Genomic DNA, 57,671 nt, shown 5'->3' on the forward strand with positions numbered 1-57,671 from the left:
TAAATAAACTTAAGAATAGGAGGCGATATCATTTCTGGCTAATGAACGTTAATCAAAGGGAATACATCATCAATATTTTTGGAGGCGAAACAAGTGAATAGAGGACGTTTAGTTTTAATCAATGTCATTGGTTTGGTTATTATAGTAGCGGTATTAGCCGGTGGGGCTTATTACTATTATGAAAGCACGAATTTCATTAAAACGGATGAAGCGAAAGTGTCGGGAGAACTATATACCATCGTTGCCCCCGCTGCCGGTAAATTAGCGGATTGGGACTTACACGAAGGTGACAGTGTAAGTAAGAATGACCAAGTTGCCAATGTAACCACTTTAGATGGAAAAGAAGCAGTAAAAACCGCAGCACAAGGTACAATCGTTAAAACACAAGTGCATGATGAGCAGCTTGTTCAAGCGGGTCAAACGCTTGCTCAGACCATCAATATGGATGACCTGTCCATAACGGCTAATATTGAGGAAAATAAATTGAAGGATATCGAAAAAGGTGACAGCGTCGATATTATCATCGATGGAGATCCCGATACTGTTTTCGAAGGTACATTGGAACAGATCGGTTATGCCACAACGTCTGTCTTTTCAGTGATGGGCAATCAAAACAGCAGCGGGAACTATACGAAAGTCACTCAAAAAGTACCAGTTAAAATCTCCATTAAAGCACCATCCGATAAAGTTCTGCCTGGAATGAACGCAGAAGTGAAAATTTCAACTAAATAAACCGGCTACACAGTTATACAGAAAGGAGGCTTTTCAATAAATGGCTTCTCAAACCATCTCAGTAAATGAAAACAAGGGAATGAAACAGTTTGCCCCCATGTTAATTATCTTAATGCTAGGTTTGTTCATGGTCATTTTGAATCAAACTCTGCTTAGTGTCGCCATGCCGAGGATGATGGCAGAATTCAATGTAGCTGCGACTACGATTCAATGGTTATCAACTGGATTCATGCTCGTGAACGGTGCCTTGATCCCACTGTCCGCTTTCTTAATAGAACGGTTTGGCACGCGGGTTTTATTCCTTGCTGCCATGTTTCTATTCACTGTCGGGACATTCATCTGCGGGATTGCACCTAATTTCCCCGTCATCCTTACAGGCCGGCTGATCCAGGCGGCTGGCGGCGGGATTCTCCAGCCACTGGTCATGACGATTATCCTTTTCATCTTCCCTCCGGAAATGCGCGGGAAAGGAATGGGGATATTCGGACTTGCCATTATGTTTGCCCCTGCCATCGGCCCGACTTTATCAGGTTGGGTCATTCAGGAATATAGCTGGCGGGTGATGTTCTACGCAATGGTGCCATTAGGCATTATCGTAATAATACTTGCCCTTCTAAGCATGCATAATGTAGCAGAACCAAAGAAAATCAAATTGGATTTATTGGGCGCCTCTTTATCCTTGCTAGGTGTTGCATCATTACTATACGGTGTCAGTGAAGCAGGATCCAAAGGCTGGACGGATTCACTCGTTCTGGGAACGATCATCATCGGGCTGACCCTATTGACCCTATTTGTGGTTCAACAGCTAAAATCGGAAACACCTATGCTCGACTTCCGTGTATTCAAGTATGACATGTTCGTATTATCGAATATCATTTCCGCCATCGTCACAGTGGCCATGTTCACCGGGATATTCTTATTGCCAATATATTTGCAGACCTTAAGAGGCTTCACACCAGTTCAATCCGGTCTATTGATGTTACCCGGAGCACTTGTGATGATGGTGATGTCGCCCATTTCAGGAGCATTATTTGACAAAATCGGTCCTCGTCCATTAGCACTTTTTGGTTTAGCGATCACTGCAGTCACAACCTTCGAATTTGCTAATTTGACTACGGAAACGTCCTATTCGACTTTGGTCATCATCTATGCCATCCGTGCACTAGGAATGTCTTTACTGATGATGCCGATCATGACAGCTGGGATGAACCAGCTTCCTAAGCATTTGAATACCCATGGTACGGCAATGAGCAATACGCTGAAACAAGTTACCGGAGCCATTGGTACGAGTTTCGTGACGACCATTTATACTACCCGTGCTTCATTCCATGGAACTGCTTTAGGAACGGAAATGAGTACGAGTGATCCCGGTTTTGTTCAGAATTACCAAACAATCGTCCAATCCATCATGAGTTCGATGAATCAAACTAGTGAACAGGCACAGGAAACTGCCATGTCGCTGATTTCTTCCCAAATCCAGGGCCAAGCAAATGTAATGGGAATCAATGATGCATTCTTTTGGGCAACAGGCTTCGCAATTGCCGGTATCGTTCTCTCACTGTTTTTGCGTGACGTTCGGAAGGACAAAGCAATGAAAAAAGCTAAACAGGAACATTTGGATGTACCTTTGCTTCCTTCACCAGTAAAAAAATCGGTTTAACTAAATGGGGGAATAAAAATGAAGATCTATGTTGTTTACGACAGTGAAGGCAACCATACGAAAGCACTTGCCGAATCAATAGCTCAAGGAGCCTCTTCGGTTCCTGGGGCTGAGGTTCTCATTGACCATGTTAACGAGGCGGATGTTTATAAGCTTCAGGAAATGGATGCAATCATTTGGGGCTGTCCCGGTCATTTCGGCACCATCAGTTCGAGTTTGAAAACATGGATTGATAAACTTGGTTATCTATGGGCGGAGGGTGCGCTGATCAATAAAGTGGGGGCAGTATTCTGTACGACGGCCACCGTACACGGCGGACTCGAGGCTACCATGCTGAACTTAATCACACCAATGCTTCATCAAGGCATGATCATTGTGGGCTTACCCGGCACTGTTCCGGAAAACGCCTTATACGGTTCCTACTATGGAGTAGGGATAAGCTGTCCGCCAGGTGTGGATGACAACATCACCAAAAATGACTTGCAGCTTGGAGAAGCATTAGGAAAACGGGTAGCCCATGTCACACGTTCATTCATAAACGAGCTCTAGGAGGCTTGATTCAATGGGCATAATTCTAATTATCATCGTTGCCATAATAGCGGTTACGGGCTTGATCACATTCAATATCAAAGCCTTATCACCTGAAGATAAGCCGCCGGGTGTCGAGGAAGAGAACTCATTGGAAGAGTCCTCTATCTCTTCGGCAGATGATTCCGTTACCGAAATCATCTCCCCAACAGACAATGATGAATTGAAAATGAAAGATCAGGATTATCGTTTGGCTCTTTCCAAGCTTCACAATCAAAAGCCAAATGATGAGCCAACTGCAGAAAAAAAGCCTAATCTTCGCAAAATGAAAGACGCGGAATATCGTGGTACTTTGGAAGACTTCCAGGAAAATCGTGACTGAAACACATCCCCCCATTAGGCTATTCGCCTCTTTTTGGGTTTTCAATTACTATGCATGAAAGGAACATTTCCGACCTCCGCCGCCGCCTTTAGCTTAAAGATCGACTGCTGGTTTAACTTATTTTTCTGGTTGACAACTATTCACAAAGACTTTAAGCTAAGGTAATGCAACACAAACATTTTTTTAAACTCAACTTTTGTTGAGAGACGGAATTTTAAAAGGATTTCCTTTTTTCGTTCGTCACTTGCCTTTTTGGCAGGTGGCGATTTTTATTTTTTCAGGGGGGAAAAACATGCAACTTTTGAAGTATTCCATAATGGTCTTAATCGGTTCGATCTCATATGGCACATTATCCACGATGATCAAATTTGGATTCATGGATGGCCATTCTTCCGGGGAACTGGTCGGCAGTCAATACCTCGTCGGTTGGCTGATTGTCTCCGTGTTATTTCTTTTTTCGTTTAAATATAAAGTTTCATGGAAGAGTGCCGGATTACTATTAATCACGGGCATGATGTCCACTTTCGTCGGAAAGGCCTATGCCGTTTCCGTATCCGAGCTTCCCGCTTCGATTGCCGTTGTCTTTTTATTTCAATTTACCTGGATTGGCGTCCTTATAGAAAGTTTCTTAAATAAAAGACGCCCCGATAAAAATAAACTCATTGCCATCTTCGTTCTCTTCATCGGTACATTATTGGCGGGGGCGATCTTTGGTCAGTCACTATCCGGTCTAAGCCTGAAAGGCGTATTGTTTGGATTATTGTCTGCGTTGCTCTTTGCACTGTATATGTACTGCAACTCTCAATTCGCAGTTGGGGAATCTTCAATGAAACGGTTGTTTTTCATTGCAACGGGTGCCATGCTGACTGCTGTATTCACGACTAACCCCGTCACACTTGTGACGAATCTTGTCCAAACGAACCTATGGTACTACGGTCTGCTGCTCGGCACATTGGGTGTTTTAGTTCCTTTCTTTTTCTTTGCTGTCAGTTTGCCGAAAGTGGGTGTCGGGCTTGGAACGATTCTTTGTGCAGCAGAGCTTCCTTCAGCGATGGTCGTTTCCGTCATCTTCTTGAATGAACAGGTTACGTCACTGCAATGGTTCGGAATGTGCTTGATCATCGTCGGCATCGCCTTGCCTGAAGGAATAAAGCATCTGCCGCGATTTCTTCCTGACAGAAAAAAAACGCTGCATGAAAAAAGGATTTCATAACATTTATCCACCGGTTCGGATAAGAATAAGAAAGACCATTCCCGTTAGTGGAATGGTCTTCTTTTATATATTGTTTTTCCTTTTCTCCTTAAGCATCCAATTGTTGCACTTGAAATAGGTTGTAATAATGCCCTTGCTTTTTCATGAGTTCTTCGTGTGTTCCCATTTCCGTAATTTCCCCATTATCGATATGAACGATCCGATCGGCATGGGTGATGGTCGATAGCCGGTGGGCCACGATGATGGTGGTCCGGTTTTTCGCCAAAATATCCAGCGCCTCCTGGATATAGTGTTCACTTTCCAAATCCAATGCCGATGTGGCTTCGTCGAGAACAAGGATTGGCGGGTTTTTCAAAAATACCCTCGCAATGGCCACCCGTTGTTTTTGGCCTCCGGATAATTTAACTCCCCGCTCCCCGACTTTCGTTTCATATCCTTCTTTTAGACCCATGATGAAGTCATGAGCATTCGCCGCCTTTGCCGCTTCAAATACTTCTTCATCACTTGCATCAGGCCGTCCCATAAGGATATTGGCCTTAACCGATTCACTAAATAAGATATTATCCTGGAGAACCATTCCTATTTTATCTCTTAGGCTGCGGACTTGATATTTACGGATATCCGTCCCATCCAATAATACCCTTCCCTCCGTCACATCATAGAAACGGGAAATCAAACTGACAATCGAGGATTTCCCGCCTCCGCTCATCCCGACAAGTGCAATGGTTTCCCCTGGTTTAACATCCAAATTGATATGTTTTAAAACGGGTGCCTCTTTCTCGTCATAAGAAAACGATACATCCTGAAAGGTTATACCGCCATCCACATGCTTCAACTCTTTCGCCCCTGGTTCGTCATCGATATCATACTTCTCATCCACAAACTCAAAAACCCTGTCCATGGACGCCAATGTCTGGGTCATTGTCGTCGAAGAGTTAACTAAACGTCTGAGGGGATTATATAGCCGGTCTATGAAACCGACGAAAGCAACCATGGTACCCAGTGACAATTGGTCATGAATGACCTGATAACCGGCAAATCCTATAACGAGCAGGGGGGCAATATCCGTGATCGTATTCACGACAGCAAATGACTTAGCATTCCAGCTCGTATGCTTTAGGGCCTTATCGAGGAAATTCTTGTTCTGCTTCGCAAACAATTCCTGTTCCCTGTCCTCTATCGCAAAGCTTTTGATGACCGACATCCCTGAAACCCGTTCATGTAGGTGACTCTGTACATCCGCCAACGCTTGGGACCGAATCCTTGTATAGGTTCTCAGCTTACCGAAGAAATGCTTGATCGAAAATGCGTAAAATGGAAGCATGATGATGGATACAATGGTTAGCTTCACGTCCATCGTAAACATGATGACTATCACTATGATGATCGTTGCGATATCGAGCCAAAGGTTCATCAGACCCGTGATGACAAAGTTCTTCGTTTGTTCCACATCCGTGATCATCCTTGAAATGACCTCGCCCACTCTTGTATTGGAATAATATTTAAAACTCAGTTTCTGTATATGAGTAAATAAATCATTACGAATATCATATAAGATTTTCGTTCCGGTCCATTGAGCGAAATATTGACGGTAATACTCAATCGGCGGTCTGACTGCAACGAAAATGAATATCATGATGGCCATTGCCCATAAAAGGCGTTCGGACTTCACGGCTTTGGACAGGTCACCATTTCCGATGATGTCATCCACAATATACTTACTGAGCAATGGAAGCAAAAGCGGAATCGCGAACTTTAGCAATCCAATCAGTACCGTCCCGATTATCTGCCATTTATATGGTTTGACGAATTGCAAATATCTCTTAATGCTCCCCACGGATTTCCTCCTTTTCTGAATCATTAAATCCAAATGATAAAAAAAGTCCATAACAGTCCATTTGGAATCTTATTTCTTAAATGCACCATTCAATTATATTTTCCTTTTCGATGATTAACTATCAAAAGGATTTCATTCACTACCTTTCATAAACATATATAGGAGGTTTAATGGTTCCTGCATTCTTGAAAGATTGAATCAGATGTGTAGGCACGATACATAATGAAAAAGCCTGCCAATTATGCAGCAGGCCTTTTCTATCATCGATAGGTTAAAAAGCGTTCATACCAACTATCAATAAACTCTGCGGAGAATGGTCCTTTTCGCTGGCGTATCATATAAATCAAATAGTCTACGTTCTGTTTCAATATTGAATCGATGGCATCCGGGTAATTCATTTCTTTCCGATGCCTTTCATATTCATCCTCATCCAGCAAATTAAACGTCATATCTGGGAATACTTTAATGTCCAGGTCATAGTCAATGTATTTCAATGCTCCCGATTCGTATGTGAACGGCGAACTGATATTGCAATAGTAATAAACCCCGTCCTCTCTCAACATACCAATAACATTAAACCAATACTTTGAATGAAAATAGCAAATCGCCGGCTCTCTCGTAATCCAGGTCCTTCCATCTGATTCCGTTACCATAGTACGGTCATTCGCTGCTATCACCAGATTTTGGGTCCCTTTTAAAACGGTCGTCTCTTCCCAGATACGATGGATATGTCCATTATGTTTATAGCTATGGATTTGGATTTTTCCTCCTTCGGCAGGAACAATCCCCATTTATCTCTCCCTACTTTCTATAGACACCCTGACAGCGTACTGTGCCCTATTCCGTTTGCAGTTGTTGTGTGTATTTAAAAATATATACTTTTTTCCATTTACCCTATATTCCTATATTATAGCGATTTATTCATAAATTTAAAACAAAAGTGGCTAATCTCCCAGTGAAAATGTGTAAATAAGTCGAAAAAGTCTGACCATCCACCCATTTTAACTAAGAAATTAGCCGTTTATTCATCGTATGGCAGCCTGTCCTTGCTGAAAATAACGGATGACTTCTTCCGTTTGCTTCTCGAACATATCATGGATACTTTTCAATTCCTGCTTTTTGAGTTGAATCTCTTCCTGAATGGTGACTGCTTCACTCTCCTCTTCCAGGGCAAGGAGTTGCTTCTCTATATCTTGGCATCTTTCGATTTCGGATTGTAAAAGTAAAAGCTTATCCATCGTTTTCAACTGGTTGTTTATAAGCCGGTTAAATTCCTCCATGAATGCACCTTCCTAATCTATATTTTTTCTATAGTATGTATATTCTATTTTTACCCGTTTTTTCCTTTGACATAATATGTAAACACAAAGAAACATTTGTCGAATCCAATGAAAGTCAAAAAAAGCACCCTTCAAAAGAAGGATGCTTTTCATCGGCGATTAGCCTTGGCTTTTATTGCTTTGAGATTTTTGATTTTGTTGTTTTACTTCTTGAACGTTAGTTTCAGAAGCAAACTCTGTACCGAATTGGCCTTGTGCTTGACCTTGACCTTTTTTTTGCTGAGACTGCGCGTTTTGTTGTCTCACTTCTTGAGCGTTAGTTTCAGAAGCAAATTCTGTACCGAATTGGCCTTGACCTTGTTGAGATTGAGCGTTTTGTTGTCTCACTTGTTGAACATCAGTACCTGCTTGTGATTTATTCATGTTTTTAGCCATTGATATCACCTCCACGATAATAAGATAACCATTATCCAGGAGTGTTATCCAACTAAAAACATTTAAATTTTTCCAGTTACATTAAACAAGCAATGAAATGCCTCCATCAACTATTAAGGTTTGTCCACGAATCATACTGGCTCCGTCGGAAATTAAAAATAGGATGGTATTCACCATGTCTTCCACCTCGACCATCCGTCCAGCCGGAGTCTGTTCTGCCGCCTCGGCAAGCATTTCATCCCGATTCGGGAAAGACTTCAGGGCATCTGTATCGATCACACCGCCTGAAACGGCATTGACACAAATATTTTTTTCAGCCAATTCGACCGCTAAATATCTTGTCAGGGCTTCAAGCGCAGCTTTGGAAACTCCAACAGCTGTATAATTTTTCAAATAGCGAATGGATCCTAGCGAACTGATGCTGACGATTTTCCCCCCGCCGTTCCTCTCCATTAATTTCGCCGCTTCCTGTGCACAGAAAAGAAGGGCTTTTGTATTGATGTCCATCGTCCAGTTCCAATGGGATTCCTCCAGCTCCATCAACGGACGCTGCACTCCTGAGGCCGCATTATTGATGAATATATCCAAACGTCCATAATAAGCATCGATTTCCTCAAACATGCTTTTCACTTTCGCAACGTCACCGACATTTGCCTTAACTACAAGGGCTTTACGCCCCAACGCTTCAATTTCGGCTGCCACTTCTAATGCTTTTGACTTGCTCCGGGCATAATTAATAACGAGGTCGTAACCTTCCTCCGCAAGCTTTATTGCCGTGCTTCTGCCTAAACCTTTACTGCTACCTGTAACGAGTGCCACTTTTTGTTCCATTCGTTTATTCATCCTTTCTGAGTAAACACCGAGTAATAAAAATCATTTTTTTAAGGAGTGTTACTGTTATGTATATTGGACGTGATATGACAGAGTTGTCGATGATGAAAAAATCGGATTGGGAAAATAGTGAACTTGCCTATTTTCATCACTCCCTTCAACAAATGGTACCTTATTTAAACCAAGAAGGACAGAGTATCCATAGCGAAATCATCAAAGAAATTGAAAATAGAGGCGGACTTAACAGGCAGGAAGCCGATTATACTCATGGAACGAAAACCCTTTACGATTGATTTTATACGGATATGACTTTGAAAACCAACAAAAGAAAGAGGATATCTTAGCCGATATCCTCTTTCATGCTCCCCGTTTCACTAGCGCCTTTTTTTAATCACAATTTTATTATAAGACGTTATAGCCATTGCGCAAATCAGGGCTGTCCCCAAAAATGTTAACGAATATAAAGAAGGTGAAAGGACATTACCGAATACCGTTTCATTCTGGAGTGCCCCTACTTGTTCCCATGCATTTTCAATATCCGGTTTATATCTGCTCGTTTTTATGGACCCGACCATTATCATACTCCCAAAATATAAAGCATGAATGATGATTGAACCTATGAATGCTTGAATGACTATCCTCATTCCCTCGCCCCCCAACACCCTTATATTACCATATATTCAAAAAAAGCCTTTATTCAATATGTTCTTTTTCTTTATACGCCTTCATCATTTTTTGGTGGGAAACCGGAAATGCCAACTCCTCCATCTCTGCCTCACTCACCCACTTAAGTTGCTGTTCTCTTAGTGTATCTTCACTGATGGCCTCTTTGACCGCTCCGATATATGTGTCCACTTTCCAAACGAGATGTGAGAAAACATGTTCAATTCTCACAAGGGATTCAGTGATTTCAGGTTTGACGCCATACATTTCCTGAAACCGACTCACGAAGAATTCCCGCTTATGCAAAAGGGATGAATGGTTTTCGAAGTTCGGATATTCCCAAAGATTTGCAAGCAACCCTTCTGATGCTCGCTTATGAATTAAATATTCACCTTTTTCATTCGTTAGAACGGCAGCTACAATTGGTACATCCCGTGTTTTTTTCTTTTGGATTTTCACCGGCAATTCCGACTGAACCCCGGATTCAAATGCTAGACAATGACTTTGAACAGGACATAATAGGCAGGCAGGCTTACCTGGTGTGCAGATTAATGCACCAAGCTCCATCAAGGCTTGATTGAAGGCAGAGGTATGTTCATGATCGATCAGCTCTCTGACGGCAGCTTCGAATGTTTTTCTTGTCTTTGGCTTTGCTATGTCTTCATATATCATCAATATCCTTGATAAAACACGCATGACGTTTCCATCAACGGCTGGCTCAGGCTTGCCGTATGCGATACTAAGAATCGCACCAGCTGTATAAGGGCCGACACCTTTCAATTTTGAAATTTCCGCGGGATCATCCGGTACGATTCCATTATAGGAAGCCTTCACTTCCTGAACGGCACTATGCAGATTCCTTACACGTGAGTAATATCCCAGCCCTTCCCATGCTTTTAGGATTTTCTCTTCATCGGCATTGGCAAAATCCTCGAGTGTTGGGAACCATTCCACAAATCGGTTGAAATAAGGAATCACCGTATCCACTCTCGTTTGCTGCAACATTATTTCAGAAACCCAAACACGGTATGGATCTTTATTTTTCCTCCATGGCAATTCTCGTTGTTCTTCGAGAAACCAGGAAACCAAATCTTTTTGAAATTCTTCGATTGTTATTTTTTCTATTGTCGGGATCGTTATTTCTTTCACATCAGTTCCTCCAAAGATGTTAAACTCTTATCAAAAATGGGAATACCTATAATAGGTCATTCTTTTTTTAATAGCATGTTCATATCCATTTATTTATAACGGGCACGGAAATAAGTAAAAATTTTATTCATTTGATGGTTATTATATAAATACGGTATGATGAGAGAAGATCATTTTTTTCAAATTGTGGCAGGGAGGTTAGTTTTTTGGATACAGGTACTCACTTTGTCATGGGAATTGCTCTTGGAGGTCTTGCCACATTAGATCCTGTCATTGCGCAGAGCCCAGTCACCGCAAGTGCAGTCATAGCAGGTACGATATTGGGATCACAAGCTCCAGACATTGACACCGTTTTAAAATTAAGGAATAACGCTGTATATATTCGAAATCACCGTGGAATCACGCATTCCATTCCCGCTGTTTTACTTTGGCCCTTGATAATCAGTGGAGCACTTTTCGCCATCATACCTGAAGCAAATTACCTTCATCTTTGGCTTTGGACCTTTTTAGCCGTATTCCTTCATGTATTCGTGGATATATTCAATGCTTATGGGACCCAGGCTCTTAGGCCAATTTCATCAAAATGGGTAGCTTTAGGGGTCATCAATACATTTGATCCGTTCATTTTTGGAATACATGTTGCCGGCCTGATATTATGGGGCTTTGGATTTCCTCCAGGCTATTTATTTCTTTCCATTTACGGAATACTCGTCATTTACTACATTTCCAGATTTAGGGAACAAGCTTTTATAAAGAAAGTGGTCAAACGGCAAATTCCTGGAGCAAGGAAAATTCTTTTATCACCGACCATGCGTTTTCACCGCTGGAAAATTGCGGTTATTACTGAAAAGAATTATTATGTGGCACGAGCTGATAATGGATATGTGACGATTCTTGATACGTTCGATCGAGTGCCCTTACCTGAAAGTGAAATTCTCGAAGCCGCCAAGAAGGATATCAACTTGGCAGCCTTTCTGTCCTTTTCTCCGGTTTACCGCTTTGAAATTGAACAGATAAAAGAATATTATGAAGTCCGTTTCATCGATTTAAGATACCGAAGCAATGGATATTACCCGTTTGTGGCAGTGGTCCATTTAGACAGCGAATTGAATATCTTGAATTCTTATACCGGCTGGATTTTCAGCGAAGCGAAACTGCAGAAGAAATTGAATATTATTTTGTAGTCGCTGTATATTGAAAAAGAGCTGATTCCAGGGAACCCCTCTGGAATCAGCTTTTTTAATGCAGTAGATTCTGCTGATTTAATAACTGTCGATATTTAGGGTTCTTTGCAATGAACTCGTGGAATTGCTCACCATAGTTATCAATCCAGGTCCTTACAACGCGTGATGTCATTTCTTCTCCGGCATATTCATGCCCAGCCTTTGCATAGGTCGCTTCGAAATCTTCCCATAATAATTCCACCCAAGTCAAAGCTTGCTCATACGTGATGTGTTCATTTTTCTCAAGCAGTATCTTGGTTAACCTTTCATGGTAATCATTCATTTGAACCACCTCATTGCCAATATTTTTACAGAATGAACTATACTGTCCCATACCCATACTAGTTGTAAGCGGAAACGCTTCTTTCTTTAATCTGATGCTTGGAGGAGAAAAATTTGCGAAATAAACAAAAAGGATTCCCCAACCAAAACAATAATAAATTCCAAGGCGAGCCTCGTGCAAAGGCAAGATATGCTTCAAAGCGTGCAGATGGCAGTATTAATACACACCCTCAAGAAAGAATGAAAGCATCAAACGAGCGATCGAATTAACTCGTACACCAGAAGGAATCGGGTTTCTTCCTCGATTCCTTTTTTATTTCAGCATTGAAATCGGAAGTGCTTCTTCCTTACCGCTACCACCTAAGCGGTAACCCCAGGCGAATACGCCGTTCATATAATCAATTTTGAAATAGACCCCGGGATCTCCGTCAATTTGATATATTTCACCTTTTTTGAAATCATCCGGATTTAACAAATAGGCCTTGGCCATCGTCACTTTTCGTTCCAATACAGAGTATTCATTAACCATTCCCAATTGCTCTGCTTTTCTCGCTTTTTCTGTCAACGCTGCAATTTCCTGTTGTAGTTCATAGGCGGACAACTTGCTGTATCTTACGTCACTCATATATATGACTCCTTAAATGAAATATTAATTTACTTCTATATTAAACAAAATTTAGTGATTTGGCTATCGATGCACTTAATCCGCATCTGAATTGGAAAGAAAACGGTCAATCAATTCTATTGGAAAACCTTTTCGGTATAATGCCTGCTTAATTTTTTGTTCATATTCGAAGCCTTCATGGTTTTTATATCGGCGTTGCATTTTTTCGGCATGGTGGCAAAGAGAATCCCATTGTTCATCTTCATCCTTTTCAACCGTCACATCTTCAAGTGCTTCATGGATGACATCTCTAGGGAAACCTTTCCGTAACAAGGTTTGTTCAACTTTCAACCTTAAAGCTCGTTCGGAAATGTTTTTTTCCTTTTTGACCGCTTTTCCAGCAAGTTTCCTTGCATGTTCAATCTGAATATCATAGGGGTATTCCTTCAATGCCTCGATAACCAACTTTTCTTGCACCCCTTTTTCCTTAAGCTCGAGCTTAAGGGTAGTGGGCCCTTTATTGCCTCCATTCACATGGGTCCGTACGTAAGCCTTGGAAAATTCAAGGTCATCTAAATAGTTAAAACTGTATAGTTTATGTATCGCTTCTTTAATGATCGGCTCTTCCGTCTCCTTCTTTTTTAAATAAAGGCGAATTTCCGATTCCGAGCGCATTCGGTATGATAAATAATTAAGTGCATCGGTAAATGCTTTTTGGATTTCATCATGGAATTGTATTTCTGCCAAAAGCAGGTCATCAAGTTCCATACCCTTTTTCAAATGAAATTTCATTAGCACTTCTTCATCTACACTGAAGGCATATTTTTCGTCAACGAAAATGTTATAACGATCTTTACGTTTCTTTTGGGTTGTTATTTTTGTTATGTTTGGCATAAATCCACCCCCACCACTACTTTACCCCTTTACGTTTACCATTTCTATATATAGCATGTCTAAAAATGAAAAAAGAACATGGACATGTTAAAGTGAAGGAAAGAAAGGGAAAGGAAGTGGTTTTCATGAAAATAGCCATTGCTGGTGGAAGCGGTTTTGTCGGCACAGCCCTTATTGATGAATTATCAAAAGAAAATCATGATATATATATTTTGACCCGTCATCCCAAAAAATTTAAAAAACAGACTAATTTGACATATATTGGATGGTTGACCAAGGAGGCACAGCCGGAAAAGCACTTGGCGGGGCTAGATGTTTTCATTAACCTTGCTGGTGAATCCCTTAACAGCGGGCGTTGGACACCTGAACGAAAACGCCGGATTGTCGAAAGCCGGGTCGAAGCTTCCAAAGAGATGAACCGGATCATCTCCATGCTGCCCGATAAATTGTCCGTCATCATTAATGCAAGTGCAGTCGGATATTATGGTATTTCGGACGATGAGACCTTTACCGAAACCTCTGGATCCGTTGGTGATGATTTCCTGGCCCGTACTGTTCAACTATGGGAAAAGGAAGCAGCTAAATCACGCTCTTACAGTAATAGATTGGTCCTAACAAGATTTGGGGTGATTCTTGGAGAAAAAGGTGGCGCACTGCCAATGATGGTCCTTCCCTATAAACTATTCGGCGGAGGAAAGATGGGCAAAGGGAATCAGTGGCTTTCCTGGATTCATATCCATGACGTGGTCCGGGCAATCATCTTTTGCATGAATGATCAGCGGATAGATGGTCCAGTCAATTTTACGGCGCCGAACCCCGTTCAGATGGATACATTCGGGAAAACGATAGGAGCTATCCTGCACCGGCCACATTGGTTACCCGTACCTCCCTTCTTCCTCAAAAAACTGCTGGGGGAAATGAGCATACTTGTGCTTGAAGGACAAAATGTCCTTCCCACTAAACTTAAAGACGAAGGATTCACTTTCTCCTTTCCAATCCTTAAAGAAGCTTTACAAAATATCTTGAATGAAGATTCTCACGTATGAAAGGGTCATTTTAGGAAAAAATAGGGATATTAAGTGAAATGGAGATGATCAAATTGCTCAAAAAACACGATAAAGAGAAAAGTAACTTAACTAGTACCCAAGCGATTCTTTATGCTCGTGAATTTAAAAAAGCGGATCGTGCTGGCGGTTATACCGAGAAGAAATCCCGTCGTTAAGTTTGGAGTTTTTTCCCGTACATTTTGAATAGCCACCCAACACAAAATAAGCTGGAGATGATTAGTGAATTCATCTCCAGCTTATTTTATATTCTAGGGGGCGCTAACATGGGACGAAATGGCATACACCATAATCGAGATAAGAACAAACAAAAACTTCCTCAAGTTCCTAAAAACCTGAAGAGTGACGGACTTGACGTTGAATATTCTTCCGAACTGGCTGACCAGGAAGACATCAAGGCACAAGCCCGGGCAAATGCAGCTGACCGCCGTGCTCATAATCGCCGTTAATAAGCATGATAAATCAAACCAAGGGGTTGTAAATCAGCCCCTTGTGTTTTCTTTATTTACATAGCTTATCCACATACCTGTGTATATTGTGGATATATTCTGAAAATACTGACAAACAATAAGTACAATAACACACTTTATCAACATGAAAATAATGTTATTTATGGATAACCCTGTGGATTATGTGGATAGATGGAATGTTATGCTACCCACGCTGTATCTTTGTTGTGGATAACTATTCTCTCTACTTGATTTGTTCCACAGGGTTATTATTTATATAATCTTTCATCCATAATTGTTACGCTCTTTATTAAATTTCTTCCTTCCAAGTATGATCGCATGCCAAGCAATTCTAAATGACTCCCCCCTAACTTGTCAGTGGTTGCATCCGCTACTGACCCCGGCATTAAAGAAAGGTCCCCAAACTTTCTCCATTAATGTTTTCTTCTAACTGTTTACGAAGCATGAACTTTTGTATCTTCCCGCTGGCGTTACGAGGCAGCTCATTACAGAAAATATATCTTCTTGGACGTTTATAGTTCGCTAGCGTAACACTGTTTTTACACCAGGCTTCTAAATCGTTTTCCGCTAGCGAAGGGTCTTTGGCTACGATGAAGGCCGTCACCGTTTCCCCCCATTGATCATCCGGCTGACCAAGTACTGCACAGTCGAGAACTCCATGATGCTCATATAGTGTATCTTCCACTTCACGTGGATAAATATTTTCCCCTCCAGAAATAATCATGTCGTCCACCCGGTCCTTGACCCACAGATATCCGTCTTCATCCAGGAAACCGATGTCACCGGAATGGTACCAGCCTTTGTAAAGCGCCTTTTCGGTCTCTCTATCTTTTTGAAAATACCCCTGCATGATACACGGACCCTTCACAAGAATTTCCCCTGTTTCCCCAGGTTCCAGCATATCCTCGGGATCCGATGGCCCTTCGTCATTCGGACGGGCAATGATTATTTCATGATCGGAACATGCCTTGCCGGCAGAACCTGCTTTCCTAATTTGGTCTTCCTCCAATAGGAGAGTGATCGCGGGACCCATTTCAGTCATTCCATAAGCTTGGATGAACTGGATGCCGAGTTTCTCCTGACAGGCACGTACAAGTGTTGGAGCCATCGGGGCTGCCCCATAAAGCCCAAGCCTCAAACTCTGGAATTTGTACTCATCCAATTTTTCCTGGAGGAGCATGTTCCACATCGTAGGTGCAGCAAAAAACTTGGTGATCCCTTCCGATTCAATCAGTTCCATGACCTTTTTGGGATTAAACTGATGTAATATGACATTTGCGGCACCGACCTGTATGCGAGGTAAAAAGGAACAGTGCAATTCGGCACAATGAAACATCGGTGCAGTGATCAAACCGATATCAGAGCGTTCATACTTCATGGCCTCAATTAGAATCTCGGCTTGTTTGACCATGTCTTTATGAAGGTGAATGACCCCTTTTGGACATCCGGTTGTCCCGCTCGTATACATGATGGCATAGATATCATCTTCGTGAACGTCCACTTCATCTGGCTTTGATGAGATACTTGCCATTTTCTGGCGGTAACCTTTTGCATATCCAGGCACATTATCATCAATATACCAAAAAGCCGTTTCCGGAAATCGCTTTTCAATCGCGGCAACGTTCGTTTCCAGTTCGTGTTCGAATAAAACGACCTTTGGAGCAGCGTCGTTCAAGATGAAGGCCAACTCTTCCGGCATTAATCGGAAGTTGATCGGATTAAAGATTGCGCCGATTTTTGCACAGGCAAAGAATGCTGTTGCAAGCTCTTCATTGTTGTAAAGGTACGTAGAGACCCTGTCCCCTTTTCGCACCCCTTCCGCTTGGAGGGCCGCCGCCAATCTATTCACCTGCTCATTCCATTGAATGTACGTATAGCGGATATTTCTTCTCACGTCGTAGATAGCTTCTTTAATGGGAAATTTCTGAACCGTATGATCAAAGATATTTTTAATCGTTACTGACATATCATGTTCCTCCTCAAGTAACCACCATCAACAGGCAGAGTTCAGGCAAATCCTGCCGATGGTCGGCTTCATCCCTTTTTCAGCTTTTACTTTCGTGCGAATTACGAATGTTCATAAATCGATAGTCCGGCTTCCGCTCAATCTTTCAATGATGGTTGCATTTGCCATGCCGTGGCCTTCACACATTGTTTGCAGCCCATAACGGCCGCCCGTCCTTTCTAACTCATGGATCATCGACACCATCAATCTGGCCCCGCTTCCGCCAAGAGGGTGACCCAGGGCAATCGCCCCGCCATTTGGATTCAGCTTTTGGGGGTCTGCCCCCGTTTCTTTTAGCCAGGCAATCGGTACAGGAGCGAAAGCCTCATTCACTTCAAAGATATCGATATCATCAATTGTAAGACCTGCTTTTTCCAAGGCTTTTTTGGTGGCGGGAATCGGTCCCGTAAGCATCAGGGTGGGATCTGACCCGACAACAACCCGTGTATGCACTTTAAAGCGCGGTTTCAATCCAAGTTCTTCGGCTTTACTGCGTTCCACCAATAATAAAACGGCAGCACCATCACTGATTTGACTGGAGTTCCCTGCATGGATTAAACCGCCTTCCTGAAAAACCGGTTTCAATCCAGCAAGCACTTCAAGCGTGGTTCCATCCCTTGGGCCTTGATCTTCCGTAACTTCGATTAGATTTCCTTCATTATCAGTACCCGTTATTGATATCATTTCACGGTTAAAATGCCCTTCTTTTTGAGCGCGTATTGCCTTGGCATGGCTCTCAACGGAAAACTGATCACAATCTTCCCGTGTTATTCCCCACTTATCGGCGATTCTCTCAGCTGACAAACCTTGGTTGATCACCTCATACGAGTCCATATACTTTTGACTTGTTCCAGCACCTTGATAATTAGACCCCATGGGAACTCGTGACATGTTCTCCACACCACCGGCCACTACCACATCCATATCACCTGACAAGATGGCCTGGGAAGCGAAATGGACTGCCTGCTGACTTGATCCGCATTGACGGTCAATCGTCGTTCCCGGCACTTCAATTGGAAATCCAGCAATCAGTGCAGCAACCCTTGCTATATCACCGGCCTGTTCGCCCGACTGTGAAACGCAACCTAAAATGACATCATCGACAATAGCTGGATCGATGCCCGCCTTTTCAATCAGCTTCTTCATTACTTCCCCTGCCAGATCATCAGGGCGAACGTCTTTCAAGACACCGTTCCTTCTGCCAACTGGCGTGCGTATCCCTTCAATGATAACCACTTCCCGCATATACTCTCTCCCCTTCTCATCGTTTTATTATAGACCCAGATTCTTGGCGATGATTTTCTTCATGATTTCATTTGTCCCGGCATAGATGCTTGCTACGGGAACATCCCGATACCTTCTGGCAATCTTGTATTCCTCCATATATCCATAGCCGCCATGGAGCTGCATGCATTCAATGGATATTTTTCGGGCAGTCTCCGTCAAACGCCATTTTGCCATCGAAACTTCATTTACAACCTGTTCACCAGCCATATGTTTGGCGATCAATTGATCTAGGAAGGCACGCCCCATTTTGATTTCCGTTGCCATTTCCGCCATTTTGAATTGGGTATTTTGAAACTGACTTACGGATTTTCCAAAAGCTTCCCTGCCCTTCACGTACTCAATCGTATCGGCCAGCATATCCTCAGATGCAGTTTGAGCACAAATCGCCACCACAAGGCGTTCCTGCTGCAATTTTTCCATTAAGTAAGTAAACCCCTTGCCTTCTTCACCAAGCAGGTTTTCCTTTGGAACACGGCAATCCTCGAAGATGAGTTCTGCTGTATCCTGACTGTGCAAGCCAAGTTTCTTCAGTTTTCTCCCCCTGGAAAACCCGGGTGTATCCCTTTCGACCACGACTAAGCTAACGCCTTTATGTTTCGGAACGGCACTTGGATCCGTTTTACAGGCAACGATGACCAAATCCGAATGAATGCCATTTGTGATGAATGTCTTTTGGCCATTTAATATGTAATGATCTCCATCCAAAATGGCAGTCGTTTTAATATTGGCCAAATCTGAACCCGTGCCAGGCTCTGTCATGGCAATGGCTGTAATGATTTCCCCTGTCGTGCATTTAGGAAGCCAGCGCCGTTTCTGCGACTCATTTCCGTATGCGGAAATATACGGAACGGTGATGTCACTGTGAAGTCCGAAACCAATGAAACCAGAACCGACTCTTTCCAATTCCTCATTAATTATGACAGCAAAGCCCCAATCTACCCCGGAACCCCCATAATCTTCTCCAAGGTCTGGACATAAAAAACCCTGTTCCCCCATTTTCACCCAAAATGACCGGGGAATGATTCTCTCTTCTTCCCATCGTTCATAGTTGGGAACTGCTTCTTTCTCTAAAAACTTTCGGAATGACTTACGGAAAATTTCATGATCTTCACTTAGGTATGGATGCTTCATCTGTTTTCTCTCCTCTCCATTTCCTTGCCGGAGGCTCTTTTTCCAGTTTACAATGGATTTCCCTGAAGGAATTAACAACTTACCTGGGTGCCATTCTAATGGCCCCATCAAGCCTGATGGTTTCCCCATTCAGCATTGGATTCGTTATGATGCTTTCCGTTAGTTTGGCGTACTCTTCGGGATACCCGAGCCTTGGTGGGAATGGCACGGTTTTACCTAATGACATCCTGGCTTCTTCAGGCAATGAATCGAACATCGGAGTATGGAATAGTCCGGGTGCAATCGATACGACACGTATCCCTTTGGTGGCAAGCTCCCTTGCAATCGGGAGAGTCATGGCAGCAATCCCCCCCTTAGAGGCACTATATGCGGCTTGTCCGATTTGTCCTTCAAAGGCAGCTACCGAAGCTGTATTGATAATGACCCCACGCTCCCCCTCTTGGTTCGGTTCATTTTCGACCATTTTTTCAACCGCAAGCCGGATTACGTTAAACGTACCGATCAAATTGATCTGCACGACATTTGAGAACGCTTTCAATTCGTGTATACCTTTTCTGCCTATGACCTTCTCTGCAATCGCAATGCCTGCACAGTTGATGACCGTATTGATGCTCCCGAATTTTTTCATTCCTTCATCCAATGCTACCGATACGCTTTCTTCACTGGTTACATCCGTTTTAATAAACAGCACTGAATCTCCCAATTCCTGCACCATTTTAGCGCCGTTTTCTTCCGAGAGGTCAAATATGACCGCTTTTCCACCTTTTTTAATGATGTTTCTTACTGTTGCAGCTCCCAGACCAGAAGCCCCGCCTGTCACAACTGCAATGGTTTCTTGAATTTCCAAATTCCCACCCCATTTGTTTTCTAGAATATATATTCATCTCTTCCTATCATCAAAACCTATTTTCAAGATTAATTACACCGCTTGCCTGTTTTATCGTTCACTTTCAAGTCATGAAGGGTTTCGGTAAATCCTTTGATTACCTGTTCAAAATCTTGCTTTAATCCATCCAGCTCTTTAATGCGTTCATTAATTTCGTTTAATTTCTGTCCTGCAGTTTCAATCGTTTTTTCCAATTGCTTAATGCCTGTCCTATCCTTATCGAATAAAAGGACTATATCCTTTATTTCCACTAACGAAAAACCATACTTCTTACCGCGCATTATGATTTTGAGCTGTGCATATTCTTTCTTTCCATAAACTCTTTTTCCCGTTTCGGTACGCTTTGGCCTAAGCATACCCAGTTCCTCATAATAACGGAGGGTCCTTGTCGTCAATCCGAATTCTTTTGCTAACTCAGAAATGGTGTACATGTTAAAACCACACTTTGCAAAGGGATTATTTACCTTTATTCTAACATTGACGTAAACGTAAACTTCAATAAATATTCACAAAATTTATAATATATGAAACTATATGAAAGATTTAAATTGATATACTATAGGTATATTAATTAAATGAAGGGAATGATCGATCAATGCTATGTTCAAGGATATTAGTTGCTTATGATGAATCTGAATTGGCACTTAAATCTTTAGAAAAAGCGATTGAATTAGCGAAGCTGGATCCCGCTGTGGAAATCCAAGTGCTTCACGCTGTAACATTGCCAATCAAATCAAATATATATGGCAATGCATTTCAGGAAATTGAAGAATCCATGCTCAAGTATGGCAAGGAAGTGGTTAAAAAAGCGGAAGCGCTTTTATCCGAAATCCCGAATGCATCCCAAACATTTGTCGTAGAGGGCTCAGCCATCACGACTTTATTGGAACATGCAAAATCCCAGAATTGTGACCTTATCATCATGGGCAGCCGCGGATTGAGCGGTTTCAAGGAATTCCTTGGCAGTGTAAGCCACTACATCGTTCAACGTTCCCCAGTGCCCGTCTTGTTGGTCAAATAAAATTTACGGCGGATATTATTGCCAGTCTTTTCATAAGCTGGGTTCCCCTTGGGAATCCAGCTTATTTATACGTGCATGAAAACCAAGTAAAGCTTACTATGTTTTACAAACACTTCCGTTTACGGGTAAAATGAAACTAATTTTAAACGAGGATAACAGGTGACGCAATGGATATTAAACATTTGCAATACTTTATAGAAGTAACTAATTTCAATAGCTTCACTCGTGCTGCCGACCATTTATTCATTACCCAGCCGACAATCAGCAAGATGATTAAAAACCTGGAAACCGAGCTAGGTGTTGAGCTTTTTGATCGTTCACGCAAGCAACTGATCTTGACCGATGCAGGCAGGGTTGTCTTAGAGCAGGCAAAATTGATTGATAAGGCCTTTCACAATTTAGAAACGGAAATGGACAATTTATTAGGTTTAAAAAAGGGACATATACGCATCGGGCTGCCGCCGATCATCGACGCTTCTTTCTTCCCCCGGATTCTTAGCCGTTTTCACGAGGACTATCCCAATATTACCTTTCAATTAGTAGAGGATGGTTCAAAGAAAATAGAAGAATCCGTCCAAAATGACTTAATTGATATAGGAGTAATAGTCCTGCCAACCAACACCGCACTTTTTCATCATTTTGCTTTTTTGGAAGAAGACATCAACTTGATTGTTCATCCCACCCATCCGCATGCATGTAAGGAAGAAATCGATTTGGCCGACCTGGAAAACGAATCTTTCATCTTATTCAATAAAGATTACGTCCTCCGAGATCTCATCATTTCATCCTGTAATGAAGCTGGTTTTTCTCCACATATTGTTACTGAAAGCTCACGCTGGGATTTTATTGAGGAAATGGTCTACTGTAAACTTGGCGTTGCTCTATTACCGGAAGGTTTATGCCGCCATGATGAGCGCGTAAAGACAATCAAGGTTAAAAACCCCTCCATCAGTTGGAATTTAGGATTTATATGGAGTAAGGACCATTACCTTTCATACGCTGCAAAAGAATGGCTGAAATATACGAGGGAAGCGCTATCTCAAAAGTAGTGAATTATCTAGCATGATTGATGTAAGCACTATCATAGATTTGAGTTATGCACATGATAACATCTAACCATTTTACAAGGCGTTACGGCGAGGGTAGACTAGTATAAGTAAAATGCACGGTAAATGCTGATGGATCCAATATATTCTAAAAAGGAGATATTCATGATCACTTTATCTAGTGTCGATGAGTTACAGGCAACAGAAGCAGCTCTGGAGAAAATTAAATATTCTTACCCCGAACTATTTAATAAACTGCTCCATGTCGTTGCCTTAACACGGGCTCTTCAATTTAAATATCAATTTATGGGCACATTAATCATGGAAGAAAACCCAAACGAATATACCCCTGAATTCGTTATGCCCTCCGTTATCGGATTATATATAGAGGAAGTTCAAAAGTTAAAGGATGATCCGAATATCCAGGTATTACTTCAGACCTTCTCCCAAATTAAAAATATTGGATATGCCAAAATCAGTATGCTCGTGCTCGGTAAAAGCCCTGAATCGCTTTTAGGAGCTTCATACATCAAATGAAGCCCCCTGATATCCTGATATGCTCCGAAAAAAAACCTCCCTTAATGGAAGGTTTTTTTCTTTACGTGTAATTAAAGCACTTTACTCAAAAAGGCTTTAGTTCTTTCCTGTTGGGGATTATTAAAAATCTCACTTGGAATATTTTCTTCAATAATATAACCTTCGTCCATGAAAATCACGCGATCTCCAACTTCTTTTGCAAACCCCATCTCATGGGTCACAACTACCATGGTCATGCCTTCCTTAGCCAGTTGCTTCATGACCTCAAGAACTTCACCGACCATTTCCGGATCTAGAGCGGAAGTCGGCTCGTCGAATAGCATGATTTTGGGCTCCATCGCCAACGCCCTGGCAATTGCGACACGTTGCTTTTGTCCCCCCGATAATGAATCCGGATATGCCTTCGCTTTCTCGGCAAGTCCCACTTTCTTAAGCAGTTCCATCCCTCTTTGGGAAGCCTGTTCTTTGGATATTTTGCGGACCTTTATAGGCGCAAGCATTATATTTTCAAGAACAGTCTTATGTGGAAATAAGTTAAAATGCTGAAATACCATGCCAACTTCCGTCCGGACTTTATTGATATTGACCTTCTTGTCTGTCGTATCAAGCCCTTCAATGAAAATATGGCCTCCCGTTATCGTTTCAAGTTGATTGATACACCTGAGGAATGTGGATTTACCCGACCCAGAAGGACCAATCACCACGACTACTTCCCGAGGGGAAACGATTGCATTGATATTTTTCAATACCTCATTTTCGCCAAATGACTTCTTTAGATTCTCCACCTTGATCATTCTGTTTTCAACCTTCTTTCGAGTCTATTTAATACGAAACTTAAAATGAGGGTCAGGAATAAATAGATGAAGGCACACGCCAAGTATGGCTCCCACACTTTAAAGTACTGACTCCCCATCGCTTTCCCCCAATACATCAATTCCGGGGCAGCAATGACACAAAGCAGGGATGAATCCTTCAATAATACGATGAATTCATTTCCTAACGGAGGAATCATTCGTTTGAAAGCTTGGGGCAATACAACATGTATCATTGTTTGGGTATGGGTCATTCCCAATGAACGCGCCCCTTCCATTTGCCCTTTATCGATGGATTGAATGCCCGCCCGGAAAATTTCGGCAATGTATGCGGCTGCATTTAAAGATAAAGCAATGACACCGGCAGTTACTGCATTCGTTTCCCCAGTAAAAAAGGGCACAATTCCAAAATGGATTAAAAAGATTTGAACTAAAAGCGGTGTTCCGCGAAAAACCGTGACATAACAGTAAAATGGAAAGGCAAGCACTTTGTTTCTCATGATTTTCCCTAAACCGATCAATAACCCCAAAAAAGTTCCGATGAGGATGGAGGAAACCGACAGCCCTATTGTAAGCAACGTTCCTTTTAATAAGAAAGGAGCATATTCAAAAATAATATCCCAGCGAAAACTCATATTGTTTCCCTCCTAAGGCCAAAAAAACTGCGTAACTTCACACGTAAAGTTACGCAATCTTTTACTATCCATTTGATTTTATTGTTGTGCTTTCAACGTTTCAATATCTGGATCAGTACCAAACCACTCTTTATAGATTTCTGCATATTTCCCATTTTCATAAATGGCATTCACGGCTTTATCGAACTCCGATTTCAATTCACTGCCTTTTGGGAACATAAGACCATAAAACTCCTCATTAAAGCTTTTGCTATCTTCAACGACTTTCAGTTTTTGATCGGGGTTATTTTTCACATATTCTTCAACGACTGTATTATCAGCTACGACAGCCGAAGCTCCGCCTTTAAGTAATTCCTGAATGGCCAGGTTATTATTTTCGAATTTTTTAATATCCTTGTGATTCTTTCCAAGGAGTTTCTCTGTCGCTTCCTGTCCAGTAGTACCAGTCTGAACGGCAATGACGTTTCCTTTCAATTCATCTCCAGATTTTATATCACTATTCTCAGGAACGAGAATCTTATTTGTGGATAAGAAATACGGAACAGAAAAGTCATAAGATTGTTTTCTTTCGTCATTCACTGTAATCGCAGATATGGCGACATCCGCTCTCTTACCTTCGATTTCAACAAAAATCGGATCCCAACCAACACTTTCCAATTTAACTTCATAACCCGCTTCTTTTGCAACGGCATTGATGAAATCAACATCGAACCCTACAATCTTATCTCCTTCAAGATATTCAAATGGAGCATAGTTGGCGTCCGTCACGATCCTCAGTGTTTTCCCATTGGACCCTTCTTCTTTACCAGTTGTCGAGACTTCCTTATCCTTCCCGCATCCTGTCAAGACAAGTAACAAAAAAGCAACCATGGCAAACACTAAAAAAGAAACCTTTTTCAAAATAATCCCCTCTTCTCTCTCGTAAACTCCCTTTTTTTAAAAAAACAGATAAATCTAACTTCACAGAACTTTCAGTATATTCTTTTAAGAATATTATACGTTTATTTGTTTTTTTATGCAATAAAAAGTCGATAAATAACTTTAGTAAAATAAAAATTTAATCAATTAACTTGGTAAACCAAAAACGCAACTATGCTCTAATAGGGAGAGACGCACTCTTTTCCCCTTTACTCAAATTAATGGATATTATATTGAAAACAGTTAGCGCCATCTTTCAAAAGGTTTAATGGAACAAAAATAAGCAGCAGCCATATTAGCGTGGCCGCTGCTCGAATGATTATTATGGGACTTCCGTATTCCCCTCTTCAATATCCAACATATCCAACAGGAAGATGAAGATCGGTATTCCGATGATCAATCCCCATATTCCAAGGAAATGCTCGGAAAACAAGAGGATGATGAAGGTGAAAAATGTTGGAAGATTTGTTTTTGCCGACATGAATTTCGGATTTAAAATATAGCTTTCAATTGAATGGATCACAACAATCATGATTAATACAGCAATCACTTTGGGCATGCCGCCGATACTATAGGCAATCATGCTCAGTGGAATGAGGGAGATGATGACCCCTGCAACCGGAATCAAACCCAGGAAGAAAATCATGATTCCTAGACCGAGCAACTGCGGGAAGCCAAGAATCCATAAGAAAGTTACAGATAGGACAGCATTCGTGATGGCTATCAAGAACTGGACCTCAATCACCTTTCCGAATGAATTGATGAATTTGACGCCAAAGTGGCTTAGGTTTATAAAGAAAGATTTAAATTTGGCCCGCTTGAATTTAGCAGTGAAACGAATGATTTTATCCTTTTCCAATAAGAAAAATAGACTAAGCAACATGGAAATGAAAATTTGAAATGCCAGTTTACCGAAATCGGATATATAAAGATAGAGTGTATTCATCTGTTTTTGAAGATCGAGCGGCGATTCCAGCTCGTTCATTATATTAATGGCATATTGAATGACCCTACTATCTGGTGGATGTTGAAAGAAGAAAACGATCTGTGTCACTAATTCCGTGAATTGCAGCGTAATGACCGGTAGATATTTATAAAGTACGATGGCTAAACAAGAAATGACGACTACATATAAAAAGCTTATAACAACCTTGGAGTTGATATGCATGACTTTATTCAGCCGAATCATGATAAATTGCTCCAGCCTTCCCATCAAGAAAGTGAAAACAAATGTGAATAACACGATATTAACCATACTACCGATGCTTATTAAAAAGAGGACTAACACAATTAATGTAATTAACCTTGAAAAACCTTCACTTTGCAAATACTCTTTTACCACTTACCTATCTCCTAACTACCGTTCTGCCATTATAATTCCTTTACCTTTTATTTTACACGGAATTGAGGAATTCTACTACAATTACCTTCCATTGACAACAAAATTATTTGAATGATCAGTAAAACCCATGATAGAGACGCCGTTATGACCTTTTTGGAAAATTCAAGCCTTTATCCCAAGCCATTCCTGCATGAAAAAACATCTGCCAAACCGGCAGATGCTAATCTTCATCCTTCACATCGATATCTTCGGGGATGGGTTCGTTATAATAATCCGCTAATTCCTTCTTATACTTCTCCATCTGTTCAAGATGCATATTAAACTGATCTTTAAAAATCAAATGCTGCTCACCATCATAAACGGTGCGAATTTTATTTTGAACGATCAAACTTTCTATATAAGATTCCGGCATCGATAGATATTCCGCAGTCTCTTTTACTGTCAAGTACATGCCTTCACCCCTTTTCCTCCTAACTATACTAGATATGAAGGATATTTTGAAGTGCTTGGTTTTTGATTTAAGCCCCCTTTGCCTGAGGACGAAACTGGCATGCAACCTCCACAGCTTAATCGAGTTCCGTTAATGGAACGATTTGTTCAAAAAACTTACAATCCCTTCCGAGAACATGTAAGATAATGTTAAAGTAATATACCCATATATTTAGAGGAGTGGACAAAGATGACTTTCTTTTATGTCATTCTTGCGGCAATTTTTACTGTTTTACTGGTCAATTTCGTTAAAGGACTAAGTGAACCAGCTAAATTAGAACGCTATCAAAATGAATTTCGTAAATACCATGCTGAAACTTTAGAACTGCATGCAACGGAAATCGTTTCAGAAGCATTGATGGAAAAGCTTAATCATGCACTGGATTTCAATTATATGGAGAAGGTCAATACTGAATTCCGCCTGAAGCATCCACGGTACTCACAGTTAAAGGTCAATCAGGCTTGGCGTGAATTGAAACGCTACTTGATCATGGCTGCAGTGTTTGGAAAAGTTGAAATGTTTAATTCAGTCATCGATGAGTTGTGGCACATCATGCTGAAATCTAGACGGGAATATGATGAGTTTTGCCAAGCTTTCATCGGTAGGACCATTCAGCACCATCCTCATTCAGAACCTGTTTTCAAACCCGATGAGCGCACTCTTTTCGACTTTTACTATGTTCAGCTATTTACCGTGGATTCCAATTCCATTCAAAAGTGGGGCAAATTTTTCAAACATGATAAAGGGCAAACGCTTCTACGTGATTTTGAAATGTTGGAACTGGAGCAGTTAAAAGAGAAATATATGAGGAAACCGACAAGTATGCAAGCGGAACGGACCTTTGAAACTTTCACTTCCCGATTTAAAGAAAATCGCCCCATGACAGAATTGAATTGGCGGAAAACGTACGACCAGATGGACTATGCGGCTCCTGCCTATTTCACTTATGCAAGCACCGATGATTTTGACAGCGAATTTAAAGATATTTTCGGGAATGAAGCGAACACAGTTTCCTCTGGATCCGGCCATGCCGATCATGGCGGTCATAACGGTTCCCATGACGCCAGTTCTGATTCCTCTTCAAGCTGCTCTTCATGCAGCTCTTGCTCGTCTTGAGCTTCACAAGAAACGCTTGGATGCCCAAGCGTTTTTTATTTTCTCAAATTTTCCCTCTTCATTAATTCCACCGATTGAACCAATTCTTTATCCTTTGTTTATTTTTCTCAAGTACTTCCTTCGATGTCCGGTTGTCTTTTTGTTTTTTCCATTCAAAGAAAGATGCAATTCCGATAAGCAGCCCGCCGCCGATGATTAAATACAGCCACCATGGCATCTCGCCCCACATCGAATTGGTATTCATATAGACATTGAATAAAATGGTCCCAGTTCCAGCGATGAAATAGGATTTGTATTTCATCATGAATCCAAAGAGCATAGCTGCCAATGACACCGTGCCGATAATGAGCGCATCATATAAGGTGTTTCCTGCCATTGCATCAATGATCAAGACTGAAAATAAGAGGAAAACAATACCACTTTCGATATATTGTGTGATTTTGCCTTTAACGAAGATTTTCCTCAGCAGAGTGGTGCTGACAATGAACAGCGGCAGAATATTCACCTCCTCCTCTAGTACAGGAGGTATCGTGAGCTGATCGACAATGACCCAATATGGATATAAACTGAACAATATCGCTGCAGCCAACTGGGATTTTCTTTCCAACATTCCTGTCGTCGTGCTTCTCATCAAAATGAAGTAGGCCGGAATCAGAAGCGCCACGAAGATTTCCAAAATGAAATGTGCTGGTCCCCCCGTCAAAACATCTATATTCATGGCAAGAAGAAACAGCAGACCATAGACTCTGTAAAAATCCAATTGAAGTCCTGACCCACCTTTATATAGCAAGCCTTTAAAGAATTTCCTGCTTAGCAGTACCATTATGGCCGTACACCCAAAAAGGACTGCCACGCCAACGAAAGGCCGTAATGTATCCGCGTACATGATGATGGTCCAATAGGGATACAAACTGAGAATTCCCGTCAGCCAAACGTAGATGCCCTTTTCTTTTACATCCTTTGTGAAACTTCCAATCAAGATGAAGTAAACCGTTATCAAGAGCGATACGACAACCTCGAGTAACTGGCTTGATGTTTCAGTTACTGGAATTCCCCTATTCATGGCGAGTAAGAAAAGCAGGCCATATATCCTGTATGCATCGATGGAAATGCCTGTTTCTTCCCTTTTTATTAAACCATCGAAATAACGCCGGCTTAAAAGCAACATCCCTGACATACAGCCGAAAAGGATCATCAATCCCATTTCAACCGATAGGCTGTCGGCATAGCCGACGATGACTAGGAAGGGATACAGACTGACTAGTGCAGCAATATTGGAATAGATTTTCCTTTCTGGCTTTTCCGCTGTCATGCTTCTCGGGAAAATGAAATAAGCGGTTAACAGAAGCGATACAAAGACTTGGAGTAACTGATGTTTAGTATCATTAAAAACTTCCGCATTCATATCGATCAAAAAGAATAAACCATAGATCCTGAAAGGATCAAAGATGACGATGCCTGATCCGTCTTTCTTGAGTAACCGGCTGGAATACAGCCTGCTTAACAATAGCATTCCTGCCATACAGCCAAAAAGAACGGCCAAACTCGTGATGATTGGGAGTGCATGGGCAAAGTCCAAAATATTGATGAACGGGAAAAGTCCGATGATGGCCGCTATTCCCAAATAATTGCTTCTTTCTTTCTTATGGATCGTGAATCTTTCCATAAGGATGAAGTAGCCAGGCATCAGCAGGGAAACAAAAATCCCCAAAATTGCAGAACCCGTACCGCTCATAAACACTTCAAGATTTAGGGTGCACAGATATAACAAGCCAAAAATCCGATAATAATCAATGACTCTCTTCGTTCCCTCTTGGTTGACCAATCCTTTGAAATGGTGTCTGCTGACCATCACCATCACAGTCATGCATACAAGCAATACGATGATCGCCATAACCAAAGGTAATGTATTTACATACATATTATAAAAGATGAAGGCCATGCTTAGAGGAACGACAACATAGTTCCGCCAATTCCTTTTCATGAGCAGATACCAGGCAAACAAGAACTGTACAGTCATCACTCCTACCCAGACCAATTCCCTGTTAAGCGGAAGACCCCGGATGGCCGTTTCCAATATGGATATGCTTATTCCTAAATGAATGAATGGAATAAGATAATACTCCATGATTCCTTTCCAATTCTTATTGGAAACCGACCACAGGATGGTTATGAGCCCTGCTGTAATCATCATGGATATTGGTGTTATGAATGCCCTTTGCCCCACGTTTGCAAAAAATAAATGGACCTGCAGGAAAAGGGCTGAAAACCCTAGGTACGTAAAAACGTATTTTTCCCATTTCACATGTGTCCTTAAAGCACTCAACATATAAATCAACAGTTGTGCAGCATATAGGAACGGAGAACTTTCCGTATAAACAATGAGCAAATATCCAACAGGAATCGCCAGTAAATTGGCAAGGTGACTAGTATATTGGAAGTACAATTTCCCTTTGTACGAATATTTACCAAGCCATTCTCCTAAAAGGAAAAAGATAATAGGACCTAGCAGCACAAACGCAAGCTTCAATACCATTAAACCAAAATCAAAAACATCGTAGAGTGAGGCATATAGGCCTGCACTTGTAATCACGACAGGCACCCAGAATATGTGCTTCCGATGTATATGGACGGCCCAGCCGTTTATTGCCGTAGCAATGGCAATGACCCCGCTTTCCTCCAAAGGCTTCAGTGAATCGAATGGAATCGATATCAAGGAAAGGAAGGAAAGAATCTGTGCGCTATATGCAAAAACAGGAAAGAATTTATGATAACCCCTTCTAAATGTGTAAGCTGCACCGATGGAAATCAGTGAAACCCCCATTAAATAGACGCTGAGCGTTATATTTGACCGGACCCACTCTAAACTCTCCAACAAATATGGATTGAAAGCAACCAGAGCCAGTACGAAAGTGATTGGAAATCCGTATATGGCGTTTTCCTTCATATGCTTTGAATCGACTTTTATATATGTGATGAAGAAAAGTCCCGAGATCACGGCGAGTGCAGCACTAACTGCAAGCCAATCCATTTCACTGACTTTAATGGTCAGTATCACTAACATGATCATTGGGGAGATAAGTAAGATACTCTTCTTAAACAGGCCGTACCTTGGGTGACGGTTATATAAATATACTCCAACATATTGAATGGCCTGAAGAACGAAAACAAGACTTAAAATGGTAGAAAAAGAGACTGGCAAAACAAAGAAAAGATACAGGAACGCTAAGTTGAAAACAACAACAGCCGGGTACGTGAAGCCTGAATTTTTCGATTGAAGGGAAACATGGACAAGCTGAGCGGATACTATCATGAGCGCGACGAATATTTGCGCATAGTTCTCCTGGTACACCGTCGCGTTACAATATAAGAAAACGATCCCGCTCTCAATCAAACTGGTGAACATGAAGTTCTTGGAAAGCTTAGTCATTTTGGATTTTGCCAGATATTTTGATAGCATAGTAAAAATGATTGGTACAAGTGCAAAAGCAATGATCATATACTCACTTAAAAATGAGTTAAAGATTAAATGGATATATCCATACGTGAAAACGGCGCTAAAAGCCATTTCATAATATTTTTTTTGGAATTTGACCGAAAAAATTAAAAACAAAACAGAAAAGACCATCAACGTTAGCGAGTACACCAAGTTACTTGAAAATAACGTCAGGATCACAAAGGCTTCCACGATGATCTTAAACTGGATGAATTGAAAAATGAATGGTTTGAATAACGTTAATGCTTGTTGATTCTTCAATTGCTCAATATTCCATAATAGTATTAAATTAAGAATGCCAATCGCCAAAAACATCCACTCAATAGTCGGTGTCACAAAGGCCAATCCGAAATAGCCGGTTAAGCCAAACGTGAATATCGAAATGAAAATGAATATTTTCGACTTAAAGTAGTCAGCGATCTTACAATAAATCGCTAAACAAAGTAATCCCCCAAGAAACCCCAGTAGCCCCCTCCCCCCACCATTAAGTGAAAAGTACTCTCCGAAAATCCGATAATATGAAGCTGATAAAATCGTAATCGGAATGAATAAACCCGCTAGTGTCAGGAATGCAAAAGCGGTCTGTTCAATCTTCAGCTTTGAAGCGATGAAGGCCATCCCTGCAAAAATGACGGATACCATTCCAATAAAGAAAACTTTCAGGACCGCATTCAGCTCCCCCCATGAGGAAGTTGCTAAAATCAACCCGCCGAACAGAAGCAATATGACCCCGGTGAGCAAGATGACTGAGATATTCCGTTCCCTGATTTGCTCAGGTGTTTTCCTCGACTTTGCCAGTTTTACCTGTTTCTCCCGTTTGATGACCTGCTTTTGAATACCAGGTTTCCTATCAGTGATCTCCTTGACAGGTTCAAGACTTTCCTCGAAAGCCGATCCATTAGTTTCATACGAGGACTTCTCATCTTTCGTTATCGTTTCGTTCACTCCACTGGATTCACGTAATTTCAATGAAGATTTCTCGATTAGGCTATCTTGTCCCCTCACCTCTGCACTTTCACCGATAATCGTTTCATGTCCTTGGATCTTTTTTTGCTGTCCTAAGCGCTTTTGTTTATGGAGGGCTAATTGGAAATGCCGATCATATGCCCTGCTAATCCGGATATATTCTGATTTAGGGATGAGCCGCCTTTCCCATAAAGCACCCAGCTCTTCTTGGAAAATACGCTTCCTTCTTTCTATTGTCATTTCCTCGTTTGAAGAATCATTCATCCCAAGCTTCCCCTTCCTTCAAATAGACCTTCTATCATCTTATGTATATTCTCTATTCGATAATAACAAAGTTTTTACATTTATTGAATATTAAGGGCGTAATGAAAAAACAGTGGTGTTCCCCCTACATCAAAAAAAATGACTTCTATTGAAGCCATTCAACGTCTTTCCACTGATTTTATTTTATCCTCGCCTCTGATGATGGACAAATAAACGATCATTGAAATGAAAATGGAGGCGGCTGCCGTGATATAGATGCTCCTATAGCCGAAGAGGAAGCCTATTTGCCCGAACACGATGGCACCTATGCCCACTCCAAGATCGAAAAATGAAAAGTATGTTGCATTCGCCATCGCCTTCCGATTTGGTGGCGTCTTTTCAATCGACCATGCCTGAAGCGCCGGCTGGACAGAACCGAATCCAAATCCATAAAGTACTGCTGCAATGTAAAGAACGGTTTCACTCGGCATCCACGCAAGCAACAGCATCCCAGTCATGATGAGTAATGTTGAAGGCACGAATATGGCTCGATGTCCCCTTCGGTCATATAATCGCCCCGCGAATAATCTCGTGACCATGAGGGCCATTGCATATACTAAAAAGTACCACTGAATGCCATCTACACCTTTTTCCGCTGTGTATAGCGGAAGGAAGGTTGCAATTCCACCGAATGTAACGGAGATGAAGAAAATGAGCAAAGATGGCTGAAGGGCACTTTTTTCATATATATCAAACCTTTTGGCTCTGACAGCCGCCAAAGGATCACTTTCCACCTTTTGATACCGAATAAGTGATGCCGCAATGATGGCAAACAAACCTAATAATGAGCAGATCAAAAATAACTCTTGAAACGGAATGACGGTAACTAGAAAAAGACCCAATGATGGCCCTAATGCAAGTGCTAAGTTTCCCGATAATCCATAATACCCCATCCCCTCGCCACGCCGTTTCGCAGGGATTATGTCGGAAGCGATCGTTCCTGATGCCGTTGAAGAAAATCCCCATCCGACGCCCTGTACAATCCGCATCATGAATAACAGGCCGATGCTCCCCATGAACCCAAAGGAACCCACGGACAATGCAAAAATGGCCAAGCCGGCAGAAAAAACGATGCGTCTTCCCTTTGTCTCCAATAATCTGCCGGCAATTGGCCGAACAAGCAATGCCGAAAAAGTGAAGATTCCAAGGACAGCCCCCACCAGGCGATCGTCACCGCCAAGCTGCTCAACATACAGCGGGAGGGTCGGCATCGTCATTTGAAATCCCATGAAGATGCACATATTTGCCAAACAGATCATGATGAAATCACGTGTCCAGATTTTATCAGTGCCTCTAACCCGTTCATCCACTAAGGTTTTCCTCATTTCCCTTCACCTTCTAATTAAAATAGTCATTGCCAGTTTACTAAAATTGGTTAAAATAAGCGAATGATTTATTTCGTATACCTAAATATATATAAATAAAAGCCCAGTATGACACTGGGCTACCCCTTCATAACGAAATGCCGATATGTTCGTTTCCTTCCACTTACTTCTTATGCAAACTAACGATTTAAGTTCGCCAGGCTTTCTATTCATCATTCTTACAGCGGAATGACTTGAAATCGTTTTAATTCAAAGTTCCATTAAACACCCAGGTATCAACCATTCTGCAAGTGAGGAATGGTGATTGTATTCCCTATGCTTCATCTACCCGCCCGAACGAGTTTCTGTTCCTTCCTTCGCCGTTTATTTTGAAACATTTTTTGATCCGCTTCCATGAATAAGCTATCCATATTCCCTTTGGAATGCCAACGGTAAGCATGCCCGGATGACATACTGATATGAGGGCCTTTTTTCAGGGAGTTTTGCAGAAGGATTCCTTCCTTTAATAATTCACAAAGAGATTCTACTTCCCGCTTGCTTCTATCAATCAGCAGAATGGCAAACTCATCTCCTCCCACTCTCGCTACAACAGCGATGTCCGAGAAAATTCGTTTCAATAGATTGGCCGCTTCTTTAATCAATTCATCCCCTTTCTTATGGCCATACGTATCATTCATAAATTTCAGCTCATCTAGATCACACAATATCATGGCAACCGGAGTGTCAAAATCAAGATTGGATTTGGCAGATATTTTATCGAAAAACTGTCGATTATGGATATTCGTTAATGGGTCATGGGACATTTGATACTCAATATCCTGTATGAATCTCACTCTTTCATCAATATTCCGAATAATTCCTTGAACGGCTACCAATTGCTCTTTTTCATATATAGGTGAAGCATATTCCTCGAACCACCAATAATTTCCCTCTATATCTCTCCAGCGTTGAATGACCGGCTTAGTATAATCAATCCCAACGTATACCTTTTCATTTAGGATATCAAAATCATCAGGATGAATCCTTTCAAAAGGCGAGGAAGGGTCATTGTATGCTTCTTCCAAGACGCCTTGACCTAGAAGTGTATTGATGGACGGACTTAGATACCTGAACTTGGAACTTGGGACTGATTCGTAGCAGTAGATAATATCCTTAGAACTTTCCACTATATTAAAAACATTTTTTTGCTCTTCGAATCCTTTCTTCAGATAGTCCTTTTCCCTTTTCTTGCGAGTGAAGATCATACTTTTAAATATATCTAATGACAACCTATTGAATTTCATTCTACAGCCCCCATACTTTGAAATCATTTTCATTAAAATCTTTTCCTAAGATTTGATGGCGGACTTACACTCATTACTTTTAACATAATTATCCTTTTCATATTATAATTCTAAACAACTAAAAGGAAAAACTATAAATATAATTTTCCTAGAAAAGGGACAAACCCCAACTTATTAACATATGTGTAATAAAATTAAAAAGAAAGGAACCACTGACACCTTCTCTATTATCGGAAACCCGTCTACTCCTCTGTAGCCTGCCAGTACTTTTTTCCAACAAATATTGGCTTCTGTTTATGGTTCATTTCTAAATGGGCATTATTATAAAACACCTGCTGTTCATGGAGATGAAGTGGCCGCATAATTAAAAAAAGCCGACCCCAATTGATCGGCTTTTTCATGCTTCACTATTTCGTTATCTCAATTTTCCCATTATTCGTTTCCAATTTCACTAAGTTTTCACCTTTGCCAATGACAGTGCCGCCCTCATACTTACCAAGGATATCCACTCTCCCATTGTCAACATGAACATCGAAAGTTGTATTTGTCGGTTCATTCTCCGTTTTGATCATGATTTTACCATTATTACTTTTGAAGTCGATCTCCCTATCCAAGGTTTTCGTGTCCAATGTAATTTTACCGTTATTAGATGACCCAACCAGTTTTCCCTCCACATTATTAAGATCTACTTTTCCATTAGCAGATTTCACTTCAACTTTTTCGGTTATTATATCATTTAATTCTACCCGGCCATTTTGAGATTTCACATACAGATTATCACTTTTCAATCCTGATAATTGCAATTTTCCATTATCGGATTCGACGACAAAGGATTTATAAGATTCATCAGGCAGATACACCTTTAAATGTATGGATTGAATATGAAAACCAAAGCTAAAGGTACGTCGATCTTTTAATTGTACCGAAAGTTTCTTCCCTTCCACATCGGCAGTGAAATCCAACTTGGAAACATCCATCCCTTTTGAAACCAATTCTATCCTGGTCTCCTTATCCTTCGTTGGAACAATTTCTACAGCTGCATTGTCAGTGTCGATCTGAATGTCCGTCACAATCTCCGAAATCGTTTTTTCCTCTGTAGTCGTTTCCTTATTCGTCACTTGGGAAAACGTAAATAGGCTTCCTATTACTCCGACCAGTAACAATACAAGAGCAATGATCGATAATTTTTTTACATTAATCATTTTTCAAACCGCCTTTCACAAGAGAAGCGTTAAATTTTAAATAGCGAACGAATCCTTTAGTTAAAGCATTCGTAGCGACAAACATTCCCATGGCAATGAAAATGCCGATCCCGCATAGTCCCAATGCGGAGAAAAGATCGAATAATTGAAAATTGCCCATGGCAAGGTTAAAAAGAACGCCAAATGGAGCAAGAATGAACGCGATCGCCGAAGCCCATCCCGCAATGACAACTCCGACCAATGCTATAAATGGTCCCATAACGATCACTAAATTAAAGAATCCCAAACCAATGACTGCCCAAACCGCCCGCATTACATTACCTGCAGAAGTCGTTTGTTCGACCTGACCAAGATGATAGGATGCCATCAGTTCCTTGGAAATCTGTTTAGGATTACCAAGGGATTTGGAGATTTCCCGCTCTGACTTCCCTTCTTCCATTCCAATTTCGAAATACTCTTCGTAATCTTGAAGGATATCTTCCCGTTCCTCTAAGGAAAGTCTGGTTAAAGAGGCATTCAATTGTTTTAAAAATTGTTCTTTGTTCATTGGTTCACACCTTCCTTGATTAATTGATTGACCCCATTAGAAAATTCATACCATTCCTTCAGCAGCTCTTGAAGGTATCTCCGGCCTTTTTCCGTTAATTTATAATACTTGCGCGGAGGCCCTTCTGTTGATTCTTGCAAATATGTCGTAAAATACTCCTCCTTCGTCAAACGTCGTAAAAGTGGATATACCGACCCTTCCGATATTTCAATTTGATCCGAAATCTTTTGTACAAGTTCATATCCATAGCGATCCTGCTTATCCAGTAAGACCAGGACACATAGTTCCAGGACACCTTTTTTAAATTGTACATTCATAGCACCATCACTCCTTCCAAGATCCTTTAGTATAGTTCAATAAACAGTACTGAACACCGAACAATACATCTTATGTAAATAATTTACCACATGGTACTGTTCATTGCAAGGTACTATAAATATTTTTTGGTCTTACATGCATTTCAATTAGGGTAAAAGGAAATTAACATTATAATCAAAGCTGCAAGAGAATACGATGTATAATAGTAAAATGTGGAAGGAGGAGTTACTTTGTCCAACAAAGAAATAACAAAAAAGCAATTCGAATTTCTTGAACATGAATTTAATTACCTTGAAAAGGAAGGAGTCATTTCCCAGCAAGAGAAAGTGAGGATGTTAGGTTCCTATGAAGTAAAAGGTAATTTGAACTTCATCACTATTCTATTATCCATTGGGGCACTTCTTTTAGGTTTAGGCGTATTGACCTTCGTAGCCAGTAACTGGATCTATTTAAGTAAAGCGGTTAAATTCCTGCTTATCATTGCAGGCCTCATCGGAGTGAACTTTGCTGGCGTGAAGGTGCAGGCACGCTTGCCCAAAACGTCACGAAGTCTGCATTATGCAGGTATTCTGATTTTTGGTGCAGGGATTTTCCTAATCGAGCAGATGTTTAACATCAGCATAAATTTCAACGGTTCCTTTTTATTATGGGCGATCGGTACGATATTCATTGGTTACTATTTGAAGGATGTCTTTGTTCTCCTTTTTACATCTTTCCTGCTTTTCATTTATATTAACGGAAGTATATTCGTTGATGAAACGTCTTATCCGCTTGCCATTCTTATATTTCTACCGGCTTTATACATTGTGTTAAAGAAATTCAATTACCCTAAATATCCGGCCTTTTTCATTAACGCTTTAGCCATCAATACAATTGCCTTATTTCTTATGGAGTTCGTGCCGAAGCTGGGTTTTGAAAATTCGAATACGATTGTCCTTTCCATTCTGTTTATATTGGGAATCGTGCTTGCCTATATTCCGGTAAGAGCAAAATTACGGAACATCACACACATACAAGGGCATATCTTACATGGTATTACCGCACTCTTCCTTACCTTTGATTTTTCAATCTGGTTTCCTTTAGCTTATTTCGTTTTTCTGCTTTATCTCATTCTAAAAGGCAGTTTGACCAGCATCGTGATAATATGTGCACTGATTTTCAGATATTACATCTACTCCTTTGACTTCCTGCCAAAATCGCTTACATTCATCATTGGCGGAATCATGCTTATCGGTTTTGGTTTCTTCTTTGAAAATCAACGAAAAAAAGGAGGGGAACTCAATGAGTAATCCATCATTCCGGCCACTCATCGTATTTTCCATCCCAGTCTTGATTCTGTTAATCTTGGCGTTTCCTCCGGTCTGGACAACAATGACAGGAGATGTAATCAAGATCAAAACAGCCCCGGTCGACCCGACTGATTTGTTTAGGGGAAGCTATGTGGCTTTGGAATACGAAATTGAATCAGTTAAGTCATCACAAGTCGATGACTCGATTAAAACCAGGTTCAATACAAGAAATATGGGTGATTATAAAAGGGTATATGTACGTTTAAAACAAAACACTGATGGACTATATGTCGTCGATTACGTAACGAAAGAAAAACCCGGTAAAGGCGTTTACCTAAAAGGGGAATTGGAAATCCCCTATGACTTGCAAAATGCTGAAACCATTCATATCAGATACGGTCTGGACAATTATTTCGCATCCGAAGAAAAGGCAAAGGAAATGGAGAAGGACGCATTGGCCAATCCTTCAGTGGCCGTCGTAAAAGTTCGTAATGGCAACGTTGTTTTAACCGATATCATCATTGAATGAATAAATCACCGGATATGACCTGCAAAAAGAGCATCGATTTTTCGATGCTCTTTTTGCTGGACCTTTTCATATGAACATCAGATTGTTACTTAATGACTCGTTTTGCCCCTATATATTTTTCCTTCCAATACTTATCACTCATTTTGACCACCTTGACCCCTTTGGTGGTGGTCCCGACAAATGTACCATTTCCATAATAGATTCCTACAAAAGAGACCTGCCCTTTCTTACCTGTCGCATAGAAGACCAAATCGCCCGCTTTTAAATCATTTTGCTTCACGGCCTTTCCGGTTTTATACTGTTCCGCACTGGTTCTCGGAATCTTCATTTCTGTTGCGGCATTTTTATATACATACTGGGTAAGACCGCTAGCATCAAACCCTTTTGGAGTCGTCCCCCCATATTTATATTTGCTCCCAACCTGCTTCTTTGCCAAAGCGGCAACTTCTTCACCATAATTGATAGAGGCTGAAGCATTAGCCGGACTGAAAATGAATGCCATCAATAATGCTCCGATTAAAACTATGGCCGCAAGCCATTTTGAAACTGGTAAACTATAACTCATTCTTTTTCCTCCCCACGCTGAAAATGAACCACAATTTTAAATGTATGTTGAATTTCGGTTTTTAGACCACAATCATTTTCAGCAATCATCATCCCTGCAAAAAAAACAAATAACCAGATAACTCCGTTGTGTAGCTAGTACGGTGTTATCTGGTTTATTCCACTCTTCAATAGATGAAAGGATAGTGTCCATTACTTAGGTTCCTTGTATTGGCGGGCAATTTCACTGTCGCTTAGACCTTTAGTTGTATGATCGACCACACCGCCGCCCCCGAAGAATGTAAGTGCTATGAAGTTAATGATGCCTAAAGCCCCGTTCAATGCATCATCAGTAATGGTAAAGCCTATAGGGGTAATTAAATTGTTTATGAACGCGGCAATCATCTGCGCCAATATTAAAAGCCCAGGAAGGAGTACCGTGATAATAAACGTAGGATTCTTAAGACGCACTTTCCAGTTGATCATTGCTTTTCCCCCTCTCTATCATATTAAGCCCACTTCATTTAAGAGGGTTACGGTCTTGCTATATATTATGCGGCTTGTCCATCTTACTTTCGGAAATTCCATTCATAATCTATCACGCTAGTTTCCCATAAACATAAAAAAGCCCATCCGAGGATGGACCTTCTCTTAAACTTCAGAGTAGTTTTTTATAAACACTAGAGTGCTCCTCACTTTAACAAGTAAGTGACAACCTCCTCAGCGTGCAAGTTGATTTCTTCCTTTTAAAAATAATCTTCTGCCTCTATAGGTAAATTGGTAGTCACAGTCCGCAAACCATTTCTATCAATCTCCCCCGGAATGGATACCCGGGGCAAGTCCTCTGCCAGCCAAAACCGTTTATACTACTGAGCCAATTTGTCTTTTTCGAACTCTCCTACCATTTGCCCGGTTTAAAAATATCAGGTAATCGGCAAGCCTGCGGATATCCATTTCGCAACCACAAATTGGATTTTATCTCCATATCAAATTGAATTTAACCTGATATAGGAACACCATCTTTCGAATATCAGCATGAAAAGGTATGAGAATGAATTGCGGCATATGCCCTGGATTTTTCAGGATCAGGGCATATCGGCGGGGCATTATTCCGGCAGCGTTCGCAAACTTTTTTGCCTATCATTTTAAATAAAGGAAAGGAAAGTGATTACGCGGGAGAGAATAAAAAAAAGAACGTCCGATCCGTGATCGAGCGTTCTTAAAACCTGAATATATTAAATGCTAGATTTTTCACACTCCAATTTTTCCCCCAAAAACAATTTGATCCGTTCAGCAGCCTCTTTCAATCTCTCGGCAGGCTGGACCAAGGCCATCCGGACATACCCTTCACCCTGCTTCCCAAAAGCATCGCCTGGGACGACCGTAACCCCTGCTTTTTCAATCAATGCATAGGAAAAATCACGTGATTTCCAGCCAGCTGGAATTTGGGCCCAAATAAACATGGTAGCTGAGGTTTTCGGCACATGCCATCCCCCTTCCGCAAGACCTGATATCAAGGCATCACGCCGGGACTGGTATTCCTTAACCTGTTCTGATAGCAGCGAAAGATTGGAGGTTAGCGCCATCTCGGCAGCTTTTTGGATTGGATAAAAAACCCCATAATCGATGTGTGATTTCAACGTTCCCAGTATGTTCAGCGCCTCCCGATTGCCCACCGCATACCCGATGCGGCAGCCCGCCATATTAAAAGTTTTGGAAAGTGAGTTAAATTCAATCCCCACTTCCTTGGCACCAGGAATTGACATAAAACTAATTTGCGGATGATCATCAAAAATCAACTCTGAATAAGCAAAATCGTGAACCACCATGATCTCGTTCTTTTTCGCAAACGATATGACTTCCGAAAAGAAAGCTTCATCAGCAAGGGCGGTGACAGGATTTCCCGGATAACTGATGATCATCATTTTGGTCTTTTTCACTATTTCATCAGGAATAAGGTTGAGCTGCGGCAGGAATCCATTTGCGGCAGTAAGCGGCATCGGATGAATGATTCCGCCGGCAAGCTCTACACTCGCTTCATAAATTGGATATCCTGGATCTGGCACCAGCACATAATCTCCAGGGTTTATCATCGCCGTTGCCAAATGTGCAAGGCCATCCTGCGATCCCATCAGTTGGAGGACTTCCCTTTCTGCTTCCAGCTCCACTCCATAACGCATCCGATAAAAATAACGGACTGCCTCATTGAATTCAGGCGTACCTTTTAACGTATACCCGTAAGAATTGGGATCCTGCACATATTTCACAAGCGTATCCACTACAAAATCAGGCGGTGGTAAATCCGGACTTCCCACACTCAAATCGATAACATCCACCCCTCTTTTCATCGCATCCTGCTTGCGGGTCGCCAACTCTGAAAATATTCCTGTTGTGAATCTTCCGACTTTTTCAGATGGAGTCATATTCATTCTACGATTCCCCTCTCTTAATGATTTTCTATCTATCATTATAGCAATCAATCTCCAATATTTTAAGAATTCATCAGTATCTGTTCCAGAGCCTCATCAAGATGAAGGAATTTAAATGCATACCCCGCCTTTTCCAACCTCTCAGGTTTGACCCACCGGCTTTTTAATATCAATTCCGTTTCGGTCCCCATAAAGAAAGCCCCCATTTCAAGCATGGGTGTTGGACAGGGCAATCCTATCCTAATATTCATGAGCTTTCTCAAATGAGCCATCAGTTCACGATTTGTAACTGGATGAGGCGATGAACAATTGAACACCCCGCTCAACTCCTGATTCTTTCTCAGAAAAAGGACAATGTTAAATAAATCTTCTATATGTATCCAACTGAATTTCTGATTTCCCGATCCTTGATGGCCTCCCAGTCCGAATTTAACCAAATTCCTATATGGGGTCATCACTCCCCCATCGCCCAATACAATGGCGATCCGTAAAGCAATTTGTCTCGTCTTGGGTAATCGGAAATCGAAAAATGAGCGCTCCCAGGCTTTCGCAACATCTACAGAAAAGCCTGAACCAATTACACCATCCCCCTCCGTCATTGCTTTATCTTCAGCATGCCTGTATATCGTTGCCGTACTTGAATTTATCCATAATGAAGGAGGATTTTCACATTGTTCAATCGCCTTACCCAGCACTTCAGTCGTATCAGTCCGTGAATCCAATATTTCCTTCTTATTCTTGGCATTGTAGCGGCAATTGACCGTTTTTCCTGCTAGATTGATTAACATATCCGAATTATCGATCGTTTCCCTTACTCCTTCTTTATCTTCCCAGCCAGTATACGGGGTTTGCCTGGAGATGATCCTTACTTCATATCCCAAATTCCTGAAATGCTTTTCAAAGAATTGACCGACAAAACCAGTCCCGCCAGCTAAAACCGCTTTCTTCAGCATATAACCAACCCGCTTTCTTTTAGAGTGAATAGGCCGAGCTATAACCAGTTTCAACCTTTTTTGTGAATTACTTCACAAGTATATCACCTAATTACATTAATTGGTATTACGAATAAATTACATACGCGTGCAACAATTGGTGAACTTGTCCAAGCAAAAAGGAATATTACACATAAATTAGTAATGTGGAAATTTATAAAACAAAGGGGATGAATTCAGTGTCAAACAAAAGACTAAGAAGAACTGGCAGTTCCGGAAGTGAAAATAGCCGTAGGTCAGCAATGAGAAGAATCTTAAATAATTTTTTAAACAATAATACAGGTACTTCCATCAAGGAACCTACTTCCATCATACAACCCACTTCTAACAAGAAGGTTAAATTTAAAAGGGGTTAAGAGATTGCTTTTTTGAGATTAAGATGGAATTCATTTGGAATTATTCTAAAGGAATTCCATCTTAATAAAACATTATTACTTATTTCAAATATTTTTATTATTTTTCCACATGTACAAGCTATATATTTCTGGTGAATAACTGTTATATCTAATAGAGCTAAAGGAGAAATCATGATGTATTTTCGAGAATGGAAACCTAAAAAAGATATCAAGAAATTAACGGATATTACGGTAAGTAATTTTCAGGTTTCGCCTAATAAAGTGAATGAAATATTGCAAAAGGCACATAAGGTACTCGTAGTTTGTAATGATAAAGGTAAAGTAGTGGGGTTTCTTTGTTATAATCTTTACTTATATAAAGTGGCTCATATTAATTATGTAGTACTTGACAAGAAATATAGAGGAAAAGGAATTCTGCAATCCCTTTTACCCGAATTAGTAACTTATGTGAGAAAAAAAGGGATTCTTGTAGTGTCCGGTTTTGTGAACAAAAACAACCCAGAAGCATTACAAAAGTTTAAAGCCCTTGGATTTAAACCGGTTTTAATTTATCATGATGACATTCTAATTCAATCCTTAATTTAAAAAAGTCTCCTGCCACCTATTAGAATCTTGTAATACAGAGCACATCTAATACGAATCATTCATTATTTGTTTCCCCCTTCTTAACTGGACTTCTCTGTCTCATACTAACCCTAACAAGGGATACTAAGGTTTTACGGATATATGAACCATGTATCCCCACGCAAAGGAACAACTAGGGAATGAAATCGCCTGGGAATTCTACACGAATTCATAGGCATTTCCCCTGTATTTTTTAAAACCCTGATCCTTGATTTAATCCCTCTCCAGGCTGCTTCTATTTTAGAGCTCCCATATAAAAGGAAACCAGGAAAATAAACTGGTCCTGATTGAATTAAACAGGAGTGATTCTTTACATAATAGAAAGATAACCAAAGATTAACACTTTTTCTATATTTTCAAAATTACCCCATATTCTCAACATCCATTCGTGTATAGTTGAAATATACCTGCTAAAAGGGGAGATAATTATGAAATCGATAGAACTAATCATCTTAAATCTGGAAGAGGTCAGAAGAAGAAACATTAAACTATGGACATCAATACCTAAAAGCACACTTCATTGGAAACCGGACGATAAAGGAATGAGCTGTTTAGAAATGGTTAGACATGTCCTTGATAGTGAGCATTACTATCATTTATCCATTAAAAATCAAGGTAGCCTACAAGTTTATGAATCACCATTTGAAAAACAGCCACTTACCTCTGTTGAAGCGGAATTGAACTTTGCCGAACCATACAGGCGTGACTTTTTGGAAACAATCATGTCCTTCAGCGAGGATGACTTATCCAATATTAAAATCGACCGCTCCGATATTGGATATATCAGGGGTTTAGGAGACATGTTGTTAAGAATCGCTTATCATGAGACTGTACATACTGGTCAATTATTAGACTACTTAAGAACTGCTGGAGTTCCTAGAATTAACGTTTGGGATTAACCACATCATTTTCAAAGGGTGTTTCATCATGGTGAAACACCTTTTTATTTTTGACTGCATAAACATCCCCTATTGACCTATAACCTGAATTCAAAGATGCTTTGTCATAGTCAAATCTATGATTTTTTATATATTCTCTAAATGTGGAAGAAAAGCAGTCCTATATTTTTACATGATGAAATTTTTTACATGATGAAACCTCCGGGGAGCGTGTTTCAAATAGTCTCCTTAGCAGACAACCCAACGATATTTCATGATGCAACACCATTTTCAAACATTCCAATCGATTACCAAGAAAATGTTTCATGCTAGGAAATTGTGGAAAAGTAATGATAAGGAGGGATAAGAAATGATGTTATCAAAAAAAACAGCGGCCAGAATGGTTAGCTCCGTTATTCTAACCGGTTCTCTATTAGGGGCAGGTGCATCGTTTTCAACAGAACCGGTTGAGGCTGCATCCACAATGGATTCCGCTTCTGCCATAGCTAAGGAACACGCTCTTACCACCTTACATGAAATCTACAACAAAGCTTTTTCAGGAGAAATGCCTTATACTGCCATGGGTTTGAAAATTAATGAAAACACCCAAAAAGAAGTATATGATACATTTGGTTCTCCCCCTGAACCAGGTAACACAGAAACTTTTGACTATTACCATGCAGAAATGGGGCATCCGGGATTTGCATTTGCCTATAACGATGACAAGACCATCTCACAAATCCGATATTTTGGGACAAATGTAGAACGGGACCATAATCTAGGAAGCATCACACCCAAAGTTTTAGGAAAACAACTTGGCAGTGCTGACGAAATACGCCATATTTCCAGTACGAATGAAATCAACTACATTTACAAGACAGGAAATTATGAACTGCAATTCATTGTCGGTGAAGATCAAACTGTAGATCATATCAATCTACTACAAGCTAAATAATATTTACGGCAAAATAGTCGTTACAGGTTGTAGAGAACGAAAATTTTCTCTACAACCTTTTTTGTTTCGAGCCCTTCTCCTTCTTCCCTTTCAATTTCCAAACCACTGTTACCAGAACCGGTCTTTCCATTTACAAAAACCATACCCACCCCAAAAGATTCTTAATATTTTTACAATAAAATTAGCTTGTTCAATATTCTTTCAATATATGGAGATTGTCGGTAAGATGATTAATAAGTTCAGGGCTTTCACAGTATCGGTTCTAAGCATAGCCATCCTTTTTCATGGTCTACCGGTCGCGGGTGCTGCAAAAGATGCAAAAGACAATCCGACTAATCCGGGAGGCAGATGGATGAAGGGGGAATATCATGCCCATACCACTCAGTCAGATGATGACGAGGGATCACAGAGCCTTGAAAGCTTGCTAAATAACGCATTTGATAAGTATGGCATGGATTGGATGGGAATTTCCGACCACTTAAGGATGTCTTCAAGAGATGATCAGGGACAATTGATTCCAGGCGGACCGATACCGCTGTCTGAAGGAATCATTCAATATCAAGCCCCGAAAATGGAACAATTGCAAAAAGAGGGCAAGTTTAAAAATAAAGTCATCTTTTCAGGCTTCGAATGGGATATGCCTACATACGAGCATGTCGGCATAGGTATTTTGGGAGATCAGCCGGGCTCACCTAAAAGTCTGAAAGCCGGCAATCAGTTCGAATATCTGTTTACCAACCAGGATGAAAAGATGTTTGATTCTAAGGATGTAGCCGTCTGGAAAGCACAGGATCAAACATCCAATAAGACATCCGAGGATGCCCGAACAGCATTGGCATGGCTTGAGAAAAATTATAAGCATACAAGTTATGCCATATTGAACCACCCATCAAGAAAAAGGGTGTACAACATATCTGATTTTCGTGACTTCAACAATATCGCCCCGGATGTCATATTCGGATTTGAAGGTATGCCAGGTAACCAGATGGAGCCAGATAGAGGCGGTTTAAATCTGACAACACCGGAAAACCGGACCTATGGCGGATCCGATTACATGCTTGCTAAGGTAGGAGATGCATGGGATGCGCTTCTTGGGTAAGGTCGTAAGTTCTGGAATTTTTCCAATTCAGACTCCCATTTCGAAATCAGTGAAAATCGCCTATACTCCAGCGGTTACTGGCCAGGAGAATATTCCAAGAATTTTACATGGGTAAATGGCTCATCAATAAAATCCGTCCTTGACGGCATGCGATCTGGGAAATCCTTCTCCGTTTTTGGTGACTTGATCGATGCCCTTAATTTCCAAGCTGAAAACGGGAACAACACGGTTGAAATGGGCGGGGACCTTAAGGTAAAGGAGGGTCTCAGATGGTCAAGATCACCATCCGATTTAAGAGCAACCAAAAGAACAACAACGGGGACCCCGTCAAAGTGGATCACGTGGACCTAATTTCGGGGGAAGTAACCGGGAAAGCAGTTCCTGGAACACCTGCTTATAATAAAGCCACCAATGATACGACAAAAGTGGTTAAACGCTTTACAAGTAAAAACTGGAAAACTGATCGCGATGGTTTTCATACCATCACTTACAAAGTCAAAGCGAATAAGGATCAATATTTCCGTTTGCGAGGCACGAACCTAGGGGAAAATGTCTCTGGAGAAACGATGGACGGGGAACCGCTGATCGATAAAAAGACTGAAATCGAGGATAACGAAACGCGTTTTTCGGAAATAAACAAACGTAACTATAAAGACCTTTGGTTCTATTCGAACCCTATATTCGTCAGCGTAGAGGATAGGAATCATGATAAACACTAAGCTAAAAACAATCTTGCAATAGTTCTCGATGGCCAAAAAAACCCCTTTTCCACTTAGCTGATAATCACGTGGATGAGGGGCCTTTTGTCCCTTGGATTCTTAATGATCACTTCCCTTTCTTTAAAATCCTTTTTCGGATAACGATACATCTTTCTTTTAGTATTATTTCACTTCAATGCGCGAAAATCCGTATAATTCACCAAGTTTCATTAACAATAATGATGTAAGTTATTTTCATTGACTTTTTTCCTTTTCTTGTATAGTATCACAGAGTATCAATCCCTATCAGATTACTAGGAGGTTTACCGAAATGAAAAAAATGGTTACACTTTTATCGCTATTGTTAGCTTTCACGGTCGTACTTACCGCTTGTGGTACCAATACCAAAAATGAGGCAAACGATACCGACAATAAATCTTCATCACAAGAAAGTCTATATGATAAAGTCAAAAAAGATGGCGTATTAACTGTTGGAACTGAAGGTACATACCCTCCTTTCACATTCCACGATGATTCAGATAAACTAACGGGGTTTGATGTTGAAATTGCTAAAGAAGTGGCAAAACGCCTTGGTGTGAAAGCTGAATTCAAGGAAACACAATGGGACGGCATGTTTGCAGGCTTGGATGCTAAACGTTTTGATATGATCGCAAACCAAGTGGGCATCGATGAAGACCGTCAAAAGAAATATGATTTCTCTGACCCATATATTCAATCAAGGGCTGTATTGCTTGTACACAAAGATAATTCGGATATTAAATCATTCGATGATTTGAAAGGCAAGACCTCTGCACAATCTTTAACGAGTAATTACAATGATCTAGCCAAATCACATGGTGCTGAAGTTACAGGCATTGAAGGATTTTCTCAAGCCGTACAGCTTATTGGCTCTAAACGTGTAGATGCCACGATCAATGACAAATTATCGTACCTTGATTATAAAAAGCAACATCCGGATGCACCTATCAAAGTCGCTGATGAGGAAGAAAGCGGAGTCACCAGTGGTTTAATGTTCAGAAAAGACAGCGGCAAATTAGTGGAAGAAGTAAATAAAGCACTTAAAGCAATGAAAGACGACGGCACGTACGCGAAAATCTCGGATAAATGGTTTGGTGAAGATGTTTCTCCTAAGTAATATTTTCACCGACCCCGAGCGTATGAACCAGCTTGTTTCCATCGCTCAAACCTCCCTCTATCCAATGATAGAGGGAGCTATTCAATATACGATTCCACTAACATTGATCACATTCGTTCTCGGCCTTATTCTAGCTGTACTCACAGCATTGGCTAGATTATCTTCCATGAGAATTCTTCAAATAATTGCGCGTGTATATGTGTCAATCATCCGCGGGACACCTTTACTTGTGCAATTATTTATTATTTTCTATGGACTTCCAAATTTAGGTGTAACCATCGATCCTTTCATATCGGCTATTATAGGATTCTCTTTAAATGTAGGAGCATATGCTTCGGAAATTATACGAGCAGCCATTTTATCGATACCAAAAGGGCAATGGGAAGCAGGCTATTCAATCGGAATGACATATACCCAAGCTTTAAAGCGCATCATTTTGCCGCAAGCGGCCCGGGTATCCATTCCCCCATTATCCAATACGTTCATTAGCCTTTTAAAAGATACATCGCTTGCATCACTCATTCTTGTAACGGAATTATTCCGTAAAGCCCAGGAAATCGCTGCAAAAAACTATGAATTTCTACTACTTTACATGGAAGCAGCTGCTTTATATTGGATTTTGTGTACCATTCTATCTTTCATTCAAGGAAGTTTAGAGGACAGACTTAATCGTTATGTAGCAAAATAAGAACCGCAGTAGTTAAAGGAGATTTTAAAATGATCAACATTAAGAATCTTCATAAATCATTTGGTGACCTTGACGTATTAAAGGGCATCGATTTGGAAGTGGAGCAAGGTAAAGTCATTGTATTGATCGGTCCTTCGGGTTCAGGTAAAACAACCTTTCTTCGGTGTTTGAATCTCCTTGAAGTACCCACGGACGGGACGATTGAAATCGATGAAACCGTAATGGACTTCAAAAAACCCGTTAAAAAAAATTCAATTACATCTTTTCGCAGTTTGACAGGGATGGTTTTCCAAAGCTATAACCTCTTCCCCCATAAAACAGCATTGGAAAATGTAATGGAAGGCCCCATCATTGTAAAAAATATAGCCAAACATCAAGCGAAAGAAACGGCAGCTGCCTTGCTTACAAAAGTGGGCTTAGGTGAAAAAATCGATTTTTATCCATTTCAATTGTCCGGCGGACAGCAGCAACGAGTCGGAATTGCTAGGGCCCTGGCTATGGAGCCTAAAGTCATGCTATTCGATGAACCCACGTCCGCTTTAGACCCCGAACTAGTCGGGGACGTGCTACAGGTCATGAAAGACCTGGCGAAAGAAGAAGGAATGACAATGATCGTGGTTACCCATGAAATGCGTTTCGCCCGTGAAGTCGCCGACGAAGTCATTTTCATGGATGAAGGAAAAATTATGGAGCGGGGAACACCCGAGCAAATTTTCACAAATCCTAAAGAAGCGCGTACACGTAAATTCCTCAATATGATTCAATAAAAAACGGTGCTATTCAAGCACCGCTCACGACTCCCCCCATTTTTGGAAATGGGGGTTTTGCATATCATTAAACTAATGAGATACTTGGACCTGCTCAGTCTGTTTCCGTGCATGGTATAACTGAAAAAGAAGCAAAGCAAAAACGGAAAGGATTGCACCGGATATAAAAGGTAATTCAATCGAAATTGAAAATAACCAACCGCCTATCGGGGGACCCGCAATCCTGCCGAACGAGTCGAAGGAAGATAGCAGGCCAGTGACACTGCCATGGCCGGTCATGGAACTTTTGGTCAGCAGTGCCGAAATTGCCGGCCGGATGAACCCATTACCCAATCCGAATATAGTCAGGAAGATCGCCGATGTCCAAAAACCAGAAGAGAACAGGATGAGAATGAAACCAATTGCCGACAGGATGATTCCCATTCGGATAACCGCGCCTTCCCCATATTTCTTTGTCATCCTACCCACCAATCCACCTTGAACGATCGCACTGCCAAACCCCATGATCATAAAGATATAGCCTAATTGTACAAGACTTATATCAGCCTTTTTGGCTGCAAAATAGGCAAAAGTCGTTTCAAGTCCTGCCATTGAAAGGGTGACGATCATTTGCAGAAAGAACATGGTTTTAAGTGGTCCTTTAAAAGCTTTCCACATGGACTCTTTATTAATTGACTGTTGGGCCCTCTTTTCAACCGTATGTGATTCCTTTAGTATCGCAATCACTAAGAATAAAGTAATCAAAGATGATATTCCTGCAATGTAGAACGGTAAGTTCAAACTTGATTTGGAGAATACCCCGCCAATCGCAGGTCCAAAGATGAATCCAAGCCCTGTAGCGGCCCCGATTATTCCCATCCCTTTTCCCCGATCTTCCGGCGTCGTAATATCAGCCACATACGCCATGGCGGTTGGCATGTTTGCCGATGACAATATCCCGCCAATGATTCTGGCTACAAATAATATCCATAAGGAATCTGCCGAGGCCATGATGAAAAACGAAAGGGCCAATCCAGCAATCCCGATAATCATGACAGGCTTCCGTCCTATCCGGTCAGATATACGTCCCCACATCGGGGCAAAAAATAATTGCATTAATGAATAAACAGCCATTAAAAGACCAAGCTCAGCAGGACTGCCACCAACCTTTTCGGCAAGGAACGGAATGACGGGAATGATGATCCCAAATCCGACCATGACTAAAAACATCACTAAAAAAAGAACGGGTAACACCTTTTTTGTTTCCATTATTTTTTCTCCTTTTATTCTTCCACATTCGCTGCATACTTATATTTAAAGGTTTGGGTCAAAAGAACAGCAACGAATTCCTTAATCATATTACTCAGCATAATCTTCCTGACAATACTTTAAACAGTTTATCATACAACCTTTACCAAATCAGTATGAAGTATGCTCTTCTTTCCGAAACTGCCTTAACCAAATAAAGACAGGCATCAGAATCCTGAAATTCACAGTGAATTTCAGGTAATGGCACTTACGTTTTTTCCACTTTGTTTCGTGAAAATAATGAATGAGTTCGTTAAATATTTTTCCTCCCCTTATTTTTTCTTTAAGGGTACTCTATACTGTAGGGTATGATTGATGTTTGGGAGGTAGCAGAATGTCGAATGATCAGTGGATTTTAATTATTGACGATGAAGAAGATTTGGCACGTCTCATGGAGACAGTTTTACATAAAGAAGGTATCCCGAATATTGTTACGGCGGGGACGATTGCGGATGGGTGGGCAAAGTTTCAGGAGTTCGATCCATCACTGGTTTTGCTTGATATTATGCTGCCTGATGGTGAAGGCTATGATTTATGCAAGCAAATTCGTGAAGTGTCGAATGTACCCATTTTATTTTTGTCGGCAAAGGATGAGGAAATTGATAAGCTTCTAGGGTTGGCGATTGGCGGGGATGATTATATTACCAAACCATTCAGTCCGAAAGAAGTGGCATATCGAGTAAAGGCGCATCTGAGGCGTGCGGGCTTTTCAGAGGAAAAGGCCGTTCCGAAAAAACGGCAAGTTGGTCCATTTGAGCTTAGTGCAAATGAAAATGAAGTGAAAAAGGATGGCAAAACGCTTGAGCTCACAGCTAAAGAAATCGGACTGATGAGCTGTTTTATGCATCACCCGAATCAGATTTTGAGCAAGGAAACTTTATTTGAACATGTGTGGGGCGATGATTTCTTTGGCTCTGATAATACAGTAATGGTACATATTCGTCGTTTACGCGAAAAAATCGAGAATGACCCTTCAAAGCCTTCTTTTTTAATAACCGTTAAAGGGCTTGGTTATAAATTACAAACCAAGGGTGAAACAAAATGAAGTGGAAATTGACACGGCGCTTTTTAGGATCCGTTGTGACAATTGTTGTAATCGTAGGGATCGTAAATACCATTTTACTTTTATCCCTTCTCATTTATCGAGCCATGCATAATTTCGAAGCGAAAGAAGTTTCTGCTGAAAACTTTAGCAGAACATTTTCACAATATGTGGAACTAATAGATAACAAACCGATCGTAAATGAAGAAGGGTTGGAAAAACTGCGGAACAATAACGCCTGGATACAATTTTTGAATGATGAGGGTGAACAAGTTGCAGCCTTTTATACACCTCAAAAATTGCAAACCGTATATTCTCCCGTTGAAATCGTCCAAATGTATAAGTATAAGGAAATTGATGCAGAGACGACTGTTTTTGTCGGTGAAGCCCATAATTTCAGCTATTTTGTAGGAGTTAAGGAACAGAAAATTGGCCGCTATGTAATAACCTATGATTATGAAAAGGTTTTTAAGAACTTTAACATCTTGCTAGTAATATTTTTAATCGTGGATATCATCATTGCATTAGTCATTGGATTCTTATTTGGAAAAAAATTAACGAGTCCGCTGAACATATTAATAGAAGGAATTCAGCAGCTTCGGGAGCGGCGCTTTAAAAAAATGAGCATTCCAAAAGGCGTTTATGAAGATGTATTTCACAATATGAATGAACTATCGGCGAAGTTGGATCAGTATGAGAAAGAACGTGATCAACTAGACCAAATGCGTGAGGAATGGATTAGCAATATTTCTCATGACATGAAGACACCACTTGCTTCCATCCATGGTTATACAGAATTGATGAAAGATAACGCCACTGCATTAACTCCACAGGAATTGTATGAGTTTACATCCATTATTAATAGACAGTCTTTTTATATGAAAGATTTATTGGATGATCTGAATTTAACGATGCGTTTGCGCAACCAACGACTTCCTTTGCAATTTGAAGATGTTGATATCGTTGGGTTCATAAGAGAAATGACGATCGAGCTTTTAAATGATTCACAATTTGGAGATCAACAGGTTGAGTTCGTGGCAAATGTGGACAAAGCAACACATAAAGTGGATAAAAAATTACTGAAACGGGCGATTTTTAACCTTATCTATAACGCACTCGTACATAACGAGGAAAATGTCGTTGTTAAAATACAAATTGATGATATTGGTCCACAATCAGAACTGCATACCCAAATTACCATTGCCGATAATGGCCGCGGTATTCCCTCCAAAGATTTAGAACAGGTTTTTGAACGCTACTATCGAGGTACGAATACTGCAAGTACACATGGGACCGGTTTAGGAATGGCCATTGCAAGGGACATCATCTTGGCTCATAAAGGTAAAATAGATTTGACTAGCATTGAAAATAAAGGAACCACGATCACGATACTTTTATAAGTATTTTTCATGCAGAGAAAAGGGCTGTCCTCAACTTCAAGGCAGCCCTTCTTTCCTATTTATTCTGTTTGTGCCTTTTTTGGAATGTCTTCGAATTTCACTTCATCATATGACGAAACTTCATCACCATTTTTCACGTACATCTTTAAGTAAGCATCTTTTCGAAGATTTTTTTGTGCCGTGAATTCAAGCGGAATCGTATCACCATCTGCATTTTTAGCGTCAAGTTTATAAGAATAGTACGTCATCACCGAACCATCATCCAGTTTGGTTTCATGTTGTACCCCATCCTCTGTAATTTGCAAATAATAATTGTCCGCATTCATGCGGTTGAAGTCGATTTTAGTAAGCGCGATGACTCCTGCGGCTCCAAGTATAAACATAATGCCAACTACCATAAGAAATTTCTTCACTTCGATCATCCTTCTGTTTTATTATTTTGTATGATAATACGATTGTAGGAAGCTGCCGTTAAGATATAATACATACCGTAAATAACCGTATAAGCGACCATCCAGATCATCACAGGTTTTGCTAGATTCATCATCAATAAGCCCGAGAAGGCTTTTAAAGCAACCGCACTGTGTAATAACCCCACTGCCAGTGGAACGAAAAAGATTACAAGCACTTGTGATGCAATGGATTTCCGCATTTCTTTTGCGTTAACGCCCAATTTATGAAGCATATTGTATTGTGCTTTATCTTCCTCTGCTTCCGTTAGAACTTTAAAGTAAATGATACTGCCTGTTGCTGCTAAAAAAACCAGACCAAGAAAACTTCCGATAAAGAGCAATGAGCCGACACTTTCGATGCTTGTTTGGAAATCTTGAGGGGCACTGGAAAATAGCGCTTCTTCTGGCACTTGTGTTGCAATTTTTTCCGATAAATCCGTGGAAGCTTGATCAACACCGATGACACGATATTTTAGCGCTTCCCCTTCTTTTTGCAATAATTTAAACTGCTCATTCGATACGACCACTGCAATGCCTGCTGTTCCGGCATTTAAAACGGTTTGTGTTTTAAAGCTTTGGAATGTGATTGCCGTGTTGTTTTCTGTCCTGATGGTCTTGTCCTTGTATTCAGGTGAGAATCTTTTGTCATATCCAATATCTAAAATGACTGCTTTTTCATTATTCACATGCAGTGCTTCCTTGCCTTGCACTTCTGCTAATTTGTTATATGTTCTTTCATCGATTAGCGTGTAAACCCTTTTATCCGAGCTATCGAATGCCGATCCATTATTTAATTCTTTCGTATTAAATGTGACAGATAGTGCTTCGACATTTTCATCATACTTTGTATTTGGCAATACTGTGCTGACTTGATGATCGCTTTTTGCATCCGTTTGCTGATACATGAAGGTATTCGGATCAACGGTCATGACTTGGTCATTCGCGTTATAATAAAGACCATAAACCGCACCGCCAGCCGTTACCGTTGTAGCACTTAACACCGCAATTACAGTCAATGTACGTGCATTCCCCCGTATGCGATATAGCAGTTGCGAAATCGTCATCAGATGCAGGCCTTTCCATAGCCATTTTTCATTTTTCTTAACCAAGGTCAAAACAAAGCCCGTCACGCTATGAAACAATAAAAACGTACCGGCAATAACCGTTGTCAAAATAATGAGTGCTGTCATTAAAAAGCCGACCTTTTCCCATACTTTAGAAGTAAAAATATCTTGCATCGCCAACCAATAGCCCATGACAATCAGGAAAATTCCCAGAAAGGCTACAATCATCGATGGCTTCGGTGCAGCTTCCCCCTTTTTCGATGCATGGAAGAGATCAATTAGTTTAAATTGATAGATCAAACGATAGCCCTGGAATGATGTCACCAAGAAAATCATAAGAAATACGATAGAGGTGTTCAAAGCTGCAGATCCCGAAAATGTAAATGGTGCCATGACATCATAGCCCATTAAATAGATCAAAATCGTCATGAACCCTTTTGAACAAAGAAATCCAAGTAAAATCCCCACAACCAATGAAACCAAACCTAGCAATAGGTTTTCAAAGAAAAGCATAAAACCAATCTGACGATTACGTACGCCAAGCATTGCATATAATGCCACTTCTTTTTTACGCCTTTTCATAAAGAATGAATTGGAATAGGCAATAAAAATGGCAACGAAGAAAATCAGGATGACTGCCGCACCACTCATCAATGAATCTAATTTCTGTGATGAAGCCGTTTGTTCTGCAACTGTATCGCTATATTTTAATGTTACAAATGTAAAGTAGATGATAATGCTAAATACCATGGATGCGATATATATAAAATATTGGGAGAGGTTCCGGGCAATATTTTTCCTCGCCAGACTAAATAACGTCATCTACCTCACCTCCAATTGTTGCAAGGACATCCATAATTTCTTGGAAGAAAGCTTTACGTGATTGGCCACGACGATAAATTTCTGTAGAAAGCGTTCCATCTTTGATGAAAATGATCCGCCGGCAGAAGCTTGCGGCATATGCATCATGTGTCACCAACATGATGGTCGAATTATTTTTTTCATTTAGTTCACTTAAGCTTTCCAGAAGGCCTGTTGCTGATTTTGAATCAAGTGCACCTGTTGGCTCATCAGCCAGGATCAATGCAGGCTCTGTCACAAGCGCTCTTGCAGCAGCCGTTCTTTGCTTTTGCCCACCGGAGATTTGGTAAGGGTATTTAGCTAATAAAGCTTCAATCCCAAATACTTTAGCAATACGATTCACCAAGTTAGTAATTTCTTTCGCTGGAACTTTCGCAATAGCCAGTGGTAATAATATATTTTCCTTCACAGTCAATGAGTCGAGCAAATTGTAATCCTGGAAGATGAAACCAAGATTATCACGTCTGAAATCCGTTAAGTCTGTCCCTTTCATATCGTGAATGCTCGTGTCATTCATGAAAATTTCCCCTTCAGTCGGCGAATCAATGGTTGCCAACATATTGAGCAACGTCGATTTCCCCGCTCCAGAAGGTCCCATGATCCCAACAAACTCCCCTTCATGAATGTCAAAAGATATATTTTCCAACGC

General features: G+C 40.7%; 62 protein-coding genes (1 of these 62 running past the window's edge). 27 read left to right on the plus strand and 35 right to left on the minus strand.

The genetic code is table 11. From position 1 onward, the window contains the following. Positions 1-93: 93 nt before the first annotated feature. The 5 genes from ACFRAK_RS18700 to ACFRAK_RS18720 all read left to right on the plus strand — a co-directional run bounded on the left by ACFRAK_RS18700 (position 94) and on the right by ACFRAK_RS18720 (position 4,515). Complete coding sequence (locus tag ACFRAK_RS18700; RefSeq protein ID WP_098370619.1) at positions 94-732, plus strand: biotin/lipoyl-containing protein; 639 nt, start codon at positions 94-96, stop codon at positions 730-732. A 40-nt stretch (positions 733-772) separates the two neighbouring features. Then, on the plus strand, positions 773-2,392 hold the full coding sequence (locus ACFRAK_RS18705; protein WP_260287933.1) for a DHA2 family efflux MFS transporter permease subunit: 1,620 nt from the start codon (positions 773-775) through the stop codon (positions 2,390-2,392). Between the two features lie 18 nt (positions 2,393-2,410). After that, positions 2,411-2,941 carry an NAD(P)H-dependent oxidoreductase gene (locus ACFRAK_RS18710; RefSeq protein WP_387604519.1) on the plus strand — a complete coding sequence of 177 codons (531 nt, stop codon included), beginning with the start codon at positions 2,411-2,413 and terminating at the stop codon, positions 2,939-2,941. 13 nt (positions 2,942-2,954) lie between these two features. Then, a complete protein-coding gene (locus ACFRAK_RS18715) occupies positions 2,955-3,302 on the plus strand; it encodes a hypothetical protein (protein ID WP_260287931.1) in 348 nt (115 codons plus the stop codon). Between the two features lie 292 nt (positions 3,303-3,594). After that, the gene (locus ACFRAK_RS18720) at positions 3,595-4,515 is read left to right on the plus strand and encodes an EamA family transporter (protein ID WP_260287929.1); all 921 of its coding nucleotides are present in this window, start codon (positions 3,595-3,597) and stop codon (positions 4,513-4,515) included. 88 nt (positions 4,516-4,603) lie between these two features. On the opposite strand, the gene ACFRAK_RS18725 is transcribed toward ACFRAK_RS18720, so the two are convergent. From ACFRAK_RS18725 to fabL, 5 genes are all read right to left on the minus strand, one after another. Then, positions 4,604-6,352 carry an ABC transporter ATP-binding protein gene (locus tag ACFRAK_RS18725; protein ID WP_387604521.1) on the minus strand — a complete coding sequence of 583 codons (1,749 nt, stop codon included), beginning with the start codon at positions 6,350-6,352 and terminating at the stop codon, positions 4,604-4,606. A 260-nt stretch (positions 6,353-6,612) separates the two neighbouring features. Further along, positions 6,613-7,143 (minus strand): nucleoside tri-diphosphate phosphatase, encoded by a 531-nt coding sequence (gene ntdP / locus ACFRAK_RS18730; RefSeq protein ID WP_063234823.1) that lies wholly within the window; start codon positions 7,141-7,143, stop codon positions 6,613-6,615. 234 nt (positions 7,144-7,377) lie between these two features. Continuing rightward, a complete protein-coding gene (locus tag ACFRAK_RS18735; RefSeq protein WP_063577340.1) occupies positions 7,378-7,632 on the minus strand; it encodes a YgaB family protein in 255 nt (84 codons plus the stop codon). Between the two features lie 159 nt (positions 7,633-7,791). Next, positions 7,792-8,067: a gamma-type small acid-soluble spore protein gene (locus ACFRAK_RS18740; protein WP_387604523.1), complete on the minus strand. Its 276-nt coding sequence runs from the start codon at positions 8,065-8,067 to the stop codon at positions 7,792-7,794. Positions 8,068-8,148: 81 nt separating this feature from the next. Next, positions 8,149-8,898, minus strand: coding sequence for an enoyl-[acyl-carrier-protein] reductase FabL (gene fabL / locus ACFRAK_RS18745; protein ID WP_387604525.1), 750 nt, complete (start codon positions 8,896-8,898; stop codon positions 8,149-8,151). Between the two features lie 68 nt (positions 8,899-8,966). Here fabL and ACFRAK_RS18750 point away from each other — a divergent pair, with 68 nt between their 5' ends. Continuing rightward, positions 8,967-9,191, plus strand: coding sequence for a hypothetical protein (locus ACFRAK_RS18750; RefSeq protein ID WP_260287924.1), 225 nt, complete (start codon positions 8,967-8,969; stop codon positions 9,189-9,191). An 81-nt stretch (positions 9,192-9,272) separates the two neighbouring features. Here the strand turns inward: ACFRAK_RS18750 and ACFRAK_RS18755 are convergent, their stop codons facing one another. Continuing rightward, complete coding sequence (locus ACFRAK_RS18755; protein ID WP_260287923.1) at positions 9,273-9,542, minus strand: hypothetical protein; 270 nt, start codon at positions 9,540-9,542, stop codon at positions 9,273-9,275. Positions 9,543-9,591: 49 nt separating this feature from the next. Further along, a complete protein-coding gene (gene mutY / locus ACFRAK_RS18760; RefSeq protein WP_387604527.1) occupies positions 9,592-10,710 on the minus strand; it encodes an A/G-specific adenine glycosylase in 1,119 nt (372 codons plus the stop codon). A gap of 206 nt (positions 10,711-10,916) precedes the next feature. Here mutY and ACFRAK_RS18765 point away from each other — a divergent pair, with 206 nt between their 5' ends. Further along, on the plus strand, positions 10,917-11,894 hold the full coding sequence (locus tag ACFRAK_RS18765; RefSeq protein WP_076371135.1) for a metal-dependent hydrolase: 978 nt from the start codon (positions 10,917-10,919) through the stop codon (positions 11,892-11,894). Between the two features lie 55 nt (positions 11,895-11,949). Here ACFRAK_RS18765 and ACFRAK_RS18770 read toward each other — a convergent pair whose 3' ends face one another. Beyond that, complete coding sequence (locus ACFRAK_RS18770; RefSeq protein WP_387604529.1) at positions 11,950-12,216, minus strand: YfhJ family protein; 267 nt, start codon at positions 12,214-12,216, stop codon at positions 11,950-11,952. A 113-nt stretch (positions 12,217-12,329) separates the two neighbouring features. Between ACFRAK_RS18770 and ACFRAK_RS18775 the strand changes: the two genes are divergently transcribed. Beyond that, positions 12,330-12,485, plus strand: coding sequence for a small, acid-soluble spore protein K (locus tag ACFRAK_RS18775; RefSeq protein WP_034305387.1), 156 nt, complete (start codon positions 12,330-12,332; stop codon positions 12,483-12,485). A 43-nt stretch (positions 12,486-12,528) separates the two neighbouring features. Here ACFRAK_RS18775 and ACFRAK_RS18780 read toward each other — a convergent pair whose 3' ends face one another. Further along, positions 12,529-12,840 carry a YfhH family protein gene (locus ACFRAK_RS18780; RefSeq protein ID WP_034305394.1) on the minus strand — a complete coding sequence of 104 codons (312 nt, stop codon included), beginning with the start codon at positions 12,838-12,840 and terminating at the stop codon, positions 12,529-12,531. A 75-nt stretch (positions 12,841-12,915) separates the two neighbouring features. Next, entirely contained in the window at positions 12,916-13,713 is a 798-nt protein-coding gene (gene recX, locus ACFRAK_RS18785; RefSeq protein WP_387604531.1) for a recombination regulator RecX, read from the minus strand. Between the two features lie 125 nt (positions 13,714-13,838). Here recX and ACFRAK_RS18790 point away from each other — a divergent pair, with 125 nt between their 5' ends. From ACFRAK_RS18790 to ACFRAK_RS18800, 3 genes are all read left to right on the plus strand, one after another. Then, positions 13,839-14,759, plus strand: coding sequence for a TIGR01777 family oxidoreductase (locus tag ACFRAK_RS18790; protein WP_387604638.1), 921 nt, complete (start codon positions 13,839-13,841; stop codon positions 14,757-14,759). Positions 14,760-14,797: 38 nt separating this feature from the next. After that, positions 14,798-14,935, plus strand: a complete 138-nt coding sequence (locus ACFRAK_RS18795) for a YfhE family protein (protein ID WP_387705071.1) — start codon at positions 14,798-14,800, stop codon at positions 14,933-14,935. A gap of 108 nt (positions 14,936-15,043) precedes the next feature. Next, complete coding sequence (locus ACFRAK_RS18800; protein ID WP_260287920.1) at positions 15,044-15,226, plus strand: YfhD family protein; 183 nt, start codon at positions 15,044-15,046, stop codon at positions 15,224-15,226. A 406-nt stretch (positions 15,227-15,632) separates the two neighbouring features. Here ACFRAK_RS18800 and ACFRAK_RS18805 read toward each other — a convergent pair whose 3' ends face one another. From ACFRAK_RS18805 to ACFRAK_RS18825, 5 genes are all read right to left on the minus strand, one after another. Further along, positions 15,633-17,213, minus strand: a complete 1,581-nt coding sequence (locus tag ACFRAK_RS18805; protein WP_394572235.1) for a fatty acid--CoA ligase — start codon at positions 17,211-17,213, stop codon at positions 15,633-15,635. Between the two features lie 111 nt (positions 17,214-17,324). Continuing rightward, the gene (locus ACFRAK_RS18810; RefSeq protein ID WP_394572236.1) at positions 17,325-18,497 is read right to left on the minus strand and encodes a thiolase family protein; all 1,173 of its coding nucleotides are present in this window, start codon (positions 18,495-18,497) and stop codon (positions 17,325-17,327) included. 27 nt (positions 18,498-18,524) lie between these two features. Continuing rightward, positions 18,525-19,670, minus strand: a complete 1,146-nt coding sequence (locus ACFRAK_RS18815) for an acyl-CoA dehydrogenase family protein (RefSeq protein ID WP_387705067.1) — start codon at positions 19,668-19,670, stop codon at positions 18,525-18,527. 79 nt (positions 19,671-19,749) lie between these two features. Next, positions 19,750-20,517 carry a 3-hydroxyacyl-CoA dehydrogenase gene (locus ACFRAK_RS18820; protein WP_387604540.1) on the minus strand — a complete coding sequence of 256 codons (768 nt, stop codon included), beginning with the start codon at positions 20,515-20,517 and terminating at the stop codon, positions 19,750-19,752. A gap of 68 nt (positions 20,518-20,585) precedes the next feature. Beyond that, positions 20,586-20,987 (minus strand): MerR family transcriptional regulator, encoded by a 402-nt coding sequence (locus ACFRAK_RS18825; RefSeq protein ID WP_192207864.1) that lies wholly within the window; start codon positions 20,985-20,987, stop codon positions 20,586-20,588. 164 nt (positions 20,988-21,151) lie between these two features. On the opposite strand from ACFRAK_RS18825, the gene ACFRAK_RS18830 reads away from it, so the two are divergent. From ACFRAK_RS18830 to ACFRAK_RS18840, 3 genes are all read left to right on the plus strand, one after another. Further along, the gene (locus ACFRAK_RS18830; RefSeq protein ID WP_387604544.1) at positions 21,152-21,577 is read left to right on the plus strand and encodes a universal stress protein; all 426 of its coding nucleotides are present in this window, start codon (positions 21,152-21,154) and stop codon (positions 21,575-21,577) included. A gap of 167 nt (positions 21,578-21,744) precedes the next feature. Beyond that, a complete protein-coding gene (cidR, locus tag ACFRAK_RS18835; protein ID WP_387604546.1) occupies positions 21,745-22,626 on the plus strand; it encodes a cidABC operon transcriptional activator CidR in 882 nt (293 codons plus the stop codon). Between the two features lie 162 nt (positions 22,627-22,788). Then, the gene (locus ACFRAK_RS18840) at positions 22,789-23,160 is read left to right on the plus strand and encodes a hypothetical protein (RefSeq protein ID WP_260287910.1); all 372 of its coding nucleotides are present in this window, start codon (positions 22,789-22,791) and stop codon (positions 23,158-23,160) included. A 71-nt stretch (positions 23,161-23,231) separates the two neighbouring features. On the opposite strand, the gene ACFRAK_RS18845 is transcribed toward ACFRAK_RS18840, so the two are convergent. The 5 genes from ACFRAK_RS18845 to ACFRAK_RS18865 form a co-directional block, all read right to left on the minus strand. Then, the gene (locus ACFRAK_RS18845; protein WP_387604548.1) at positions 23,232-23,954 is read right to left on the minus strand and encodes an amino acid ABC transporter ATP-binding protein; all 723 of its coding nucleotides are present in this window, start codon (positions 23,952-23,954) and stop codon (positions 23,232-23,234) included. After that, positions 23,951-24,607 carry an amino acid ABC transporter permease gene (locus ACFRAK_RS18850; protein ID WP_061461716.1) on the minus strand — a complete coding sequence of 219 codons (657 nt, stop codon included), beginning with the start codon at positions 24,605-24,607 and terminating at the stop codon, positions 23,951-23,953. The genes ACFRAK_RS18845 and ACFRAK_RS18850 overlap by 4 nt, the downstream gene beginning before the upstream one ends. A gap of 78 nt (positions 24,608-24,685) precedes the next feature. Beyond that, a complete protein-coding gene (locus tag ACFRAK_RS18855; RefSeq protein WP_387604551.1) occupies positions 24,686-25,507 on the minus strand; it encodes a basic amino acid ABC transporter substrate-binding protein in 822 nt (273 codons plus the stop codon). A 340-nt stretch (positions 25,508-25,847) separates the two neighbouring features. Beyond that, positions 25,848-26,867 (minus strand): AI-2E family transporter, encoded by a 1,020-nt coding sequence (locus ACFRAK_RS18860; RefSeq protein WP_387604553.1) that lies wholly within the window; start codon positions 26,865-26,867, stop codon positions 25,848-25,850. A gap of 220 nt (positions 26,868-27,087) precedes the next feature. Further along, positions 27,088-27,318: an excisionase family DNA-binding protein gene (locus tag ACFRAK_RS18865; protein WP_260287907.1), complete on the minus strand. Its 231-nt coding sequence runs from the start codon at positions 27,316-27,318 to the stop codon at positions 27,088-27,090. A gap of 228 nt (positions 27,319-27,546) precedes the next feature. Here ACFRAK_RS18865 and ACFRAK_RS18870 point away from each other — a divergent pair, with 228 nt between their 5' ends. After that, entirely contained in the window at positions 27,547-28,473 is a 927-nt protein-coding gene (locus ACFRAK_RS18870) for a glycine-rich domain-containing protein (protein WP_394572237.1), read from the plus strand. 61 nt (positions 28,474-28,534) lie between these two features. On the opposite strand, the gene ACFRAK_RS18875 is transcribed toward ACFRAK_RS18870, so the two are convergent. The 6 genes from ACFRAK_RS18875 to ACFRAK_RS18900 all read right to left on the minus strand — a co-directional run bounded on the left by ACFRAK_RS18875 (position 28,535) and on the right by ACFRAK_RS18900 (position 37,912). Next, positions 28,535-33,199, minus strand: coding sequence for a hypothetical protein (locus ACFRAK_RS18875; RefSeq protein ID WP_394572238.1), 4,665 nt, complete (start codon positions 33,197-33,199; stop codon positions 28,535-28,537). Positions 33,200-33,357: 158 nt separating this feature from the next. Continuing rightward, the gene (locus ACFRAK_RS18880; protein WP_387604558.1) at positions 33,358-34,563 is read right to left on the minus strand and encodes an MFS transporter; all 1,206 of its coding nucleotides are present in this window, start codon (positions 34,561-34,563) and stop codon (positions 33,358-33,360) included. A gap of 320 nt (positions 34,564-34,883) precedes the next feature. Further along, on the minus strand, positions 34,884-35,846 hold the full coding sequence (locus ACFRAK_RS18885) for a sensor domain-containing diguanylate cyclase (protein ID WP_394572239.1): 963 nt from the start codon (positions 35,844-35,846) through the stop codon (positions 34,884-34,886). Positions 35,847-36,253: 407 nt separating this feature from the next. Continuing rightward, positions 36,254-37,048: a DUF4097 family beta strand repeat-containing protein gene (locus ACFRAK_RS18890; protein ID WP_387604562.1), complete on the minus strand. Its 795-nt coding sequence runs from the start codon at positions 37,046-37,048 to the stop codon at positions 36,254-36,256. Beyond that, entirely contained in the window at positions 37,041-37,595 is a 555-nt protein-coding gene (locus ACFRAK_RS18895) for an HAAS signaling domain-containing protein (RefSeq protein ID WP_387604564.1), read from the minus strand. The genes ACFRAK_RS18890 and ACFRAK_RS18895 overlap by 8 nt, the downstream gene beginning before the upstream one ends. Further along, a complete protein-coding gene (locus tag ACFRAK_RS18900; RefSeq protein WP_192207851.1) occupies positions 37,592-37,912 on the minus strand; it encodes a PadR family transcriptional regulator in 321 nt (106 codons plus the stop codon). Before ACFRAK_RS18900 ends, ACFRAK_RS18895 begins: the two co-directional genes overlap by 4 nt. A gap of 231 nt (positions 37,913-38,143) precedes the next feature. Here ACFRAK_RS18900 and ACFRAK_RS18905 point away from each other — a divergent pair, with 231 nt between their 5' ends. Together ACFRAK_RS18905 and ACFRAK_RS18910 are read left to right on the plus strand one after the other, a co-directional pair. Continuing rightward, complete coding sequence (locus ACFRAK_RS18905) at positions 38,144-39,202, plus strand: DUF2157 domain-containing protein (protein WP_394572240.1); 1,059 nt, start codon at positions 38,144-38,146, stop codon at positions 39,200-39,202. Beyond that, entirely contained in the window at positions 39,195-39,731 is a 537-nt protein-coding gene (locus ACFRAK_RS18910; RefSeq protein ID WP_387604568.1) for a GDYXXLXY domain-containing protein, read from the plus strand. Before ACFRAK_RS18905 ends, ACFRAK_RS18910 begins: the two co-directional genes overlap by 8 nt. An 85-nt stretch (positions 39,732-39,816) precedes the next feature. Here the strand turns inward: ACFRAK_RS18910 and ACFRAK_RS18915 are convergent, their stop codons facing one another. The 4 genes from ACFRAK_RS18915 to ACFRAK_RS18930 form a co-directional block, all read right to left on the minus strand. After that, a complete protein-coding gene (locus tag ACFRAK_RS18915; RefSeq protein WP_387604570.1) occupies positions 39,817-40,296 on the minus strand; it encodes a C40 family peptidase in 480 nt (159 codons plus the stop codon). Positions 40,297-40,487: 191 nt separating this feature from the next. After that, entirely contained in the window at positions 40,488-40,760 is a 273-nt protein-coding gene (locus tag ACFRAK_RS18920; protein WP_387705224.1) for a phage holin, read from the minus strand. A gap of 749 nt (positions 40,761-41,509) precedes the next feature. Then, a complete protein-coding gene (locus tag ACFRAK_RS18925) occupies positions 41,510-42,703 on the minus strand; it encodes an LL-diaminopimelate aminotransferase (RefSeq protein WP_387604573.1) in 1,194 nt (397 codons plus the stop codon). A gap of 62 nt (positions 42,704-42,765) precedes the next feature. Then, positions 42,766-43,656, minus strand: coding sequence for a TIGR01777 family oxidoreductase (locus tag ACFRAK_RS18930; protein ID WP_387604575.1), 891 nt, complete (start codon positions 43,654-43,656; stop codon positions 42,766-42,768). A 569-nt stretch (positions 43,657-44,225) separates the two neighbouring features. Between ACFRAK_RS18930 and ACFRAK_RS18935 the strand changes: the two genes are divergently transcribed. From ACFRAK_RS18935 to ACFRAK_RS18945, 3 genes are all read left to right on the plus strand, one after another. Continuing rightward, positions 44,226-44,636, plus strand: coding sequence for a GNAT family N-acetyltransferase (locus ACFRAK_RS18935; RefSeq protein WP_387705226.1), 411 nt, complete (start codon positions 44,226-44,228; stop codon positions 44,634-44,636). Positions 44,637-45,103: 467 nt separating this feature from the next. Then, on the plus strand, positions 45,104-45,574 hold the full coding sequence (locus ACFRAK_RS18940) for a DinB family protein (RefSeq protein WP_387604579.1): 471 nt from the start codon (positions 45,104-45,106) through the stop codon (positions 45,572-45,574). 349 nt (positions 45,575-45,923) lie between these two features. After that, positions 45,924-46,508, plus strand: coding sequence for a YjgB family protein (locus ACFRAK_RS18945; RefSeq protein ID WP_394572241.1), 585 nt, complete (start codon positions 45,924-45,926; stop codon positions 46,506-46,508). Positions 46,509-46,528: 20 nt separating this feature from the next. On the opposite strand, the gene ACFRAK_RS18950 is transcribed toward ACFRAK_RS18945, so the two are convergent. Further along, complete coding sequence (locus tag ACFRAK_RS18950; RefSeq protein ID WP_394572242.1) at positions 46,529-46,651, minus strand: hypothetical protein; 123 nt, start codon at positions 46,649-46,651, stop codon at positions 46,529-46,531. A gap of 83 nt (positions 46,652-46,734) precedes the next feature. Between ACFRAK_RS18950 and ACFRAK_RS18955 the strand changes: the two genes are divergently transcribed. The 5 genes from ACFRAK_RS18955 to ACFRAK_RS18975 all read left to right on the plus strand — a co-directional run bounded on the left by ACFRAK_RS18955 (position 46,735) and on the right by ACFRAK_RS18975 (position 50,916). Continuing rightward, positions 46,735-47,607 carry a hypothetical protein gene (locus tag ACFRAK_RS18955; RefSeq protein ID WP_394572243.1) on the plus strand — a complete coding sequence of 291 codons (873 nt, stop codon included), beginning with the start codon at positions 46,735-46,737 and terminating at the stop codon, positions 47,605-47,607. Positions 47,608-47,876: 269 nt separating this feature from the next. Beyond that, positions 47,877-48,326, plus strand: coding sequence for a hypothetical protein (locus ACFRAK_RS18960; RefSeq protein ID WP_387604585.1), 450 nt, complete (start codon positions 47,877-47,879; stop codon positions 48,324-48,326). Positions 48,327-48,636: 310 nt separating this feature from the next. Continuing rightward, entirely contained in the window at positions 48,637-49,461 is an 825-nt protein-coding gene (locus ACFRAK_RS18965; protein WP_387604587.1) for an amino acid ABC transporter substrate-binding protein, read from the plus strand. Continuing rightward, the gene (locus ACFRAK_RS18970) at positions 49,445-50,149 is read left to right on the plus strand and encodes an amino acid ABC transporter permease (protein WP_328176745.1); all 705 of its coding nucleotides are present in this window, start codon (positions 49,445-49,447) and stop codon (positions 50,147-50,149) included. The genes ACFRAK_RS18965 and ACFRAK_RS18970 overlap by 17 nt, the downstream gene beginning before the upstream one ends. Positions 50,150-50,178: 29 nt before the next feature. Then, complete coding sequence (locus ACFRAK_RS18975) at positions 50,179-50,916, plus strand: amino acid ABC transporter ATP-binding protein (protein WP_260287888.1); 738 nt, start codon at positions 50,179-50,181, stop codon at positions 50,914-50,916. A 72-nt stretch (positions 50,917-50,988) separates the two neighbouring features. On the opposite strand, the gene ACFRAK_RS18980 is transcribed toward ACFRAK_RS18975, so the two are convergent. Further along, the gene (locus ACFRAK_RS18980) at positions 50,989-52,164 is read right to left on the minus strand and encodes an MFS transporter (RefSeq protein ID WP_387604589.1); all 1,176 of its coding nucleotides are present in this window, start codon (positions 52,162-52,164) and stop codon (positions 50,989-50,991) included. Positions 52,165-52,537: 373 nt separating this feature from the next. Between ACFRAK_RS18980 and ACFRAK_RS18985 the strand changes: the two genes are divergently transcribed. Together ACFRAK_RS18985 and ACFRAK_RS18990 are read left to right on the plus strand one after the other, a co-directional pair. After that, positions 52,538-53,248 carry a response regulator transcription factor gene (locus ACFRAK_RS18985; protein WP_387604591.1) on the plus strand — a complete coding sequence of 237 codons (711 nt, stop codon included), beginning with the start codon at positions 52,538-52,540 and terminating at the stop codon, positions 53,246-53,248. Further along, positions 53,245-54,645: a sensor histidine kinase gene (locus ACFRAK_RS18990; protein ID WP_394572244.1), complete on the plus strand. Its 1,401-nt coding sequence runs from the start codon at positions 53,245-53,247 to the stop codon at positions 54,643-54,645. The genes ACFRAK_RS18985 and ACFRAK_RS18990 overlap by 4 nt, the downstream gene beginning before the upstream one ends. Before the next feature lie 59 nt (positions 54,646-54,704). Here ACFRAK_RS18990 and ACFRAK_RS18995 read toward each other — a convergent pair whose 3' ends face one another. The 3 genes in view from ACFRAK_RS18995 to ACFRAK_RS19005 are tightly spaced (each overlapping or abutting the next) and all read right to left on the minus strand, a layout consistent with a single transcriptional unit that may run on beyond the window. Continuing rightward, positions 54,705-55,067: a YxeA family protein gene (locus ACFRAK_RS18995; RefSeq protein ID WP_394572245.1), complete on the minus strand. Its 363-nt coding sequence runs from the start codon at positions 55,065-55,067 to the stop codon at positions 54,705-54,707. Next, positions 55,064-56,983 (minus strand): FtsX-like permease family protein, encoded by a 1,920-nt coding sequence (locus tag ACFRAK_RS19000; RefSeq protein WP_394572246.1) that lies wholly within the window; start codon positions 56,981-56,983, stop codon positions 55,064-55,066. Before ACFRAK_RS19000 ends, ACFRAK_RS18995 begins: the two co-directional genes overlap by 4 nt. Next, a protein-coding gene (locus tag ACFRAK_RS19005; protein WP_394572248.1) for an ABC transporter ATP-binding protein crosses the window boundary here: on the minus strand, positions 56,970-57,671 show its 3' portion. It continues 66 nt past the right edge of the window; the window shows 702 of its 768 coding nt (coding positions 67-768); the start codon falls outside the window, past its right edge; the stop codon is at positions 56,970-56,972. The genes ACFRAK_RS19000 and ACFRAK_RS19005 overlap by 14 nt, the downstream gene beginning before the upstream one ends.

This window comes from Peribacillus sp. NPDC056705, from assembly GCF_043656335.1.

Coding starts and splice junctions, on each gene's coding strand:
- ACFRAK_RS18970 (WP_328176745.1), top strand. CDS start 49,445: ATGTTTCTCCTAAGTAATATTTTCACCGACCCCGAGCGTATGAACCAG.
- ACFRAK_RS18965 (WP_387604587.1), top strand. CDS start 48,637: ATGAAAAAAATGGTTACACTTTTATCGCTATTGTTAGCTTTCACGGTC.
- ACFRAK_RS18705 (WP_260287933.1), top strand. CDS start 773: ATGGCTTCTCAAACCATCTCAGTAAATGAAAACAAGGGAATGAAACAG.
- ACFRAK_RS18815 (WP_387705067.1), bottom strand. CDS start 19,670: ATGAAGCATCCATACCTAAGTGAAGATCATGAAATTTTCCGTAAGTCA.
- ACFRAK_RS18945 (WP_394572241.1), top strand. CDS start 45,924: ATGATGTTATCAAAAAAAACAGCGGCCAGAATGGTTAGCTCCGTTATT.
- ACFRAK_RS18740 (WP_387604523.1), bottom strand. CDS start 8,067: ATGGCTAAAAACATGAATAAATCACAAGCAGGTACTGATGTTCAACAA.
- ACFRAK_RS18990 (WP_394572244.1), top strand. CDS start 53,245: ATGAAGTGGAAATTGACACGGCGCTTTTTAGGATCCGTTGTGACAATT.
- ACFRAK_RS18995 (WP_394572245.1), bottom strand. CDS start 55,067: ATGATCGAAGTGAAGAAATTTCTTATGGTAGTTGGCATTATGTTTATA.
- ACFRAK_RS18865 (WP_260287907.1), bottom strand. CDS start 27,318: ATGTACTTGACAGTAAAAGAGACTGCGGAATATCTATCGATGCCGGAA.
- ACFRAK_RS18735 (WP_063577340.1), bottom strand. CDS start 7,632: ATGGAGGAATTTAACCGGCTTATAAACAACCAGTTGAAAACGATGGAT.
- ACFRAK_RS18795 (WP_387705071.1), top strand. CDS start 14,798: ATGGAGATGATCAAATTGCTCAAAAAACACGATAAAGAGAAAAGTAAC.
- ACFRAK_RS18715 (WP_260287931.1), top strand. CDS start 2,955: ATGGGCATAATTCTAATTATCATCGTTGCCATAATAGCGGTTACGGGC.
- ACFRAK_RS18880 (WP_387604558.1), bottom strand. CDS start 34,563: ATGAGGAAAACCTTAGTGGATGAACGGGTTAGAGGCACTGATAAAATC.
- ACFRAK_RS18890 (WP_387604562.1), bottom strand. CDS start 37,048: ATGATTAATGTAAAAAAATTATCGATCATTGCTCTTGTATTGTTACTG.
- ACFRAK_RS18845 (WP_387604548.1), bottom strand. CDS start 23,954: ATGATCAAGGTGGAGAATCTAAAGAAGTCATTTGGCGAAAATGAGGTA.
- cidR (WP_387604546.1), top strand. CDS start 21,745: ATGGATATTAAACATTTGCAATACTTTATAGAAGTAACTAATTTCAAT.
- ACFRAK_RS18960 (WP_387604585.1), top strand. CDS start 47,877: ATGGTCAAGATCACCATCCGATTTAAGAGCAACCAAAAGAACAACAAC.
- ACFRAK_RS18800 (WP_260287920.1), top strand. CDS start 15,044: ATGGGACGAAATGGCATACACCATAATCGAGATAAGAACAAACAAAAA.
- ACFRAK_RS18925 (WP_387604573.1), bottom strand. CDS start 42,703: ATGAATATGACTCCATCTGAAAAAGTCGGAAGATTCACAACAGGAATA.
- ACFRAK_RS18870 (WP_394572237.1), top strand. CDS start 27,547: ATGACTTTCTTTTATGTCATTCTTGCGGCAATTTTTACTGTTTTACTG.
- ACFRAK_RS18975 (WP_260287888.1), top strand. CDS start 50,179: ATGATCAACATTAAGAATCTTCATAAATCATTTGGTGACCTTGACGTA.
- ACFRAK_RS18895 (WP_387604564.1), bottom strand. CDS start 37,595: ATGAACAAAGAACAATTTTTAAAACAATTGAATGCCTCTTTAACCAGA.
- ACFRAK_RS18770 (WP_387604529.1), bottom strand. CDS start 12,216: ATGAATGATTACCATGAAAGGTTAACCAAGATACTGCTTGAGAAAAAT.
- ACFRAK_RS18910 (WP_387604568.1), top strand. CDS start 39,195: ATGAGTAATCCATCATTCCGGCCACTCATCGTATTTTCCATCCCAGTC.
- ACFRAK_RS18720 (WP_260287929.1), top strand. CDS start 3,595: ATGCAACTTTTGAAGTATTCCATAATGGTCTTAATCGGTTCGATCTCA.
- ACFRAK_RS18885 (WP_394572239.1), bottom strand. CDS start 35,846: ATGAAATTCAATAGGTTGTCATTAGATATATTTAAAAGTATGATCTTC.
- ACFRAK_RS18930 (WP_387604575.1), bottom strand. CDS start 43,656: ATGCTGAAGAAAGCGGTTTTAGCTGGCGGGACTGGTTTTGTCGGTCAA.
- ACFRAK_RS18780 (WP_034305394.1), bottom strand. CDS start 12,840: ATGAGTGACGTAAGATACAGCAAGTTGTCCGCCTATGAACTACAACAG.
- ACFRAK_RS18985 (WP_387604591.1), top strand. CDS start 52,538: ATGTCGAATGATCAGTGGATTTTAATTATTGACGATGAAGAAGATTTG.
- ACFRAK_RS18805 (WP_394572235.1), bottom strand. CDS start 17,213: ATGTCAGTAACGATTAAAAATATCTTTGATCATACGGTTCAGAAATTT.
- ACFRAK_RS18850 (WP_061461716.1), bottom strand. CDS start 24,607: ATGAGTTTTCGCTGGGATATTATTTTTGAATATGCTCCTTTCTTATTA.
- ACFRAK_RS18920 (WP_387705224.1), bottom strand. CDS start 40,760: ATGATCAACTGGAAAGTGCGTCTTAAGAATCCTACGTTTATTATCACG.
- ACFRAK_RS18810 (WP_394572236.1), bottom strand. CDS start 18,497: ATGCGGGAAGTGGTTATCATTGAAGGGATACGCACGCCAGTTGGCAGA.
- ACFRAK_RS18710 (WP_387604519.1), top strand. CDS start 2,411: ATGAAGATCTATGTTGTTTACGACAGTGAAGGCAACCATACGAAAGCA.
- recX (WP_387604531.1), bottom strand. CDS start 13,713: ATGCCAAACATAACAAAAATAACAACCCAAAAGAAACGTAAAGATCGT.
- ACFRAK_RS18755 (WP_260287923.1), bottom strand. CDS start 9,542: ATGAGGATAGTCATTCAAGCATTCATAGGTTCAATCATCATTCATGCT.
- ACFRAK_RS18950 (WP_394572242.1), bottom strand. CDS start 46,651: ATGGTTTTTGTAAATGGAAAGACCGGTTCTGGTAACAGTGGTTTGGAA.
- ACFRAK_RS18900 (WP_192207851.1), bottom strand. CDS start 37,912: ATGAATGTACAATTTAAAAAAGGTGTCCTGGAACTATGTGTCCTGGTC.
- ACFRAK_RS19000 (WP_394572246.1), bottom strand. CDS start 56,983: ATGACGTTATTTAGTCTGGCGAGGAAAAATATTGCCCGGAACCTCTCC.
- ACFRAK_RS18750 (WP_260287924.1), top strand. CDS start 8,967: ATGTATATTGGACGTGATATGACAGAGTTGTCGATGATGAAAAAATCG.
- fabL (WP_387604525.1), bottom strand. CDS start 8,898: ATGGAACAAAAAGTGGCACTCGTTACAGGTAGCAGTAAAGGTTTAGGC.
- ACFRAK_RS18790 (WP_387604638.1), top strand. CDS start 13,839: ATGAAAATAGCCATTGCTGGTGGAAGCGGTTTTGTCGGCACAGCCCTT.
- ACFRAK_RS18840 (WP_260287910.1), top strand. CDS start 22,789: ATGATCACTTTATCTAGTGTCGATGAGTTACAGGCAACAGAAGCAGCT.
- ACFRAK_RS18875 (WP_394572238.1), bottom strand. CDS start 33,199: ATGAATGATTCTTCAAACGAGGAAATGACAATAGAAAGAAGGAAGCGT.
- ACFRAK_RS18955 (WP_394572243.1), top strand. CDS start 46,735: ATGATTAATAAGTTCAGGGCTTTCACAGTATCGGTTCTAAGCATAGCC.
- ACFRAK_RS18935 (WP_387705226.1), top strand. CDS start 44,226: ATGTATTTTCGAGAATGGAAACCTAAAAAAGATATCAAGAAATTAACG.
- ACFRAK_RS18940 (WP_387604579.1), top strand. CDS start 45,104: ATGAAATCGATAGAACTAATCATCTTAAATCTGGAAGAGGTCAGAAGA.
- ACFRAK_RS18825 (WP_192207864.1), bottom strand. CDS start 20,987: ATGTACACCATTTCTGAGTTAGCAAAAGAATTCGGATTGACGACAAGG.
- ACFRAK_RS18830 (WP_387604544.1), top strand. CDS start 21,152: ATGCTATGTTCAAGGATATTAGTTGCTTATGATGAATCTGAATTGGCA.
- ACFRAK_RS18980 (WP_387604589.1), bottom strand. CDS start 52,164: ATGGAAACAAAAAAGGTGTTACCCGTTCTTTTTTTAGTGATGTTTTTA.
- ACFRAK_RS18915 (WP_387604570.1), bottom strand. CDS start 40,296: ATGAGTTATAGTTTACCAGTTTCAAAATGGCTTGCGGCCATAGTTTTA.
- ntdP (WP_063234823.1), bottom strand. CDS start 7,143: ATGGGGATTGTTCCTGCCGAAGGAGGAAAAATCCAAATCCATAGCTAT.